Source organism: Cryobacterium sp. N19 (assembly GCF_002929595.1).
GTDB classification, from domain to species: domain Bacteria; phylum Actinomycetota; class Actinomycetes; order Actinomycetales; family Microbacteriaceae; genus Cryobacterium; species Cryobacterium flavum.
Map to the genome: position 1 here is coordinate 285,132 of NZ_PJJR01000050.1, position 57,297 is coordinate 342,428.

Sequence of the window (57,297 nt, forward strand, 5' to 3'; positions counted from 1 at the left end):
CTCATCGTGCAGGTGCTGCAGAAACTTCTGCGCGTTCACCTCGTGGCGTTCGTCGGTGGTGCGAATGAAGTCGTCGTTGGCGATATTGACGGTCTCCAGCAACGGCTTCCACGCGGTCTCGACCAGACGGTCGGCCCATTCCTTGGGCGTGACGCCGTTGGCGATGGCGGTGCGCAGAATTTTCTGGCCGTGTTCGTCGGTGCCGGTGAGCAGCCAGGCGTCATCGCCGGACTGCCGGTGCCAGCGCGCGAGCACGTCGGCAGCGACCTCGGTGTAGGCGTGCCCGATGTGCGGCACATCATTCACGTAGAAAATGGGCGTGGTGATGTAAAAAGAGCCAGCGGACATGCGTTCATCTTATGCGCCAGGCCACCGCCTCTCCTCCCTGTTACGCCGGGCGGGCCTCGGCCTAACCGAGCGGAAAGGCCGACCGGTCGGGTTTCGGCGCGGATGCCCCGGTCTTGGCCTGCAGCGCGTGCTCGTAGAGTTCGCGCTTGCCGAGGCCGCTGGCCACCGACACGTCGGCCGCAGCATCCTTCAAGCGGATGCCGCCCGCCACCAGGTCGAGCACCTCCGCCACGCCCATGGCCAGGTCCAGTACCCGCACTTCAGCACCCGCAACGACGATGCAGATCTCGCCGCGCACGCCTGCCGCCGCCCACTCGGCCAGTTCGGCCGCCGTGCCGCGCTTGACCTCTTCGAAGAATTTGGTCAGTTCCCGGCAGACCACGACGCGACGGTCGGCTCCGAGCGTTGCCGCGAGGTCGAGCAGAGAGTCGGCCAGACGGTTGGGCGATTCGAAGAACACCATGGTGCGGCGTTCTGCGGCGAGGTCACGCAGCAGCTTGATCCGCTCACCGTGCTTACGCGGCAGGAAGCCTTCGAAGGTGAACCGGTCGGTCGGCAGCCCGGAGACGGCGAGAGCGGTCAGGACTGCGGACGGCCCGGGCAGGGCGGTGACCTGCACGCCGGCCGCCACCGCGGCATCCACTAAATGAAAGCCGGGATCGGAGACGGTGGGCATTCCAGCGTCGCTCAGCACGAGGATGTCGACGTCGCGGGCGAGTTCGACCAGTTCGGCGGCTTTGCCGCGTTCGTTGTGGTCGTGCAGGGCAATGAGCTTGGGCCGATTCTCGATGCCGAGGGCTTTGAGCAGGTGCACGGTGACGCGGGTATCCTCGGCGGCCACGATCGTGATGGTACTCAGGGTCTCGATCAGGCGCCGGGAGGCGTCGCCGAGATTTCCGATCGGGGTGGCAGCAAGGATGATCATGCTGCAATTCTCGCAGCCTCGGGCGAGCCTTTCGTTCTTCGCTTGCTCGGTACGATAGTCAGGTGCTCGCAACTAGTCGATGGGTTCGCTGGGGCGCGCCCCTCCTCGTGGTCCTGCTGGCCGCCGGATTACGCTTGTGGAACCTCGGCGTGCCGCACGCTCTCGTGTTTGATGAGACCTTTTATGTGAAGGACGCCTGGACCCTCTTCAATAACGGGTATGAGTCCACCTGGCCGGCCGACGCCAATCCCTTGTTCGAGGCCGGGCAGACCGACATCTTCACGACGGATCCGTCGTTCGTGGTGCACCCGCCGCTCGGTAAGTGGCTCATCGCCCTCGGCATGAACCTGCTCGGTCCCGGCAACCCGTGGGGCTGGCGCCTGGCCACCGTGGTGGTCGGGGTGCTCGCGGTCGTGCTCATCATGCTCGTGGCCCGCAAGCTGTTCCAGTCGCGCCTACTGGCCGTGATCGCTGGTTTTTTGCTCGCCATCGACGGTCATGCCATCGTCATGAGTCGGGTTGCTCTGCTCGACAACTTCGTGATGTTCTTCGCACTGCTCGGTTTCGGGGCGATCCTGATGGATCGGCAATGGCACGCGACGCGTCTGGCCGCCCGGACGGCCGGGGTGAGCGACGTCGGATGGGGCCCGACCCTGTGGTGGCGACCGTGGCTGCTTGCCGCCGGTCTCGCCTTCGGCCTGACCAGTTCGGTGAAATGGTCGGGGCTGTACTTTCTGGCCGCTTTCGGCGTCTACCTCGTTGTCGTCGACGCGCTCGCTCGGCGCCGTAACGGCGTCACTTTCTGGGCCAGTGCCGCCATTCTGAAGCAGGCCCCCGCCACGTTCCTGCTCTTGGTTCCCGTGGCCGTCACCACGTTCTTCGTGTCCTGGACGGGCTGGTTCGTCACCCGCGGCGGGTATTACCGGGAGTGGGCAGACGGGGCTGGAGCGGCCTGGACCGGTCCGCTCGCTTGGGTTCCGCACACCCTGCAGAGTTTCTGGCACTACCAGGCGGCCGCATACACGTACCACGTGGGCCTCGCCACGCCGCATCCGTACCAGGCCAACCCGGTGACCTGGCTGTTCATGATTCGCCCGACCAGCATGTACTACCGCGGTTCCAGTCAGGGCGAATTCGGCTGCCAGTTTCAGAACTGCTCCGAGGCGATCACCTCGGTCGGCAACCCGCTGATCTGGTGGGCGGCGACCGCCGCGCTGTTCTACCTGGTCTACCGACTGGCCCGATACCGGGAATGGCGGGTCGGCCTTATTCTCATGGGAATGGTCGCCGGCTACCTGCCGTGGCTGATGTACCTGAACCGCACGGTTTTTCAGTTTTACACGATCGCGTTCGAACCCTATCTGCTGCTCGGCCTCGTTTTCGTCATCGGCATGTTCCTCAAGCGAATTCCCGAACTGTCCAGGCCAGAACACCGGCATTCAGCACATTCGCAGGTGTACGAATATGACCCCCAACCGCGGGTCGGAGCGCTTGGCGCCGTCATTGTCGGCCTCGGGGTGGCGCTGCTGCTGACCGCGTTCTTCTTCCCGGAATGGACCGGAATGCAGACTCCATTCGCGTTTTGGCAGCTCCACATTTGGATGCCAAGTTGGCGATAGATCGGTCAGATACATTCCATTTTTGGCATATAATGACTGAGAATGCTGTGTGAATGAGGCACGGATTACGCTCCGGCGAACGTAGACTGACGATTATCTGCTCCACGAGTAATTGCTCACGTCCCGGCTGAGAAGTCCCGATCCACAAAGGCCTCATGTCGGAAGCACTAGCCGCACCCTCGGTCCGCATCATCAGGACCCGGCCGGGTGGAGACACAAAGAACCCCACAACCGAATATTCGGCGCTCCTGCATACCGTGCGCAATCTCGGCCTTCTCGGCCGTCGCACCGGTTTCTACTGGATGGTCTTCTCCATTCTCGTCGTGGCCACGCTCGGCGCTGCTGCCGGGTTCGTTCTGCTCGGCGATACCTGGTACCAGCTGATCATCGCCGGCGCGCTCGGCATCATCTTCACCCAGTTCGCTTTTCTGGCCCACGAAGCCTCGCACCGCGCCGTGTTCACCTCCGGCAGGGCGAATGACCGGGCCGGCCGTGTCCTGGCCAACCTCTTCGTCGGCATCAGCTACGCCTGGTGGATGACCAAGCACAGCCGGCACCACGCCCAGCCGAACGTCATCGGCAAGGACCCCGACATCGAGCCAGACTTCATCGTGTTCCGCGAAGAAGACGCCAAGAAGGTGAGCCGGCTCGGCGCTATCGTCACCCGCAAGCAGGGCTACCTGTTCTTCCCCCTGCTCATGTTCGAAGGCATCAACCTGCACATCCAGGGTTTCAAAACCGTCTTCGGCAAGAACAAGGTCAGCGAACGCTGGGTCGAGATCACGATGCTCGTCACGCGCATCACCGCCTACTTCGCCGTCATCTTCTACTTTCTGCCGCTCGGCATGGCCTTCGCCTTCATCGGTGTGCAGATGGCCGTGTTCGGTGTCTACATGGGCGCATCGTTTGCTCCCAACCACAAGGGGATGCCGCAGCTTCCGGCCGAAAGCCGCGTCGACTTTCTGCGCCGCCAGGTTCTCACCAGCCGCAACATTCGCGGTGGCACCTTCATCGACACCTACATGGGTGGGCTCAACTACCAGATCGAACACCACCTGTTTCCGAACATGGCCCGACCGCACCTGCGGAAGGCGCAGGAGATCGCCAAGGAATACTGCATCTCCCACAACGTGAAGTACACCGAAACCGGCGTCTTCGAGAGCTATGGCATCGTCATCGCCTACCTCAACAAGGTGGGCCTGGCCGCGCGTGACCCGTTCGATTGCCCAATGGTGCAACGCTTCCGCACGCACTAACACCACCCAGCTTGCCTCAGGCCGTTTCCCCTCTGGGAGGCGGCCTGATGCAGTTAAATGGCAGTACCACCGCCGGAACCGGTTCCGACGCCGCGCCTACGGCTGCCCCCTCACCATCCGCAACGTCGCCCAGTCGCTCGTCTACACGACGACCCTCGGCAAGGGCACCCTCACGCTCGCCCCGACCTTCGCCCTGAGCGTTCCGGCCAACACCTTCCGTTCCAACTACTCGGATGCGGTCGGCAGCACCGCCGTCGACCCCTACGTGTCGACCATCACGTTCACCATCGCGTAGCCACCGTTCTCGGCAGGTCCATGGACCTCTCGGGTAATGCCCCGCACCTCAGGGTGCGGGGCATTGTTGGGTTAACTCCCGCGTGCGGGTGCCGTACCATGAAGACCGTGACAGCGTACGTCTCAGCCCTGGACCTCTTTTCCATCGGAATCGGCCCGTCCAGTTCCCACACGGTGGGTCCGATGCGTGCTGCCCGCGTTTTCGCCGAAGACCTCGTGGCGACCGGCCGTCTGGCCGAGGTGGGACGCATCCGCTGTTCCCTCTTCGGATCGCTCGGGTCAACCGGTCTCGGCCACGGTACGCCCGACGCCGTCCTCGCCGGGCTGACCGGGCTGCGCCCGGAGACCTGCGACCCCGACCAGGTGCGTTTCGCCTGGTCCGGCCTGCGCGATGGCGCCACCCTCACTCTGCTCGGTGGGCACCGCATTCCGATCAGCACGAGCGACGTGCGCTTCGAGCCGCGCACCCGTCTGCCCGGCCACCCCAACGCGCTCACCCTCTCGGCCTGGGCGACCGACAGCGCAACGGATGCCCCGCCCCTGCTCGAGGAGACCTTCTATTCGATCGGTGGCGGGTTCATCCGCCGCGGCACCGAACGCTCGAGCGCACAGGCCCGTGTCGCTCAACCACTCCCCTACGATTCCAGTGCCGAATTGCTCGCGCTGTGTGACGCGCACGAGCTCACCATCTGCGAGGTTGCCCGCCGCAACGAGGAAGCGATCCACGGTGCCGCAACGCTCGACGCGGGCCTCGACGCCATTTGGGACGCCATGCACACCTGCGTCGACGCCGGGCTCAGTCACACGGGGCTGCTGCCAGGGGGCCTCAAGGTCAAGCGTCGGGCCGCGGCGGTACGTATGCGCCTGGAGGAATATGACGGGCTGCCGCTGCGCGACCGCGACACCTCCACCGAATGGTTGCACGCCTTCGCGCTCGCGGTGAACGAGGAAAACGCGGCTGGCGGCCGGGTGGTCACCGCACCGACCAACGGGGCGGCCGGCATCATCCCGGCCGTCGGTCACTACTACCTGCGCTTCGTTCCCGGAGCGGATGCCGCCGGCATCCGTCGGTATCTGCTCACGGCTGTGGCCATCGGTTCCCTGGTCAAAGCCAACGCGTCGATCTCCGGAGCCGAGGGCGGCTGCCAGGCCGAGGTGGGCGCGGCCTGCGCCATGGCCTCCGGCGCGCTCTGCGCTGTGCTCGGCGGCACTCCGCGACAGGTGGAGAATGCGGCCGAAATTGCCATGGAACACCATTTGGGGCTCACCTGCGATCCGGTCGGGGGCCTCGTGCAGGTGCCCTGCATCGAGCGCAACGCCATTGCCTCGTCGACCGCGGTGTCGGCAGCCCGGCTGGCGCTGCACGGCGACGGAACCCACCTGGTCTCGCTCGACACCGTGATCGAGACCATGCGGCAGACCGGACTTGACATGATGACGAAGTACAAGGAAACCAGCGAGGGCGGGCTCGCCGTGAACGTCATCGAGTGCTGACGGACACCCCTGAATGGGGTAGTCAGCTCCGTGTTGCCGCCATGTCGGCAGCCTAAACTGGCTGAACGCGTGCATCGACGATGTCGCATCGCGCCTCTTGAAAGGGTTGAACCATTCGCAGCACACTCGCACGCCGCCCGTGGGGCATCATCGTTGCCGCTCTCCTGCTCGTGGTGATGGCTGGCTGTGCCGGCGAACCGGCTCCGGCCGTCACTGTGACCATCACCCCGGCCGTCACGCCGACGCCCACACCGAGTCCCACGCCGACACCGACGCCCGTTCCCACCGAGGAGGCGGCGCTGATTCCGAACCCGACGGTGCCCGACCTCGTTCCCAACGCAGAGCCGGTGCCGCTCCCGCAGGGGCCGGCCGCTGACCAGGGCGCTACGCCTGGAGCCCGCGGCACCACGACCGCCGACGGTGCGGGCGCACTACTCACCTACACCGTCGTCGAAGGCGACGCGTTCTTCGACATCGCTCAGCGGTTCAATATTCCGGTGCAATTGCTGCTCACCATGAACCCCTCGGTACCGGGGCTCGGCGAAAACATCTACATCAAGCAGGTCATCAACCTGGACTGGACCACGACGCGCTAACCGGCCGGAGTTTCACCGGCCACTGTGTCGCCGGATGACTCGACCCGGCACCGGTTCCGTCGGGTGTCGGCGGCCCCCGCTAGCCTTGCACCATGAGTTCTCCCGTTCCGCCTTCGCGCCTTGTGTCCAGCCCCGTTGTCTCCAGCCCCGTTGTCTCGACCCAGTGGCTTGCCGATCATCTCGGTTCCGACAACCTGGTCATTCTCGACGCCACCGTGTTTGCGCTAGCCCCGTCCACGACCGAGTCGGGGGCGGCGGGTCCCCGCTACCTCAGCGGTCGTGACGATTACCTCACCAAGGGGCACATTCCCGGGGCCGTGTTCGCCGACCTGTTCGACGTCTTTTCCGACCCGGCCGGTGAATTTGATTTCTCCCGGCCGAACGCCGACCTGTTCGAGAAGGCGGCGGCATCCGTCGGTATCGACAACGGCACGACCGTAGTCGTCTACGACGCCGTGGTCGGCCAGTGGGCGGCCCGCATCTGGTGGTTGTTCCGCGCCTTTGGCTACGACGATGTCGCCGTGCTCGACGGCGGCCTCACCAAGTGGCACGCCGAAACACGCCCCTTTGCGACCGGCGGCGTGCGTCCGCGGGTCGTCGGCGGGTTCACGGCAGCGCCGCGTCCCGAGCTGTGGGTCGACAAGAGCTTCGTCGAGTCCATCGTGGCAGGCGTAGCGGATGCCGCCCTCGTTTGCTCCCTGCCGCCGGCGGAATTCGCCGGCACGGCCGGTTCCCGCCCGCGTGCCGGGCACATCCCCGGCAGCATCAGCCTGCCGGCCAGCACGCTCGTGGATCCTGCCACGAACGCGTTCCTGCGCGGTGACCAGCTCGATGCAACGCTTTCCCCAGCCGTCACGGCTTCAGCGGCGGGTGCGTCGGGTCACCTCGTCACCTACTGCGGCGGCGGTATCGCCGCGGCAGCGAGTGCTCTCGCGCTCATCCGCGCCGGTAATGAGCACGTATCGATCTACGACGGCTCGCTCAACGAGTGGGCCGCCGACGCCGCGGCGCCGCTGAACGCGCCCGGCGCGTAGCCCACAGCACCCGCGCCGACGCCCGCCGCGGTGAGCGCGCCGGAATTCGGTGGCCGCTAGGTCGGTTCGTTAGCGGCCACCGAGATCGGGCACAGTCCTGGGCAGATCCACTGGCACGCGCCTGCGCGACGCCGCGCTAGAGGCGGTTCACCCCGGTGACGCGCACGACCGCCGCGCCGAGCTCGTCGGAATCGGCCAGGTTCACGCTCGCGCTGATCCCCCAGTCGTGGTCGCCGGCCGGGTCGTCGAGAATCTGCCGCACGGTCCACTCCTCGACGCCCTCCCCGATCATGAGCAGGTCGGAGCTGCGCGCGTTGCCGCCGGTGAGTAGCTCGTCGTGCTCGGCGAAGTAGCCGTCCATCGCGTCTGCCCAGACATCGGCCGAGTAGCCATGCTCGCGATCGAGTTCGCCGAGCTCGTCGTAGTGTTCCAGCGCGGCCAACTGCACCCGACGGAACAGCTCGTTGCGCACCAGAATGCGGAAGGCCCGCACGTTGGTGGTCAGGCGGCGAGGCGGCGGCGGCAGGATCGCGTGGGCATCCGCTTCGTGCGCGGCTAGGTCGGGGTGCAGCAGCTCTTCCCACTCGTCGAGCAGGCTCGAGTCCACCTGACGCACGAGTTCGCCGAGCCATTCGATGAGGTCGAGCAAGTCTTCGTTCTTGGCCTCGTCGGGAATGGTCTGCCGCGCGGCCCGATAGGCGTCCGAGAGGTAGCGCAACACCACGCCCTCGCTGCGGGCCAGCTTGTAGAACGCGATGAACTCGCCGAACGACATCGCCCGCTCATACATATCGCGCACCACGGACTTGGGCCGGAGCTCGAAGTCCGCGATCCACGGCTGCGAAGCCTTATAGGTGTCGAAGGTGTAGTTCAACAGTTCTTCGAGCGGCTTGGGGTGCGTGATCTCCTCGAGCAGCGCCATCCGCTCGTCGTATTCGATGCCCTCGCGCTTCATCGCGTTCACGGCCTCACCCCGGGCGGCAAACTGTTGCCCCATGAGCACGGGCCGCGGGTTGTCGAGGGTCGACTCCAGAATCGAGATCATGTCGAGCGAGTAGGTAGGCGATTCCGGGTCGAGCAGTTCGAACGCGGCCAGCGCAAACGGTGACAGCGGCTGGTTGAGCGCAAAATTCGCCTGCAGGTCAACGGTCAAACGGATGCTGCCGCTCGCGCTCTGCTCCACAATTCCAGCTTCACGCAGGGTCTTGTAGATGCCCAGGGCGCGTCGGGCCAACACCAGCTGGCGGCGCCACGGTTCGTGGTTGTCAAAGACCAGGGAGTGCACGTGGGCGAAGGCATCGCCGCCGCGCCCGATCACGTTGATGAGCATCGCCGCGGTCATCTGCATGGAGGGCGACAGGGTCTCGGGTTCGGCATCGACCAGACGGCGAAAGCTTGGTTCGCCCCAGGACACGAAGCCGTCCGGCGCCTTTTTGCGCACGATCTTGCGCTTCTTCTTCGGGTCGTCGCCGGCCTTCTCGATGGCCTTGAGGTTCTCGCTCTCGTGCTCCGGCGCCTGGATGACCACCGTGCCAGCCGTGTCGTAGCCGGCCCGCCCGGCCCTCCCTGCGATTTGGTGAAACTCCCGCACGTTCACCTGGCGCATTTTCACGCCGTCGTATTTGGTGAGAGCGGTGAACAGCACGGTGCGAATCGGTACGTTGATGCCGACGCCGAGGGTGTCCGTGCCGCAGATCACCCGCAGGTAGCCGCGCTGCGCGAGCTGCTCGACCAGCCGCCGATACTTGGGCAGCATGCCGGCGTGGTGCACGCCGATTCCCATGCGGATGAGCCGCGACAGGGTCTTGCCGAAACTCGTCGTGAACCGGAACTCGCCGATCAGTTCGGCGATGACGTCGCGCTGTTCACGAGTGGCGACCTTGGCGCTCGCGAGGGCCTGCGCGCGTTCCAGGGCGGCCGCCTGGGAGAAATGCACGATGTAGACCGGCGCTTTGTCGGTGTGCAGCAGCTCTTCGACCGTTTCATGCACCGGCGTCTGCTCGTAGTAGTAGCTGAGCGGGACCGGGCGTTCCACCCCGGTGACGACGGCGGTTGGCCGCCCGGTGCGCCGGGTCAGGTCGTCACTGATGAATTTCACGTCGCCGAGGGTGGCCGACATGAGGATGAACTGCACGCGCGGCAGGAGCAACAGCGGCACCTGCCAGGCCCAGCCGCGTTCCGGGTCGCCGTAGAAATGGAACTCGTCCATCACGACGAGGTCGACCTCGGTGTCTTCGCCGTTACGCAGTGCCAGGTTGGCGAGAATCTCGGCGGTGCAGCAGATGATCGGGGCGTCGGCGTTGACGCTCGAGTCGCCGGTCATCATGCCGACGTTCTCGGCGCCGAAGGTTTCGACCAGGGAGAAGAACTTCTCGCTCACGAGGGCCTTGATTGGCGCGGTGTAGAAGCTGCGCTTGCCGGCCGAGAGCGCGGCGAAGTGCGCGCCGACGGCCACGAGCGACTTGCCGGTTCCGGTCGGGGTGCTGAGGATCAGGTTGGCCCCGGAGACGATCTCGATGACCGCCTCCTCCTGGGCCGGGTACAGGGTGAGGCCTTGGTCGGTCGCCCAGGATTCGAACGCCTCGAAGAGAACGTCGGGGTCGGTTTCGTTTTCGAGGCGCGCAAGCAAAGACATAGTCCCTTAACACTGCACTACTTCTGCCGCTCCCGCCCCCGAACGGTACCCACGCCGTCCCTCCCCCGTGGCTAATTCAGGAAATCCCCTCGGAAAGGTGCACGAAGGCGGGGCAATCGGTCATGTCAGCGCCGATCTCCTGACTTAGCCACCAAACCCGGAGCCAAGATGTGACGGATGTCTGACGAAACCGGCGCGGACCCCGGGCAGAGTGCTAATCACAGCCGCCGGTTCTAGGCTGGCGGCATGGTTTATGTCACCCCCGATACCGCTGCGGCTGCGACCCCCCGCCGCGCCCGGGCCCTCTGGCGCCCGGCGGCCGCGGGACTCGCCGCAGCCCTGGCCGGCCTGGGCCTGGCCGAGCTGACTGCCGCATGGATCGCCCCCGGCGCGAGCCCGGTGCTGACCGTCGGCGCGCTCGTCATCGACATTGTTCCGCCCGGTGTCAAAGAACTCGTGATCGGCTTGTTCGGCACGGCCGACAAGTTCGTGCTCATCGTCACCATCGTGCTCGTGTTGGCCGTGGTCGCCGCTCTGGCCGGCATTCTTGAATCGAGGCGTCCGCCGTTCGGCCGTCTGCTTGTCGTGCTGATCGGCGCGATCGCCCTGTTCGCGGCGCTCTCCCGCTCGAGCGCCTCCACCCTCGACGCGGTGCCGGCGGTTGTCGCCATGGGGGTCGCCGCGATCGCGCTGACCTTCCTCACCACGAGGCTGCCGATACTTCGAGCCACCGAGAGCACCGCCGCCACACGCGACGGGGCGCTCAAACCGGGCGCACCCTTTGACACCTCGGACCGCGCCGAAACGCCTGGCCCCGACCGCCGCCGCGTTCTCGTCTACACCGGCGTCACTGCGGGCATCGGGCTGCTCGCCCTGGTCGGCGGCCAGCTCAGCGCCGCAGCGACCAGGGCAGCGGATGCCGCGCGCGCGTTATTCACGCTGCCAGCGGCATCCGTTCGGCAGGCCGCAATACCGGCCGGGGCGAGCCTCGACGTGGCGGGCATCACCCCGCTGATCACGCCGAACGCGGACTTCTATCGCATCGACACCGCCCTGAGCGTGCCGCGGATCGACCCCACGACCTGGCGGCTGAGAGTCACCGGCATGGTCGAGAATGAGGTCGAGATCGACTTCGCCGAGCTGCTCGCGCTGCCACTCGAGGAGAGCACGACCACCCTGGCCTGTGTGTCGAACTACGTCGGCGGCGACCTGATCGGTAATGCCACCTGGCTCGGCTACCCGATTCGCGAGCTGCTGGCCCGCGCCACGCCCACGAGCGGGGCGGATATGGTGCTCTCCACGAGCCAGGACGGCTTCACGGCCGGCACCCCGATCGAAGCGCTGACCGACGGTCGCAACGCCATTCTTGCCGTGGGTATGAACGGCGAACCACTGCCGCTCGAGCACGGCTACCCGGTGCGCATGGTCGTGCCCGGGCTGTATGGCTACGTCTCGGCCACGAAGTGGGTCGTCGAGCTCAAACTCACCCGATTCGATCAGGAACAGGGCTACTGGACTCCGCGAGGCTGGTCCGAACTCGGCCCGGTCAAGCTGTCCTCCCGGGTCGACGTGCCGCGCGACGGCACCTCGGTGCCCGCCGGATCCGTCGTCATCGCCGGCGTCGCCTGGTCGCAGCACGTGGGAGTGAGCAGTGTCTCCGTGCAGATCGACGACGGCCCGTGGAAGGACGCCACCCTCGCCGACGCGATCTCCGTCGACACCTGGCGGCAGTGGGCCTACACCTGGAGCGATGCGACCATCGGTAACCATACCGTCAAGGTGCGGGCAACGGATGCCGAGGGTCTCGTGCAAACGTCGGCCACTGCCGACGTCGCGCCCGACGGGGCCACCGGACTGCACGAGATTTCGGTGTCCGTCTCGTAAGTGACGCGCTGGGCGTAGGTTTGCCTGCCGAGCTCATGATTGAACCTGCACCCGGGCCGGTCTAGCGTGGGCAAAGCACCGCGATCGGCACGGTGCAGCCGGCCTTGTGCTCGTAGGGCGCGAAGAACAACGCCCTCGCCACGATCACGTCGCGCCACAGTGTCGCCCGCTCGGCCTCAGCGGCCACCCGCACCGTCACTGTCAGTGTTCGCGGCCCCACCTGCACTTTTCCGCGTCACGCGCGACGCTGGAGCTGCGCCAGTACGCCGGAGTTTCGCCTCCCGCGTACTGGCGCAACTCCCGCGCGCTTTGGGATGACGGGCTAGCCGTTGGCACCGCTGGTGTTGATGACACCGTTCACGCCGGCCGGGAAGAACCCGCCCGAACGCACCGGAGCCGCGTTGAGATAGGTGATGTTGAGCACCTGGGCGGCGCTGCGGCTGAACACCAGGCCATTGGCGTCGGTCGGCACGAGGTTCGCCTTCGATGCGTTGCCGATGCCTTGGTCGAGGTCGGTCGGGCCGTCGACGGCGTCGCGCACATCGGAGATCGCCTGCACGGTCGTGTACACCGAGGGCAGCGCCACACCGAGCGCGTAGAGCGTGCTGCGGATGACGCCGGCGTGGTAGGCCTCGACCGCGAGCAGGCCGGCGGCCGCCTCGAGGTAGGTCTTGTTCGAGATCAGTGGCGCCGCACCCTTGTAGGCGGTGACTCCGACGTCTTCGAAGATGAACGCGCCGAACAGAAAGTTCGCCTCGTTCGCGTACACATCGAATTTCTGTCCGGGCTTGACCAGTCCGGCCGCCTGGGCGGCGGCGGTGAAGCTCGCGTCGAGGTTGATCTTGGGGCGTGACACGGCGACGCTGCCGAGCGCGGACCGCAGGAAGGCCACGTGAGCTTTCTCGTCGGCGGCGATCTCGGCGGCGTACTTCTTGATGATCGACGTCTTGAAGTGCACCATCCGACCACCGGTCACGCCGCCGCGGGTACCGGTTCCGGTCGTCATGCTGTCGGGCAGCCCGCTGCCGGTCGTGGCCCGCAGATAGAACTCTGCCTCGAGGTACTCGAGGTTGAGTGCGAAGTTCAAAATGGACGCGTCACTCGGCGCGGCTGCCGGGCCGGTCGATTCCGCGGCCAAAGCCGGTGAGCCAGTGGCGAGCATGGCTGCTCCCACACCGAACCCGGCCACACCAGCCGCCCGCAGAAAGTTTCGGCGATCCGAAGAATTCTCTGCACTGCGGTTGATAGCGCTGGTAATGAAACCCTGATCAAACATCCTTGTTCTCCTGTCGATTGGCGAATGTGCCGGGTGTGTCTGAAGTAACAACGGCAACCTACCCGCTCAAATCAATCTCCCGGATGGCTGGACACGGACGTAAGCAAACGATAAGAATTATGCTCACTTTGTAGGTTTTTGCGTTCTGTATGTTTTCCGGCGCGACTGGACGCCAGCAGAGCGGATGCCGGCGGCCCGCGCCCGCTCGTGCCAGCTAGCGAGTCAGAGCAGGAGCCCGTCGCTGCCGACCGGGGGTAGCCGGCGAGCCACCCGGCGATCGTGGAGCACCGCGATACCGTAGGCGGCGAAGTAGAGCACCACCATGGGAATGGCGAGCAGGAACATCGACACCAGGTCGGCGGCCGGGGTCGCGATGGCGGTGAACAGAATAATGACGAGCATCGCCACGCGCCAGGATTTGATGATAGAGCGCGCGCTGATCACCCCGGCGAAGTTCAGCAGCACGATGAACACCGGCAGCACGAACGCGATTCCGATGGCGATCATGAGCTTGAGCACGAAGTCGAAGTAGTTCTGCGCGTTGATGAGCGCAGCATCCTGTCGGGGCGCAAAGCTCGTCATGAGCTCGACCACGTGCGGCAGCACGTACCAACCGGCCGCGCACCCAGCCAGAAACAGCGGCACGGCAGTGAAGAAGAAACCGAAGGTGTACTGCTTTTCCTTGCGGGTGAGCCCGGGGGTGAGAAACGCGAAAATCTGGTAGAGCCACATCGGGCTCGAGACGATCAGGCCGACATAGAACGAGATGCGCAGTTTGAGGTCGAACGCACTCGTAATGTCGGGGTAGTTGATCTGCGCGTTGCGATTCTGGGCTCGCACGATCGCGTAGATCGGCTCGCGCAGGCCGTCCCAGACGAAACTCGACAGAAACCAGCCGGCGATCGCACCGACCAGGATGCCGAGGGCCGCCAGAAAGAGCCGCTTGCGCAACTCCAGCAGGTGCTGTCCGAGAGACATCTTGCCTGTGCGCTTGTTTGCACCTTTATCCGGGGCGCTCCGCACCCCCTGCACGACCATCTGGCCTAGACCTTCGGGTTCGGCATGCCGCTCGAATCGGTGCCGGAGCTGCTGTCGGTCGGTGTTTCCTCGGTGCGCTCCGGGGTGATCTCGCTCTTGAAGATCTTCATCGACTGACCGAGACTGCGGGCGAGCCCTGGCAGTTTCGGAGCGCCGAACAAGAGCAGAATCACGACGAGAATGATCAGAAAATGCCATCCGGTCAGGTTGCTGAGCATGTAAATTCTCCCTCGAATCAAGTCGGTCGTGCAGCAGTGTAACGGCCACACCCGTGGCGAAACCGGGTAAAGCTCAGCATTTTCTTGGGTTGTAACATTTTCCCTAGAAATCCGGGAGAAACGGATGCCTACCCGGCTGTTCCAGCGGCGGGCTCGGACGTGGCGAAGCGCTCGAGAACGTCGATGATGCGCATTTTGCAGCCGCCGCATCCGGTGCCGGCCCTGGTGGCAGAGCTGATGCAGGCGACGCTGGTGTTGCCGGCCGCGGCCGAGTCGGCGATGGCTCCGACCGTGACCCCGTTGCACCAGCACACGGTCGCACCCGGGTCGAACGCACTGCCCGCGGAGGGCTCGTAGTCCGGCCCGTCGTAGCGCAGCAGGACGGAGCGATCGGCTGGCAGTTCGCTGCCGCGCTCGAACAGCAGCGTCAGTTCGGCGGCGGTGCGCGGCATGCCGACGCAGACGAACCCCTCGAGAATACCGTCACGGGTGACCATTTTCACGTAGCGCCCGTGCTCGGGGTCGGCCCACTGCGAGACGCTCAGCGGTGCCCCGGAGCAGCCGGCAGCGTGGGCGTCGATGCTGGCGTTATCAGCGGCACGATCCCACGGGTCGGCGCCAGTGTTTCCCACCGACACGACGTCGATGCCCTCGGACTTCAGCATGACCACGGCCGACACCGAAGCCGCCAGCGGCAACGCCGCACCCCGGCCTACCATCTCGACGGTGAATCGCGCTGCCAACCAGTCGGCCTGGCGCCAGCCCGGCCCGATCAGGCCGCTGGGCCCGCCGGAGGGCAGCGCGGTGGAAGCGCCGGCGCGAGGCGCAGGAGCCACGTGCGCGCAGTCGCCGATCGCGTAGATGCGCGGGTCTCCCCAGCTCTGTAGGTTTTCATCGACCAGGATTCCGGTCGACACCGGCAGGGCCGCCAGCTGGGCCAGCTCGATGCGGGCGCCGACACCGCAGGAGAGCAGCAGCAGGTCGCCGTGGATCTGCTTGCCGTCAGCACAGATCAGGGCGTCGAACCGGTCCACTCCGTCGTCGTCCTCGTGAAAGAGCAGGCTCTCGGCGCGAGAGTGGTTGACCATGGTCACGCCGGCCCGGCGGGCGCTCTGCGCGAGCACGCTGCCGCCGCCGCGGTCGAGGTTGCGTGCCATGGGAATCTCGCCGTGATAAACCACGCAGGCCTGGGCACCGGCGGTCGCCGCAGCGAGAGCAATCTCCACACCGAGCACGCCCGCGCCGAGCACGACGATGCGGGCTCCGGCAGTCACGGCCGCGAGCACCCGCTGCGCGTCGTCGAGGTCACGCAGCACGGTGACCCCGCGCGGGAGTGGGGCGCCGCTGGTGTCGAGGGTGGCGGCATCCGCTGGCGGCGCCTGGCGATCGCGGTGTACGCGGGTGACGCCGTCGAGGGTGGGCACGTTGGCACGGGCGCCGGTGGCGAGCACGAGCCGGTCGTAGCGCAACAGCGTGTCATCGCTGAGCGACACCGCACGGCGACTGCGGAGGATGGCCGTGACGCTCAGGCCCAGGCGCAGGTGCACGCCAGCCTCTCGGGCGGCGAGCGTGTCGGTGATATCCAGGCTCTCCCGGTCGGCGTTGCCGACGGCATATTCGGCGATGAGCACCCGGTTGTAGGCGTCCGCGCTCTCGGCCCCGACTACGGTCAGTATCGCCGCGCCCTGCCGCACGAGCGGCAGCAGCTCGTCGACGAAACGGGCACCGACCGGGCCGTAGCCGACCAGCACGATGTGCTCAGAGTTCCGGTGTTCAGACATGGGCGCCTGCTTCCACGAGCGCACGCACTCGAACGGTCGTCTTCTTGAATTCGGGCATACCGCTCACGGGATCGGTCTCGTCGTCCGTCAGCAGGTTGGCACGCTGATCGCCGGCAAAGTGAAACGGCAGAAAGACCGTGTCAAAGCGGATGTCGGTGCTCACCTCGGCCCGGCAGCGCACCGTTCCCCGGTCGTTGCTGACCTCGACCCAGGCCTCGTCGATGATGCCGAGCTGCTCCGCGGTAGCCGGGTGCAGCTGCAGTCGGGCCTCCGGCTGGGCATCGGCGAGCTCGCGCACCCGCCGGGTCTGGGTGCCGCTTTGGTAGTGCTCGAGCAGGCGGCCGGTGATCAGCGTGAGGGTGCCGTCGACCTGCGCCGGTGCACCGAGGCGACTGGCCTGGACGGCGACGAGGTGGGCGCGGCCGTCGGGGTGGGCAAAGCGGTCAAGAAATAGGCGGGGCGTTCCGGTGGACCCTGCGGGATACGGCCAGAAGGCCGGCTCTTCGGAGTCGAGCAACTCATAGCTGAGCCCGGAATAGTCGGCCAGGCCTCCCGCCGACGCCCGGCAGAGTTCGTCGAACACCTCGGACGCTTCGGCGCTGAACGTTGACGCCGAGTCGAGCCGGCGAGCGAGTTCCTGCCAGATCCACAGTTCGCTGCGCACGCCCTCCGGCGCGTCGACGGCCAGGCGGCGACGGATGACGCGGCCCTCGAGCGAGGTCATCGTGCCCTCCTCTTCGGCCCACTGGGTCACCGGCAGCACGACATCGGCGAGCACGGCAGTTTCGGAGAAGAAGAAGTCGGCGACGACCAGAAAGTCGAGGGTTTTCAGGGCGGCGCGCACCCGGTTTGCGTTCGGAGCCGAGACGACCAAGTTAGAGCCGTGCACGAGCAGGCAGCGGATGCCGCCCGGCTCGCCCAGCGAGCTGAGCAACTCGACCGCGGGAAGCCCAACGCCAGGCAGGCTATCGGGGTCGACACCCCAGACCCCAGCGACATGCGCGCGCGCGGCGGGATCGTTGATCTTGCGGTAGCCGGGCAGCTGGTCGCATTTCTGCCCGTGTTCACGTCCACCCTGCCCGTTGCCCTGGCCGGTTAGCGTGCCGTAGCCGGAGTGCGTCGTGCCAACAAGGCCGAGCACCAGGCTGAGATTGATCGCGGCGGTGGCCGTGTCGGTGCCATCGGCGTGCTGCTCGACGCCCCGCCCGGTAAGGATGTAGGTGCCGCTGCCGGTCGCTGCTCCGCGCGCAGCCCCGCCAGCGAGGCGCCGGGCTAGTTCACGCAGCTGCCAGACCGGCACGCCGGTCTGTTCCTGTACCCGGGCCGGCCACCACTGGCTCACGCTGCGGCGCACCGCGTCGAAGCCCGTGGTGCGGCTCGCCAGATAATCGAGGTCGGCGAGTTTCTCGGCGATGACGATGTGGGTCAGGCCGAGCAGCAGCACGAGGTCGCTGCCGGGGGTCGGCTGCACGTGCATGCCGGCGCCGTCGTCGGTGAGTCGGGCGGTCGCGGTGCGGCGGGGGTCGACGACCACGAGGCCGCCAGCGGCGCGGGCGCCCTCGAGGTGGCCGATGACCGGCGGCATGGTCTGCGCCACGTTGGAGCCGAGAATCAAAATGGTGTCGGCCGCGTCGAGCTCGTCGACCCGAAACGGCAATCCCCGGTCGAGGCCGAACGCCCGGTTTCCCGCGGCGGCGGCGCTCGACATGCAAAACCGGCCGTTGTAGTCGATGCGGCTGGAACGAAGCGCCACTCGGGTGAACTTGCCGAGCTGGTAGGCCTTCTCGTTGGTCAGGCTGCCGCCGCCGAACGCGCCGACCGCGTCAGCCCCGTGTTCCGCCCGGGCCTCGCGGAGTTTCGAGGCGACGAGGTCGAGTGCGTCGCTCCAGGAGGCCGGCTCGAAGGTACCGTCAGCCTGTCGCAGCAGGGGTTCGAGAATGCGGTCCGGCGATGTGAGCAGTTCAGCAGAGGTCCAGCCCTTCTTGCACAGGCCCCCGCGGTTGGTCGGAAACTCCCGGCCCGTGACCGTCACGACTGCGGTGGCCTGCGAAACGGATGCTGCGGCATCCGTTTCAACCGGCGTTTCGACCGGGGTCAGCGTCATCGCGCACTGCAGGGCGCAGTACGGGCAGTGGGTTCGGGCCACGGGCATGGGTTCCTAGATCTTCTGGCCGGCGACGGACGAGCCGCGGTGGAGGTAGACGAAGGCGGTGACACACATCATGACGACGTAGGCCATGGCGAAGGCGTAGATCGCGCTGGAGTAGTCGCCGGTCGTTGTCTTGGAGTGGCCGAGCACCTGCGGGATGATAAATCCGCCGTAGGCTCCGACAGCCGAGATGAGGCCGAGGGCTGCTGCCGTCTTGCGTTGCGTGTTGACGTCACCCGAGTTCTGGTGGGCGTCTTTCACTCCGCTCTTGGCCGAGAACACGCTCGGAATCATACGGTAGGTCGAGCCGTTGCCGATTCCGGTGGCGACGAAGATCAGCAGGAAGCTGCCGAGGAACGCCCAGAAGTTTCCGAGCGGCAGCACCGCGACCACCACGAGGGCACCGACGGCCATGACGCCGAAGGCTGCGACGGTGACGGATGCCCCGCCAAAGCGGTCGGCGAGGCGTCCGCCAGCCGGGCGTGCCAGCGAACCGACCAAGGCGCCGATGAAGGCGAGCGACAGCGAGGCGGACGCGACCTGGAAGGTGGAGTAGGCGGGAAACTGGTCGGCGATGAGCTTCGGGAAGACGCTCGCGAAGCCGATGAAGGAACCGAAGGTGCCGATGTAGAGCATGGCGAGAATCCAGAAGTGCGGCTCCTTCACTGCGGCGATGGATCCGGCGAAGTCGGCCTTGGCGTTGGTGAGGTTGTCCATGTACTTCCAGGCGCCCCACATGGCCACCAGGATGAACGGGATCCAGAACCAGCCGGCGAGCGAGATATTGAGGGTACCGACAGCGCCGAGGGTGATCACGATCGGCACGATGAGCTGGGCCATCGAAGCGCCGAGGTTGCCGCCGGCCGCGTTCAGGCCGAGCGCGTAGCCCTTCTGGCTCTGCGGGTAGAAGTAGGTGATGTTCGACATCGAGCTGGCGAAGTTGCCGCCGCCGAAGCCGGCGAGCGCGGCGACGAACAGCATGACGCCAAACGGGGTGTCCGGGTTGCCGACGCAGAAGCCGAGAGCGATCGAAGGGATCAACAGCAGTCCGGCCGAGATGATCGTCCAGTTGCGGCCACCGAACTTGAGGACCAGGAAGGTGTACGGGAAGCGCAGCGTGGCGCCGACGAGGCTCGGCATGGAGATGAGCCAGAACACCTCGGCGGTGGAGAAGGTGAAGCCGGCGGCCGGTAGCGACACGACGACGATGCTCCAGAGCTGCCAGACCACGAAGCCGAGGAACTCGGCGAAGATCGACCATTTCAGGTTGCGGGAGGCGATGAGTTTGCCACCCTGTTGCCACTGCTTCTTGTTCTCGGGGTTCCAATTGTCGATCCATCGACCCGGACGGTGCACCAGCACCGCCTCATCGGTACTGGGTGCGGTGGTGCCTGGTGCTGATTCAACGGTGCTGGATGTCATCGAAATCCCCTCAGGAGGTGGTGCAGAGCTGCAGGCAGCCCGGGCGGCTTCCCTGCTTCGACGTTAGCCAGCGCGTGTTTCCGGCCAACGTGGCACCCGTTACCTTCCGATCACCAGATCATCACAGGCTGTTCGGTGGGATGTTGGGGCGCTGTTACATGACGGACACATTCCAGGCGTGGTCCGGTGATACTGGCAGCGGATGCCGGGCGTGGCAGAATTGGACGACCTGCGCCCTGCGTATCCGCTGTTTGAAAGGCCCGCACATGACGATCACCGCCGCCGCCGACGGTTCTGCCCTCGGAAACCCCGGACCGGCCGGTTGGGCCTGGTACGTCGACGACTCGTCGTGGGCGGCCGGCGGCTGGAAGCACGCCACCAACAACCAGGGCGAGCTGAAGGCCGTGCTCGAACTGTTTCGCGCGACAGCGCACATCGACGACGACCTGCTGGTGCTGTGCGACAGCCAGTACGTGATCAACTCGGTGACGAAGTGGATGAAGGGCTGGAAGGCCAAGGGCTGGCGCAAGGGCGACGGCAAACCGGTGATGAACCTCGACCTGCTGAAGGAGATCGACGAGGCCATCGCCGGCCGCCGGTACCGCTTCGAATGGGTCAAGGGACATGTCGGGCATCCGCTCAACGAGGCTGCCGATGAGCGTGCGCGCGGCGCGGCCGAGGCGTTTCAACGCGGTCGGCCGGCACCGGCCGGGCCTGGTTTTGCCGGGGCTGCTGCGGTAGCCGAACCGGTGGTGGGGGCGCGAGCTGCGGCATCCGTCGGGCAGAGCGGCACGGGCGCGCCGACCCTCACCTCGGGCCGGGTCACCGAGCGGGCCGCCGCTTACTCGCACGACGAGCTGTTCTCGTTCGACGACCTCAGGGATGACATCGGCGAGGACCACCGCGACCTCACCGACCCGCACGGCCCCGACGCGATACGCAGCACCAGTGAGCTGCACCGGGTGATGCTCTCGCTCAGCGCCGAGGAACACCGGCGCCTGGTGCAGCGCGCTGCGGCCCGCGGAGTGACGATCGAGGAGTACCTGCGCGGCCAGATCTGAGCCGCGCTTGCTCACACCGGCCCGTTGACGGACCAGCCCACAGCGGCCAACCGGGCCGTGAGACCATGGAACATGACCGTTTCACCCTTTGACCCCGCTCAACTACACGCGTTTGAGACCGCTCTCAGCGAACGCCGGCGTGAACTGAACCTAGAGTCCCAGCGCCTCGCAGACACCTTTGCCGGCGTGCAAAGCTCGCGCAGCGACGGCTCGGCCGACGGCGCCCACGACGCTGAGGCGTCCTCGCTGCGCACCGAATGGTCACGCATGTCGGGGTTCCAGGGCGAAGCCGTCGAAGAACTCGCGGCGATCGATCGGGCCCTGCAGCGGATCGTCGACGGCAGCTATGGCCTGTGCGTGCGCGGCGGCGAACGCATTCCGCAAGGGCGGCTGGAGATTAAACCGGCCGCTGACCTCTGCATCATGTGCGCGGAGAAAGCCGCTCCGCGCCGCCGCTAGCCCGGCAATCCGTTGCTGGGACTGCTGCGCGATGACCGCCGGTCGGGTACGGCACTGACGGTGCTGGACAGGTGCCGCATCCGCTGGGGAGAGCTGGTGGCCGTCACCGGCTTGGCGCCGGGCGACCCTCTGACCAGTTCGACAGGTCATTGGTGCTGCTCGACCCTCGCCGGCGCTTCGGCCACAGCATCGGAGATTTTCTGGGTGCCGAAGTAGGCGGTCAGAATCAGGATCAGTGCTGTTCCTGAGAAGATTCCGTCGAGATTTCCGGCCGGAAGAAGAGAGATCATCAGTGCCATCGTGACGATGCAATTGATGACCGAGAGTGCCAGGCCCCACAGGCGATCGCGCAGAATTCCGATCGCCCCGATCAGTCGCAGGGCACCGAACACTCCGCTCATCACCATCATGAGATAAAGATTGTCCTGCAGGTACGGCACGATGAACGAGAAATGTTCCGAGATGGTGCCCTGCTCTACCCCGAGCAGGAGCAGGGGAATGACTCCGATGAAGACGCTGAATTCCATCAGTCCGCCCTGCACGATCAGCAGAATCGCGGCCGCCTTGTAGTTCTTCTTCATGTCATTGCCCCCGGCAGCCAGTCTAGCGAGGGGTCGGCGCTAGTCCGTGTCGGGGTCTGCTCGACGCGCTCGCCACGATCGGCCACCTCGACCAGGGAACGTAGGTTTTGCGGTGGTCGCCTTTTTGGCCCTCGCCTGGGTCATAGCCCTCGCCGCCTGGCGGTTCGGCCACGTTGAAGAGAAATGGTCGGCCGGCGAGGGCTCACGCCACGAATGAACGCGGTCAGCGCACCCCGATGAGAGAGCGCAGGCCGAATTCGGAGACGATCGGAATGCCGTAGTCCCGAGCCTTGCCGGTCTTGCCGGTGAGTGACGCCGGGTCCGCGGCCACGAGCAGCCGGGTGCGCAGGGTGACCGCCGTACCCAGGGACAGGCCCCGTGCGACCAATTCCCGGCTCCAGTCGGAGCGGGCACGGGCCATGTCACCGGTCAGCACGACGATGTCGCCCTGCTCCAGCAGCACGGTGTCGATCGACGCGATCGGCAGCTGCACCACCGATGCGGGTGCCGCCAGTGCTGCGGCAACGACCTCCGGAGCGACGTCGAGCATGCGTGCGACCGCGATCAGATCGGCGGAATCCGCGATGCTGAGAGCTCCGTTCGACCAGGCCACCCGCACGAGATCCTCGAAATAGCGACGGTGCAGCGCGGTGCACTCCGCGGCATTGATGCCACTGAATTCGGCCAGGACCCGAAGTTCATGTGTTTCCCGAGGCCCGAGAACCCGATCGAGCAGGCACAAATCGAGCAGGGCGAGGTAGTCGAGGTGTTCCTCAGGGCCGGTGTAGTCGGGGAGTTTCACGGCCGCGCGGGCCAGGAAGCTCGGTCTTGCCACCACGTCGCGCGGAGTTAACGGGTCGCGCTGCACCCACTCGGCGTCGGTACCCGCCGCAATTCTCGGCCAGGCAGAACGCTCGGCGCGGTCAAGCGCGTCGATCCACGGTGCAGCTGTCGGCGAGCCGTGCACGTAGGCGGCCAGCAGGCTCGCGCACGCCACGCCCTGCACCAGAGCACCGGGGCCTGGTCCGATTTCGATGTCATAGGCGGCGCAGCAATCGACGAGGAGCCGACCGGCCCCGGGCAAATACGTGCGGGCCAACTGCATGGTGCAGACCGCCTCCAGTCCGCGCCCGGGGGCGTAGCCAATCAGCTCGAACTCGCGCATCAGAAATCCGGTGACGAACTGGGCGTTGTGCGTCACCAATACCCGGCCGCGCAGCAGATCGACCAGGCGCGGTGCAATCTGCTCGAAGGTCGGCGCGCGAAGCAGTTCGGCCGTGCTGACGCCGTGGTTCGCCACGTCGCCGGCGTTGCTTCCGGGGTTGATCACCGTTTCCCAGCGCTCAGCAATGCGACCACCCTCGTCGAGGTGCACCACGGCGACCTCGACGACCCGATCCCGCTGATACGGGAACAGTCCGGTGGTTTTCAAACATATAACGGCGTATCCACGTTCGGGCATGGTCACACTCCACAATCTTGTGTTGTGAAGTTATCCGCAAACCCCGCTCGACGCGACAGCCCGTTCGGGGGCTTGAGGGTTTTACCGCGCACTGCTTTAGTACTTAGTTGGTCGCAGTAGTCTTCCTGGCCGAGTTTTTCGGCGGCAACAGGGTGTCGGCTTCCTCGAGTGACATTCCGTTGGTTTCGGGCACTTTGCGCAGCACGAACCAGAACGAGAGCCCGGCGAACAGAGCGTAGAGCCCGTAGGTGATCGGCAGGGACGCATCCGCCATCGGGGGGAAGCTGACCGTGATGAGAAAATTCGCGATCCACTGGGCGGCCGCGGCCAACCCGAGGGCCTTGGCGCGAATGGAGTTGGGAAACATTTCACCGAGGAGCACCCACACCACCGGTCCCCAGGAAGCTCCGAACGAGATCACGAATAGGTTCGCGGCAACCAGCGCGATCGGGGCCCAGGCCCCGGGCAGGCTGAGCTCACCGTCGAGAGTGACCGACTGGCTGAACGCGACCGCCATTGTGGCGAGCGAAACCGTCATACCGATGGACCCGGCCAGCAGAATTGGTCGCCGTCCGATCCGGTCGACCAGGGCGATCGCGACCAGGGTGACCAGGATGTTGGTCACACTGGTGATCACCGAGATGGTAAGTGAGTTCGATTCCGCGAAACCGACCGCCGACCACAGGGTGGTCGAGTAGTAGAAGATCACGTTGATGCCGACGAACTGCTGGAACACCGAGAGGATGATGCCGACCCAGACGATCGGCTTGAGACCGAACGCTCTGCCGCGCAGCGAACCGGACTTGTGCGAGCGGGCATCGACCTCGATCGAGCGGCGCATGTCGCGAATCTCCCGGTCCACGTCACCGCTCGGCCAGAGCCGGGTGAAGACGGCGCGGGCATCCGTTTCTTTGTCTTTCAGAATGAGAAAACGTGGGGATTCCGGCAGGATGAACGCGATACCGCCGTAGACGATGGCGGGTACGGCACCGGCCAGGAACATCCAGCGCCAGGCTTCGACGCCGAACCAGAACTCGCTGCCGGCGCCGCCCGCGCTCTCGGCGAACACGGCGTCGGAGAGCAGGGCCGTAAAGATTCCGAGGGTGATCGCGAGCTGCTGCAACGAGCCGAGCCGGCCGCGCATCTGCCGGGGTGAAATTTCGGCGATGTAGGCCGGTGCGACGACGGATGCGAGACCGATACCGAGTCCGCCGACCACCCGCCAGACGATCAGGTCGACGACGCCGAACGCGAAGCCGGAGCCGATCGAGCTGATCAGGAACACGACGCCGCCGAGCACCATCATGGGGATGCGTCCGTAGCGGTCGGCGAAGCGCCCACCGAAGAATGCTCCGGCCGCGGCGCCGAGCAGCGCGCACGCTACCGCGAAACCTGTCAAAGTGGCGTTCAGCCCGAATTCCTGCTGCACCGCATTGACCGCGCCGTTGATGACCGAAGAATCGAACCCGAACAGAAACCCGCCGAGGGCACCGGCGACGGCCAGCGCGATGACTTTTCTGTTGGTACTGGGTGCTGCCAGATCAGTTGCCTTCACGGACGCGGTCATCGTGTTGTGTATCCCTTGTTCACCTAACTAGCCTACTTCGGGTGTCAGCGGATGCAGTGCCGAGCGGGCAATCAAGGGGTGTGCCCGGGACCGAACCGGCGTACAGCTGTCGTAGCAATTGCCTTCTGCGCAACAGGTGCGGATGGGTCGTCCTTTCGGCCCCGGCCGACGACCGTGTGGGAGTACCGCCATGACCAGTTCACGCACGATTTCTGACGCCGACCTGGTCGACCGTGGCGATGGAACTCGTCTGCCGCCAACAGAATCTCCCGATCCTGCTCCACCGCCGTGATGACGGGATTCGAACTGGTCTCGCTCGGGTTTTCCACGAACATGTTCTATGTTGCGAACGGGGCCCAGTTTGTAAACTGGGCCCCGTTCTCGGCCCGGGCCCCGTGCCCAGTAATGCCGGGTCTTCCCCGAAGAACTTCGAAACTCACCGCTTGTGCCGCCGTCGTTCGCGGCGGGCGTCCAGCGAGTCGGGGCTATCATCCGAGAATGGGCAGATTCACGGACAGCTGGCGCTCGCACCTCCTGGTGACGCTCTCGGGGAACAGCGAAGGTCGGCCGAAATGGGTCGGCCAGATCGCCACCGGCGACGATGCCGGCTACTTCGGCCCTGGCAGTGCCGCTTGGGCCGTTCACGGGGGCATGGCGACCATGGTCGCCGGCATTCGCGCGCTGCTCATGCAGACCCTGCACCCGGGCGCTATGGCCGGCGTGCACGACTGGTCCCGGTATCACGCAGACCCTCTCGGCCGTCTCTCCGGCACCATTCAGTGGCTCATCACGGTGACTTTCGCCGATACCGTCGTCGCCCAGCGGGAATCCGGTCGGGTCGCCCATTTTCACGACCGGGTGAGCGGCACCTACCTCGACGCGCGTGGCGAGGAACGCCCCTATGCCGCGGGTGATCCCGAGCTGTTGTCGTGGGTGCACGTCGTCTTCACCGACGCTTTTCTGCAATCCCATCTGCTCTGGGGCGACACGATTCCGGGCGGCGCCGACCGCTACGTCAACGAATGGGCCACGGCCGGCGAACTCATCGGAGTGCAGAATGCACCGCATTCGGCCGACGAACTCGCCGCCCAGCTCGAGGGATTTCGCAGCTCCGGCACCCTGAAAAGTGACGCACGCGTCGCGGAAGCCGTGCGGTTCATCCGCTACCCGCCGCTCAGCCGCGGCATGCTGCCGTTCTACCGCATCATGTTCGCCGGCGCCGTGGCGTCGATTCCCCGCGAGTATCGCGACATGCTGGGCCTCAAGCGGTCTCGTCTGCCTGTTGTTTTAGGTACCCGGCTCGTTCTCGGGGTGGTGGGCACCCTGCTCGGTCCCTCTTCAACCTCAGAGGATGCCGCCCGCGCGCGGCTCGCGCGCATCAATGGTGCCGACGAGCTGACCGCCTGAGCCGGCGGTCCGCTACACTTCCGGTGCGAAGAAGGCTGCGGTTGCCGCGGCGAGCGCCTGCGGATCGTTGACGTGGCACAGCTCCCGGGCCGAGTGCATCGACAAGAGCGGCACGCCCACGTCGACCACACGGATGCCCAGCCGGGTCGCGGTCAGCGGTCCGATCGTTGAGCCGCAGGGAACCGTATTGTTGGAGACGAATTCCTGGTAGTCGACGCCCGCCTGGGCGCAGGTGCGGGCCCAGAGGGCGGCGCCGTGGGCATCCGTTGCGTAGCGCTGGTTGGCATTGATCTTGAGCAGCGGGCCGCCGCCGAGAATGGGATGGTTGGCCGGATCGTGGCGCTCGGGATAGTTCGGGTGCACGGCGTGTCCTGCGTCGGCCGACAGGCACCACGATTCGGCGTAGGCCTGCAGGCGATCAGAGCCGGTAGCGCCGAGGCCGTGGCCGATGCGGGTGAGAATGTCGTCCAGCAGCGGTCCGCTCGCTCCGGAACGCGACTGCGAACCGAGTTCCTCGTGGTCGAATGCGGCGAGCACGCTGATCGAGCCGCCCGATTTCTGGTCGCTGGTCGCGATGAGGGCGTGCAGGCCGGCGTAGACCGAGGAAAGGTTGTCGAGGCGTCCGGCGGCGAACAGCTCGTTACCCAGCCCGAAGGTGGCGGGCGGCTGGGTGTCGTTGCTGAGGATGTCGTAACCGGCAACATCCGCTGCCTTGAGCCCGGCCAGACCGGCCAGGTGGGCGAGCAGGTCAGCCTCGGATGCCTCGCCGACACCGAAGACGGGCGTGAGGTGACGTTGCCGATCGAGAGTGAGGCCGTTGTTGACCTCGCGGTCGAGGTGCACAGCGAGCTGCGGGATGCGCAGGAACGGCCCGGTACGCACGAGGTGCTCGGTGCCATCCTGCGTGACCAGCCGGCCGGCTAATTCGAGCTCACGGTCGAGCCAGGAGTTCTGCAGCGGCCCGCCGTAAACCTCGACGCCGGCCTGCAGCCAGCCGTGCGAGCCGATCGTAGGCTTCGGCTTGAGTTTGAAACTCGGGGAGTCGGTGTGGGCGCCGAGAATGCGAAACGGCGTGGTGGGCCCGGCGTTGGCCGGCTGCGACCAAGCAATCACGGCGCCGTCGCGCACGACGTAGCAGTCGGTGGCGGCATCGGTCCACGCCTCCGACTCGCTCAGCCGGGTGAAACCGGCCGCATCGAGCAGCCGGGCGACTTCAGCGGCGGCGTGATATGACGACGGTGACGCTTGCAGAAAAACGGAGAAATCAGCGATGTAGTCCGGTGTGGCATCCATTCATCCATCCAACCACCCGCGCAGACAAGCGGATGCCGCGGCCAGCTACCTACTCGGCGGGCGCGTCATCCGGTGCGTCGGCCTGCAATGCAGCGCGCGCGAAGGCCGCGCCACCGACCGTGACGGTGCCGCGGTCGCCGTGCCAGGCCTCGGTCTGCTCGAACGCGCCGAGCCGGTCGAGCAGGCGCCATTTGGTGTCGACGAGGTGCCAGACCGATTCCGTCGTCGGTTCCTGGCCGTCGGACTGGACCCAGCCCAGCGATCCGAGCGCGCGAGACAGGGTCGTGAGGTAGTCGTCGCGGCGAGCCAGCCCGCGGGTCGCGACGAAGAGCAGCAGCAGGCGGGTGGCGTCAGCGACGGCGGGCGTGCGGCTGGAGTGAATGGTGCGGGCGAGATGACACCAGAGTTCGCGGGGAGAGCCGGACAGGGCGGCGCCCTTTTTGGTGAGCACCAGCATTCCTTTGCTGACCCGCAGCAGTCCGACGTCGCGCAGGTGCCCGCGCAGCTCCTGCAGCGGTCGCAGGTGCACCTCGCGGTTGACGCTGATCGGCCAGCCCCAGTCGAGCTCGGCGGAGGCTTCGACGACGACCGCGGGCGGCAGGTGCCCGGCTTTGGTCAAGCAGATGCCGTCGGCCCCGACCCGGGTCAGAATCCACTGCGCCGGGGCTACCATGCGCGCCATGGCCCGTTCCTGCAACAGCACCGCATCTTTCACGCGGGCCTGCCCGATGAGTCGGCGGAAACCGACGACGGCCTGTTCCGGCAGTCGCGTTTCGATCTCCTGAATCACGTTCACCCACCGAGCCTACTGAGCGATCCCGTCGGAACGCGACGGATGCCCCGCGACACGCACCAGTGACCAGCGAGAGCAGTGAGAATCTGAGGAGGTTGCAGAGGATTGCCGCGGGCAACACACTGGGGACATGGCTAACCAATGGCGCCGCGTCGTCGCGGCACTCGCCCACCCCGATCGCAGGACGGTGTGGGCCGCTGCGGCACTTGAGGAGTCTGCCGACCTGGCCGAATCCAAACGAACGAAGGCCGCCGCCGCGCTCCAGGATGCCGGTTTGCTCGATGCTGACGGTAATGCCGTCACCGCGGTGTTCGGTGAACTCCTGGAGAGCACACCCGAAGTGCGGCGCGACGGTGCGGAACGGTTCATTCGAAACGAGCGGATAGAGCAATACCCGGCGAAGCAGCCTGATCGTGACGAACTACTGGGATGGGTCGCCGCTGCGCTGCCACCAGAGCGAATGTCGGAACGCGAGTTGGGCATCCGTCTCACGGTGGTCGTCGACGACGTGGTCACCCTGCGGCGATACCTCGTCGACGCGGGCCTGGTCTCTCGCACGCCGGATGGCGCGATCTACCAGGTCGTGCAGCGCCCCGCAGTGTCGGCGGCATCTGGCACCCTTGAAGGATGACCGACACCCGCGCATCCGCTCTGGCCATTCTGCGTACGCTCGTGGGGCGAGACGACGCCTCCTGGCATGACGGACAGTACGAGGCCATCGAAACCCTGGTAGACCACCGCCGCCGCGCCCTCGTGGTGCAGCGCACCGGGTGGGGAAAATCGGCCGTGTATTTTGTGGCCACGCTGCTGCTTCGACGCCAGGGCGCCGGCCCGACCATTCTGGTCTCTCCGCTCCTGGCGCTGATGCGCGACCAGGTGGCCGCTGCGGCCCGGGCCGGGGTGCGTGCGGTGTCGATCAACTCGTCGAACGCGCACGAGTGGAGCGATGTGCTGCGCCAGCTCGACGCCGATGAGGTCGACGTGTTGCTGGTGTCGCCGGAACGACTGAACAATCCGTCCTTTCGGGATGAGCAGCTGCCCACCCTGATCGCCCATGTGGGCCTGCTCGTGGTCGACGAAGCACACTGCATCTCGGACTGGGGCCACGACTTTCGCCCAGACTATCGCCGCCTGCGCGAGCTGATCGCGCAGATGCCGACGGGCGTCCCGGTGCTCGCCACCACGGCCACCGCCAACAGCAGGGTCGTGCAGGATGTCGCGGAGCAAGTGGGTATGGTCGCCACCGGCTTCAACGGTGCCGGCACCGGCACCACGGCGGGCACGGCCGAGGTCGTCACCATTCGCGGCCCGCTCGCCCGGTCGTCGCTGCGACTCGGGGTGCTGCGCCTGCCCGATTCGCGGGCCCGGCTGGCCTGGCTGCTCAGCCACCTCGGTGACTTGCCGGGCAGCGGCATCATTTATACCCTCACGGTCGCGGCCGCCGAGGACACCGCGCGGCTGCTCCGCGAAGCCGGTCACGCCGTGCGTGCATACACCGGCCAGACCGACACGGCCGAACGCGAGGAATCCGAAGGGCTGCTCAAGACCAACCAGGTCAAGGCCCTCATCGCCACGAGCGCCCTCGGGATGGGCTTCGACAAACCCGACCTCGGCTTCGTGCTGCACCTGGGCGCGCCGTCCTCCCCCGTGGCGTATTACCAGCAGGTCGGCCGTGCCGGCCGGGCCACGGCGTCGGCCGATGTGTTGCTGCTGCCCGGAGCCGAAGACGAGGCCATCTGGCACTATTTCGCCACCGCCTCGATGCCCAACCAGGCCAAGGCCCTCGCCGTGATCGGCGCACTCGAAGCCGCCGGAGCTCCCCTGTCGACGCCGGCGCTCGAAGCCCGGGTCGACCTTCGACGTACGCCGCTCGAGCTGCTGCTCAAGGTGCTCGACGTAGACGGCGCCGTGCACCGGGTCAAGGGCGGCTGGCAGTCCACCGGGCAGCCCTGGGTCTACGACCAGGAGCGCTACGAACGCATCGCGGCCGCCAGGCTCGGCGAGCAGCAGGCCATGCTCGAATTTGAGAACACCACGAGATGCCGGATGGAATTTCTGCAGCGAGCCCTCGACGACGACAGCGCAGTGGCCTGCGGTCGCTGCGACAACTGCCAGGGCGTCTGGTATCCAAGCGATGTGGCTGACGACGCCGCTGCGACGGCCGCGAAATCGCTCGACCGGGTCGGCGTCGCCATCGACGTACGCGCCCAGTGGCCCACCGGCATGAACAACCTGGGCGTCGCGGCGACCGGAAAGATTGCGCTCGGCGATCGCGCCGAGCCCGGCCGCGCGCTGGCCCGACTGACCGACCTCGGCTGGGGCGGTCCCCTGCGCGACCTGTTCGAGACGCAAGGCACGGATGCCGCCGCCCCGCCGGCCATGCTGGCCGCCTGTGTGCGCGTGCTCGCCGAGTGGGGGTGGGCCGACCGGCCGGCGGCCATCGTCGGGGTGCCGTCGCGGCGGCATCCGTTGTTGATCGATTCGGTGGCAGCGTCACTCGCTAGTATCGGTCGGCTGCCGTGGCTCGGCTCCCTGAGTTGGGCGAACGGCGGCCCCACCGGGGAGCCGGGCGGCAACAGTGCCTACCGGCTGTCAAGCGTGTGGGACCGCTTCGCTGTGGGCCCCGAGCTGGCCGAGGCCCTTGCCCCGTTCGCCGGCCGCCCCATTCTTCTCATCGACGACCTGGCCGACAGCCGCTGGACCCTGACCGTGGCGAGCCGCGTACTGCGCCAGCACGGGGCTTCGGCGGTGCTGCCGTTCGCCCTGGCCGTGCGCTCCTAGCCGGCGGTCTGAGCGGTCGGCAGATCGGCCGAGTGCGCCGCTTCATTGAACGTAACAGGAATATTCAGGGCCGCCAGCGCCTTGTTACGCTTGGGACGCCGCTACCCGCGGCCTCCGCACATTCTGGGGCAGCGCGGCACAACCCGCCCGCCCCAACGAGTTCGTTAGGCATTCCTTTCATGAAGCTCAGATTCATTCCCGTCGCCGTGCTGTCGATCGCTACCCTCGCCCTTACGGGCTGCTCCGCCCCCGCGGCGGACAGCGCAACTGGCACCGACGACTCGCTCAGCAGCGTGCTCGACTCCGGTACCCTTACCATCGGCACCGAAGGCACCTACCGGCCGTTCTCGTTCCACGAAGACGGTTCGGGCGAGCTCACCGGCTACGACGTCGAGGTGGCCCGCGCCGTTGCCGACGAGCTCGGCGTCGAAGCGAAATTCGAAGAGACCCAGTGGGACGCCATCTTCGCCGGCCTCACCGCCGGCCGCTGGGACACCATTGCCAACCAGGTGTCGATAACCCCAGAACGCCTCGAATCGTACGTGTTCTCCACGCCGTACACCTACTCCACCGGAGTCATCGTCGTTCCCGCCGACAACACGTCAATCACGTCGTTCGCGAGTCTCAAGGGCTTGACCACGGCGCAGTCCCTCACCAGCAACTGGAACGCCCTGGCCACCGAGAGCGGCGCGACCGTCGAAGGAGTCGAGGGCTGGGCCCAGTCGGTCGCCCTGGTCGAACAGGGTCGAGTCGATGCCACAGTCAACGACAAACTCACCTTTCTCGACTACCAGAAGTCCAACGGCGCCGACAATCTGAAGATCGCTGCGGAGACCGAAGACCGTTCGGAAAGCGCCTTCGCCTTCGCGAAGGACGGCACCGCGCTGGCCGACGCCGTGAGCGCAGCCCTCGCGACCCTCACGGCCGACGGAACGCTCGCCGAGCTCTCCGACAAGTACTTCGGCGCCGACGTCAGCCAGTAACGCTCATCGATGATCCAGCCTGATTGGGAGTTATTCGTCAGCTCGTTCTGGCCGATGCTGGACGGCGCCATTCGAGGCACGATTCCGCTCGCCCTGATGTCGTTTGCGATCGGGCTCGTGCTCGCGATTGCGCTGGCCCTGATGAGGTTGTCGACCCGCCGCTGGCTATCGGGCATCGCCCGCGGCTACATCTCGATCGTGCGCGGCACTCCGCTGCTGGTGCAACTGTTCGTGATCTTCTATGGGCTGCCGTCGATCGGCGTGACCATCGACCCGTGGCCGAGCGCCGTAGTGGCCTTCTCCATCAACGTCGGCGGCTATGCGGCCGAGGTCATTCGCGCCGCAATTCTCTCGGTGCCCAAGGGCCAGTGGGAAGCCGCCTACATGATCGGCATGTCGCACCGGCGCGCCCTCACCCGCATCATCCTGCCGCAGGCAGCTCGGGTGTCGGTGCCGCCGCTGTCGAACACGTTCATCAGCCTGGTCAAGGACACCTCGCTGGCCTCGCTGATCCTGGTCACCGAATTGTTCCGCGAGGCGCAGCAAGTGGCTGCGTTCAGCAATAAGTTCATGCTGCTCTATCTCGAAGCAGCCCTCATCTACTGGGTCATCTGCTTGGTGCTCTCCACCGGCCAGGGTTTTCTCGAGAGACGATTGGACCGCTATGTCGCCCGCTGATCTTCCGGCCGCAGATCGTGCGGCCAAGCCCGTTGTTCCACTACTCCGCGTGCGCGGCCTGCAGAAAAGTTTCGGCACCAACCGCGTGCTGGAATCGGTGGACCTCACGGTGGGCCGCGGCCGGGTGCTCGCCCTGATCGGTCCGTCGGGCTCGGGAAAAACCACAATTCTGCGCTGCCTGAACGGGCTCGAACTGCCCGACGGCGGCACGATCGAGGTCGCGGCAGCCTCCCCTGTTGACCGACCCGGTGCCGGCCGGACGCCCGGACGCGGAGCCACCTCCGTGCCCGTGACCCTTGATTTCGCCGCGAAGACCACGCCGAAACAGCTGGCCGCCCTTCGCGACCGCTCGGCCATGGTCTTTCAGCACTACAACCTGTTTCCGCACAAGACCGTTCTGCAGAACGTGATCGAGGGACCGGTCGTGGTGCAGCGCCGCCCGGTTGCCGAGGCAACTGCCGAGGCGTTCGCTTTGCTCGAGCGGGTTGGCCTCAGCGACAAACGTGACAGCTACCCGTTCGAACTTTCCGGCGGGCAGCAGCAGCGCGTCGGCATCGTGCGCGCGCTGGCGCTGCGACCACAGCTGCTTTTATTCGACGAGCCGACATCCGCTCTCGATCCTGAACTCGTCGGCGACGTGCTGCGCCTGATCAAGGAGCTGGCCGACGAAGGCTGGAGCATGGTCATCGTCACCCACGAGCTTGAATTCGCCCGCGAGGTCGCGAACGAGATCGCTTTCGTCGACGGCGGCACCATCGTCGAGCACGGCGACCCGAAGCAGCTGCTGCGGAACCCCCAGCAGGAACGCACCCGCCAGTTCCTGCACCGGCTGCTCCACCCGTTCTAGAGCGGAGCAGCCGATGCGTGCAGGCGCGGCACCCGCTACGGGTGCGGCGTGATTATCACAACGGTGATGCGATCAAGGCCGGGACCGTAGTGCCAGTAGATGCGCCCGGCCGTCGGCGTGCGGTGCTCTATGTAGGAGTCCCAGACGGCCTCCCCCTTCTTGCCAGCGAGCGACACATACTTGTGTGAGCGCAATGCCGGGTCGTCAGGGTTCAGCTGCAGCCGGCCGAGGGCCGTACGCACCCGCTTCAGACGGCCGACCAATTGTGGTTTTGTTTCGAGGATGGATAATCCCGAGGCCGCTTCCCTCGTGAGAAGAAGCGTAAAACTCATGACTGAGGCTCGGCGGGCGCGGCCGACTCGTCGACAGCGTGCTCCTCATCGGCGTACCGGGTGAAGTCGCCACCCTCGTTGGTCTCGTCCTTGCTGCTGTGCTCGAGACCTCGCACCAGAGCGGCGCGGATGCCTTCGTCATCCCACACCAAGAGTTCACGGCGCGGAATGGACACGAGCGGGGTGAGCAGGATCTCGCCCTCAGCGTTCACCGCGACGGCGTAACGATCGTCGCGGTGCACACCAGCCTTGCCGAACGCCATTCGGGAGCGTTCATCAGCGCTGACTTCACCCATCGGAACGAAATCCGATTTCAGTTCCGTCATCTTCTTTAGTTCCACCATCATCTTCACCCAATCATCTGGTGGCCCAAATCTGTCCGGGTAAGCCGCCGGGACCCATCCGAGCCTGTCTGAAAGTGAGATTACCCCAGATTTACATGTGGGTAAACCCCTAGTCAAGACTTCAGGACCCTGTATGATTCGCCGCGAGCCGGCGGCAGGGGCGTCCCAGGGTTGTCAGCGAGGTCGCCGGCAGGGAGGGCAGACAAGGAAAGACCAGTCCGGTCGGCAGGGCAATCGGACTGGTCTAAGCAGGATCAATATACAACGGCGAGCACCCCTGCTCAAGTGCCAAATTCACCTGTTTTCTTGCGCGATGAGCGAAATCGGGTTACAGCATTTGGACCGGTACGAAGCCCGTAGAATGCGCGGTCAGCGCTGCAGCGCCGCCCCGCGCTGCAGCGCCGGGCGGTGCCGAGAATAGGGCTCGCTCGTCGGGGATGAATTGTTGTCGGCACGCTCGAGCAGGTAGCGGGTCACCGTGTTCCAGTCGGGGAACAGCGGGGTCAGAAATTTGATCAGCTCGCCCTCGAACCGGTCAGCGCCAACGGCCAATCCGTCGTCGACCAGAAAGTCGCCGCGGTTCAGGTGCTTGTGGTGCGAAAGAATGAGCCGCTTATAGGCCGGCCCGCCGGCATCCACTCCGAGATGTTCCTGCACCCACTCCAGCTTGTGCTGCCAGGCACTCGCATTTCCCCACGGTGCCATCGACAGAATGTAGGTGTCGAACGATTGGGCGAGGGTGTGAAACGCGTCAATGGCACCGCTGATCGGCTCCATGCGGGCGAAAATACCCGGCACCTCGTCGAGCCGCTTCTCATAGCGGATGTACTCGGCGTTGGTGAGTCGGTCGATCCCCGATTGCACGTTGACGAGGGTGTTGTCGAGGTCGATATAGAGGATCTTCTTCATTCGGGCTCCCTGGCGCAGCTCGCTTCGTTGCGGCAACGCTCCGATCGTGACAGGCTCACCGCGGATGGGCAATGGCTGAAGCCCAGCTCTTGTGGTCAGCCCGGTGGCCTCGAACGGCGCTTGGACGGTCCGGGAACGATTCCGTACCGCCCACGAACGGTCATTCGGCGGGTGCGTTGGCCTCGATTCGGCTGTAGCCCTGGTCGGTGACCGAGATACGCAGGGTCGCCGGGATCTGCTCTTTCATGGAGTCGACGTGACTGATCAGGCCGATCGTGCGTCCGCCGGCGCGCAGGGTGTCGAGGGTGCTCATGGCCGTCTCCAGGGTCTCGCTGTCGAGCGAGCCAAACCCCTCGTCGACGAACAGGGTGTCGAGCGTGATGCCGCCGGCTTGCCCGGTCACCACCTCCGCCAGTCCGAGCGCGAGAGCAAGCGAGGCCAGGAAGGTCTCGCCACCCGAAAGAGAGTGCGTCGCCCGGGCTCGACCGGTGAACTCATCGCGGATCGCCAGCCCCAGTCCCGACCGAGCACCGCCCTTCACTCGGGAGTCATCGTGTTCGAGGGCGTAGCGGCCGCTGGTCATCGTGCGCAGCCGCAGGTTGGCCGCCACGACGATCTCTTCCAGCTGGGCGGCTAGAACGTAAGTCTCCAGCCGCATCCGTTTCGTGTTCGGTTCGTCTCCCTGCACGACGTCGGCCAGGCCTCGTACCTGGGAGTGTTCGTCGAGCAGATCAGCGGATGCCGCGAATCGCGTTGTAACGCCCCGCACGAGCACGTCCAGCTGGCCGGCACGTTCGGCGAGCGAGCTGTGCGCGCCCACAGCGTCATCGCGCGCGCCGCTCGCGGCTGCGAACGCCAGCCGGGATGGCTCAAGATCGACCGGATCTGGCGCAAGATCGATCAGCTCAGGATCTGCCACTGCCGCCAGGGCCGCTGCACGCTGGTCGTCATAGGACCGCACATCGTTCGCCAGCTGTGCGGTCTGGCGCTCGTCGAGCCGCGCCGCGGCAGCGGTTTCCTCGTCATCAAAGGCTTGCTCCGCCAGTTGGCTCGCGAGGTCGAGGTCGGCGGCATCACGAGCCGCGGCGCGCTGCTGGCTGAGCACGAGGGCGTCGTCGAGGGCGCGAGCGCAGTCCAGCTCGTGCTGCAGAGCGCGCGCCTGGTCGGTCACGGTATCGCGATCACCACGCTGCGCTCCCACGCGGGCCACGAGCAGGTCACGCTGCCCCGACCGTTCGCTGTGGGTGTCTGCCGCAGTATCGCGTGCCGCCCGGAGGCTCACCACCGCGGCTCGTGCGTCGGCCTGGGCGTCCCGCAGGTCGGCGTTTTCCTGCCGAAGCCCACCGACCAGGCCGGCAGCCGTGCGCGCGGTGGCCAACCGGGCCCGGGCAGCCACGCCTTCGGCGCGGAGCTCGTCAACACTTCGTTGCCCGGCCAGCGCCTGCGCCTGCCCGAGAGGATTCGTCAGGGCGGCCTGGGTCTCCTGAGCATCGGCCAGTTCGCGCTGCCGGCCCTGCATCTGCAGTTGGGCCGAATCGAGGTCGGCTGCAGTGACCTGTTCGCCCTCCGCTGCTGCGGGAGCCGGGTGTTCGACCGAACCGCAGACCGGGCAGGGCACACCATCGACGAGGCGGCTGGCCAATTCGGACGCCTGCCCGGCGAACCGACGAGCCACGAGGGCCTCGTAGGCAACGGCGGCCGCCGCGTTGTCCCGACTGCGGTCGAGCAGTTGAGCGCCCGCCCCGGCCAGCTCGGTCTGCAACGACACCACGTTTTCGGCGGCCGTGAACGCGGCGTCGGACCGGCGCACGGCGTCGTCGGCGTTAGTCTCGCCGGAGGCGGCGAGGGTTGCGGCCGCGAGTTGCTCGCCGACGAAATCGATCTGCTGAGGCAGCTCATCGATGCGATTCTGCGCACGCGTCAAACCGTTGGTGTGGCCGGTGAGCACGTCGAACAAAGCGGTGATCTCGTGGTTCAGGGCAGGGAGCTGCTTCTCTTCCGCGAGTACCTCCGCGAGCGCTCCGAGACGTCTCACGAGGGCGTCCATGATCGGGCGCAGCGCCGGCTCGGACTCGCTCTGCGCCGTGCTGCCGCTGACACCGGCGCTGCTGTCGCCGAACGGCAGCCAGGCGACCCGCGCCAAGGTTTCAGCGGCCAGAACGGCCTGCCAGTCGGCAGTCGCGGCCCGGCTGCTGCGAATGTGCGGCCAGACCCGTGCCGCTCGGGCGGCCCGCAGCAGTGTGCTGCGTTCTTCCTCGACCTCGGCCCGGCGGCCGTCGAGGGTGGCGAGAGCGGTGTCGGCCAGAGCGCGGCGGCCCTGACGCCGCTGGGTCTCCGTGGCCGCGCGGTGGTCGGCAGTGGCTTCAGACAGCAGAGCGGCCGCACTGGCCGACTCCTCTGCGGCGGTGTCGACTGCGCTGGTCAAGTCGGCCAGAGCGCCCTGAAACCAGCCCAGGTCGGGGGCGATGGGCGGTTCAGAAAGCCGAAGCTGGTGCAGGGCAGCGGTGGTGTGTTCGACGATGTCGCGCTGCACGTCAGCGAGCCGGTCGTCGAGTGATTTGCGGCGCTGCACGAGCGCGGTTTCCAGTTGCTCAAATCGGGTGGTCCCGAACAGGGTGCGCAGCACGGCACGGCGTTCATCGGTCTTGGCCAGCAAAAAATATTGGAACCGGTTTTGGGCGAGCAGGATCACCTGCAGGAATTGGTCGGCCTTCAGGGGCAGGATCGTGCTCAGTTCCAGGCCGACCGCGTGTGGTTTGGCCGCAAGGCCTTGCCACTCGGTGCCGTGGAGCACCTGCAGTACAGCGGTGGGCGCCGCGGTGGTGGTTCCGGTGCCGTTCTTCTTCGCCCGCTCGTAGGCGGGGCTGCGCAACAGGCGATACTCACGCCCGCGCAGGCTGAAGTCGAGTTCGACAAAGGTGGGATCATCGGGCTCGCAGTAGTCGCTACGCAACGGCTGCTTTCCATCGGGAAACCGCGGCACTTGGTCATAGAGAGCGAAGCAGATAGCGTCGAGAATACTGGATTTGCCGGCGCCGGTCTTGCCGGTGATGAGAAAGATGCCGTCGGCATCGAAACGTTCGAAATCGACAATTTGTTCAGTCTTATATGGCCCGAATCCGGCCAGACGCAGTCGCTGGATCTTCATGCGTTCACCTCCTTCACACTCTGTTCGTTTAACAGTTCTGCGACCAATGCACTTTCAAACTCGCTGGGACCGACCCCGTTGCGAACGAACGACAGGAAGCCAGCCACAATCTCGGTATCCCCCGTGGCCGCGCGAATGCGCTCGGCGTAGGTGGAGCCCTCCGCATCGAGAGTGATCGTGGGGCGGTGCTCGAGCGTCACCGCGTGGACAAATCGGGATTGCAGCGCCCGCATCGCGTCGAGCGGGCGCACCCGGTCGGTGAGAATGGCTTTCACCCAGTCGCCCTCGTTGTCGGCGAATGCCTCGTCAGCGAGCAGGTCGGCGAGTTCGCCGGTGAGTACCGCGAGCCGGCGCGGAACGGGCAGGTCGACCCACTCCACGGCACCAGCGTCGGAGCCCAGGCCGTCGGCGCCGAGTTCGACCAGCCAGGCACCGCGCGGCTTGCCGGCCTCGGCGAAAGAGTAGTGCAGCGGCGCCCCGGAGTAGCGCACCCGCGGGGTGAGGGTGGCTCGCCCGTGAATGTGGCCGAGCGCGACGTAGTCGCAGCCGTCGAACACCGACAGCGGTACGAGGTCGAGCCCGCCGGCGGTGATATCGCGCTCCACATCGCTCGACTCGGCAGCCGGGGCGACGCCGGCCGCGAAACAGTGCGCGAGGACGACGCTGCGGCCACCCCGGCCGGCCGCAGTGAGGCGCAGCGCCAGGTCGTCCCGAATGCGCGTCATGGCGAAGTCGAGCACCTGCTCCTGCGTTTTCAACGGTACACCGGGGTGCAGGTGGCGAATGAGGGCCGGCTCCAGGTAGGGGATGCCATAGAAATGAACCGGGCCGTGCTCGTCGGTGAGGGTGATCGGTGAGGCGTATTGCTCGGGCCGGGTCAGGATGTGGATGCCGGCCAGCGCTGCCCACTCAGCCTGAAACCCGAGCCGGGTGGCCGAGTCGTGATTGCCGCTGGTCATCACAACGGATGCCCCGGCCTCTTTCAACCGCCGCAGCGTGTCGGTCAGCAGCGCGTAGCTCTCTTTGGAGGGCATTGCGGAATCGAAGACATCACCGGCCACGGCCACCACGTCGACACCGCGTTGCACCACCACCGCAACCAGTGCGTTCAGCACGAGACCGAGGTGCTCGAGCGTGGAATGGGTATGGAAGGTGCGCCCGATGTGCCAGTCCGAGGTGTGCAGAATCTTCATACCAATTACGCTACCGGGGCCCACCGACATGCCCGACCGGCAGCATCCGCGTGCCGCTGCGCAGCAATATTTCTTTGTTTATCTTCTCTTTTCTTGACAAACAAAAATAAACACAGCTAAAGTCAATGAAACCAACTTCGTGACCAACATCACTCACCGTCGAGGAGGCATTCGTGTTCGCCGAAGAACGTCAACTCTTGATCGCCGCACTCGTGGCAACCCAGGGCCGGGTCACCGTCACCGACCTCGCCACGCGATTCGCCATCACCGCCGAGACCGTACGCCGCGACCTCGACACCCTCGAAGCCGCCCGCCAGCTGCGGCGCGTGCACGGCGGCGCGGTCGCCATCGACCGCCTGAGCCTGTCCGAACCGAGCCTCAACGAACGCCAGACCCAGCACCTCGACGAGAAGTCGCGCATCGCCGACGCCGCCATGCGCATGATTCCGGCCAGTCGCACCGGTTCGATCCTGCTCGACGCCGGCAGCACCACGGAGCTTCTCGCCGACCGCCTGGCCAGCTTCACTCCGGCTGTCAGCGGCGACCAACTTCTGGTGATCACCAACGCGGTGCCGATCGCCGGCAAACTCTCCAGCAACGAGACAATCCAGCTGCACATTCTCGGGGGCCGCGTGCGCGGGCTGACCAGCGCCATCGTCGGCGCCGGAACCGTCGCGCAGCTCGGGTTGCTGCGCCCCGACATCGCCTTCATCGGCACCAACGGCATCAGCGCCACCTTCGGACTCAGCACCCCCGACTCGGTCGAAGCGGCCGTCAAAGCGGCCATCGTCACCTCAGCCAGGCGCGTCGTCGTGCTCGCCGATTCCAGCAAGCTCGACCAGGAGACCCTCGTCTGTTTCGCCGCCCTCGCGGCCATCGATACCCTGATAACGGATGCCCCGCCATCCGCTGATCTGGCCGCAGCCCTCGCCGCGGCCGACGTCGACGTGGTGATCGCATGATCGTCACCCTGACCCCCAACCCGAGCCTCGACCGCACCATCGAGCTGGCCGGCCCGATCGAACGCGGCGAGGTGCAGCGGGCCGTGGCCGCCCACAGCGAACCCGGCGGCAAGGGCGTCAACATCTGCCGCGCCCTCGAAGCGAGCGGCATTTCAAGCCTCGCCATTTTGCCCGGTGACGCCGACGATCCGGTGCTGCTCGCCCTCACCAGCCAGTCAATTCCACACCTCGGCCTGCCGATCGGCGCGCCCCTCCGCAGCAATGTCGCGATCACAGAACCCGACGGCACCACGACCAAGCTCAACGAACCCGGCCCCGTACTGAGCCTCGCCCAGCAGGATGCCCTGGTGGAACTCGTTCTGGAACAGTCGGTCGGCGCGAGCTGGCTGGTGCTGGCCGGATCGGTACCCCCCGGCGTGCCCGACGACTTCTACGCGCGCATCATCGGCGAGCTGCGCACCCGACTCGGTAGCCAGGCGCCGAAAGTCGCCGTGGATTCCTCCGGCGGCCCGCTCGCCGCGGCAGCTCTGGCCCACCCCGACCTGCTCAAGCCCAACGGTGAGGAACTCGCCGAGCTGAGCGGCCTCTTCGACGGCGACACGCTCGAAGCAAACCCCGATCTCGTCGTCGACGCAGCTCGCGTTCTCATCGCCGGTGGTGTCGGCGCCGTGCTCGCCACCCTCGGAGCGAAGGGCGCCGTGCTCGTCACTGCCGCCGAAAGCTGGCTCGCCACGACTCCCCCAATGCTCGCCGTGAGCACGGTCGGTGCCGGCGACTCGGCCCTGGCCGGCTACCTGCTGCAGAGCAACCTCGGCGCGAGTGCCCCCGATTGCCTGCGCCAAGCCGCCGCCCACGGCGCTGCCGCCGCCTCCCTGCCCGGTTCCACTGTTCCCGCCCTGCACCAAACCAACCCCAGCGCCGTCACCGTGACGGACCTTGCCCCAGTCCTGGCCTCCGAGCCGGTCCTGGCCACACATCCAAAGGAGGATGACCAGTGAGTGCACTGATTACCCCGGAGCTTGTTGCTCTGGACACCTATCTCGGTACCGAGCCGAAAGACGTCATTCGGCACCTGGCCGAGCTCGTCGTCGGCGCCGGCCGAGCCACCGAGATCGAATCTCTCTACGCGGATGCCCTGGCCCGCGAAGCGAAGACCGCCACCGGCATCCCGGGCGGGCTCGCCATTCCGCACTGCCGTTCCACGGCCGTGCTGGAGCCCACCCTGGCACTGGCCCGCCTGTCGACGCCGGTCGACTTCGGTTCCAAGGACGGCCCGGCCGACCTCGTCTTTCTCATTGCGGCGCCGGACGGCGCCGACCAGGAGCACCTGAAGATTCTGGCCAAGCTGGCCCGGTCGCTCATGAAGAACGACTTCACCGCGGCCCTGCGGGACGCGTCGACCGCGCAGCAGATCGTCGAACTCGTGGGCAACGTCGTCGCCCCGGTGCCGGTTGCTGCCGGCGCCCACGCCGGCAGTGCCGAAAACGCGAACGCCGGCACCGGCCCCGCACGGTCCGGCATGAAGCGCATTGTCGCCGTCACGGCCTGCCCAACCGGCATCGCCCACACCTACATGGCCGCCGACTCCCTCGTGGCCGCCGCCAAGGCCGTCGGAGTCGACCTGCAGGTTGAGACCCAGGGCTCGGCCGGACTCACCCCGCTCGACCCCACCGTCATCGCAGCGGCCGACGCCGTCATCTTCGCCGTCGACGTCGACGTGCGTGGCCGGGAACGCTTCGCCGGACTGCCCGTCATCAATGCCCCGGTCAAGCGCGGAATCGACGAACCCGGACGATTGATCGAGGAAGCCCTGGCCGCCGCGCTCAACCCGAACACCCGTCGCGTCAGCGGCACCGTTGACCTCGGGGGCTCGTCAGAGGAGAAGAGTGAGCACCTGGGCCAGAAGCTCAAGCGAGCCCTGCTCACCGGTGTCAGCTACATGATTCCGTTCGTCGCCGGCGGAGGCCTGCTGATCGCCCTCGGCTTCGCCCTCGGCGGCTTCGAGATCACCAAGGTCGCCGATGCAGTCGTGCTGAACAACAGCCTGTTCAACCTTCCCGACGGGGGCCTGAACATCTATCTGGGAGCGGTCTTCTTCAAGATCGGCGCCCTGTCGATGGGCTTCCTGGTTCCCGCCCTGGCCGGCTACATCTCCTTCGCCATCGCCGATCGCCCCGGCATCGCTCCCGGCTTCGTCGCCGGTGCCGTGGCCGGATTCATGGGTGCCGGGTTCCTCGGCGGCATCGTCGGCGGACTGCTCGCCGGTGTCGTCGCTGTGAACATCGCCAAAATCAACGTTCCACGCTGGCTGCGCAGCCTTATGCCCGTCGTCATCATTCCGCTGATCGCGTCGATCGTCGCCTCCGGGTTGATGTTCATCGTGCTCGGCGGTCCGATCGCCCTGCTGACCGTGGGACTGAGCGACTGGCTGAACGGCATGACCGGGGCATCCGCTGTGATTCTCGGTGTCATTCTCGGCCTCATGATGGCCTTCGACCTCGGCGGCCCGGTCAACAAGGTGGCCTACGCCTTCGCCGTCGCCGGCCTCGGCGCAGCCACCCTCGCCAACCAGGCACCGTGGCAGATCATGGCCGCGGTCATGGCCGCCGGCATGGTGCCGCCGCTCGCGATGGCCCTGGCCACCGTGGTCGACCGCAAGCTGTTCAGCCTCGCTGAGCGGGAGAACGGCAAGGCGGCCTGGCTTCTCGGGCTCTCTTTCATCTCCGAGGGTGCCATTCCGTTCGCCGCCGCCGACGTCTTCCGCGTAATTCCGGCCAGCATGCTCGGCGCCGCCGTCACCGGTGGACTGTCGATGGCCTGGAACATCACGAGCAAGGCACCGCACGGAGGCGTCTTCGTGTTCTTTGCGATCGACAACTTCTGGTTGTTCCTGCTCGCAATCGCGATCGGTACTGTTGTATCAGCGTTTGCCGTTGTCGGACTCAAGCGCTACGCCGTGCGGAAGCGTCCGGTTGACGCTCCGGAAGCCGTGCTCGTCAACGCCTGATCCGGTGCCGGCGCCGCGCGAACCAGCGCAGCCAAAACGACACGCGCGACCGCAGTTCCGCAATACAGTGACGCCAGCCGAATGCTGGGATGAAGGAATCGAGGATGATCGTGCAGACGCTTTCAGGCAGTGCCGGTGCAGGCCAGGCACCGGCAGACCAGGCCGAGACCGGCCGCACCTTCTCCGGAGTCGGAGTCAGCCCCGGACGCATCATCGGTTCCATCCTGCTGATGCCCAAAGCGGTTCGTGAACCCGCAGTCGGCGAGCAGCTGGTTGCGGGAACAAGCGCGGAAGACGCATCCGCTCTGCTGCGCACCGCGGCGAAAGCCGTGCAGACCAACCTCACGGCCCGCTCGTCCTCGGCTTCGGGCACCGGCCGGGAGGTGCTGGAAGCCACAGCACTAATGGCGAACGACCCGATGCTGGTGAAGGCCGCGGTGAAGCTCATCAACAACGGCGCCTCGGCGGAACGCGCAATCTGGGACGCCGCCGCGTCGGTGGCCGAGATGCTGCACAATCTCGGCGGCTACATGGCCGAGCGAGCGACCGACGTCCTCGATGTGCGGGGGCGTATCGTCGCCGAGCTGCGCGGCGTTCCCGCGCCCGGAATTCCCTATTCGGACACTCCGTTCGTTCTGGTCGGCGAGGACCTCGCGCCGGCCGACACCGCCACCCTCGACCCGGCGAAAGTCATGGCCCTCGTCACCTCGAGCGGCGGGCCCCAGTCGCACACGGCCATCATTGCTCGCGCCCTCGGGCTGCCGGCCGTGGTCGCCGCAGTGGGGGTCGACTCTCTCACTGACGGCACCCTGGTCTTCGTCGACGGAGCCGCCGGCACGGTCCTGGTCGACCCCGGCGGCGACGAGGTCGCGCTCGCCAAGGCGTGGGAGACAACCACCGCCGCCCTCGCCGTGTTCGACGGGACCGGGCGAATGAAGGACGGCCACCTGGTTCCGCTGCTCTCCAATGTCGGTGGCGCAAAGGATGCGGTCAAGGCCGCGGCAGCCGGTGCCCAGGGCGTCGGGCTGCTGCGCACCGAGTTCTGCTTTCTGGAACGCGACACCGAGCCCACCATCGCCGAACAGGTTGAGGCCTATCGCGGCGTGTTCGACGCTTTTCCGGGCAAGAAGGTGGTCGTGCGCACGCTTGATGCCGGCGCCGACAAACCACTGCCGTTTCTGACCGATGCCTCCGAGCCCAACCCGGCCCTCGGCGTGCGCGGCTACCGCACCGATTTTACTTCGCCCGGCGTGCTCGAACGCCAGCTGCAGGCCATCGCGCAGGCCACCGAGGGCACCGAAGCCCAGGTCTGGGTGATGGCGCCGATGATCTCCACCGCCGAGGAAGCCGAACATTTCGCCAGCCTCTGTGCCGCAGCTGGCCTGAAAACGCCCGGCGTCATGGTCGAGGTCCCCTCCGCTGCCCTGACCTCCGCGAGCATTCTCGAACACGTCGATTTCGTCAGCCTCGGCACCAACGACCTCACCCAGTACGCCATGGCGGCCGACCGCCAGCTCGGCCCGCTCGCGGGCCTCAACACCCCGTGGCAGCCCGCCGTGCTCCAGCTGATTCGGCTGACCGTGGCCGGATCGCGCGACGAGGGCCACAACAAACCCGTCGGTGTCTGCGGCGAGGCCGCTGCCGACCCCGCCCTCGCGGTCGTATTGGTCGGCCTTGGCGTCACGACGCTGTCGATGACCGCACGGGCTCTCTCCGCCGTCGCCGCTGTGCTCGCCAGCATGACGCTCCCCGAGGCCGAGCAGCTGGCCAAACTGGCTCTGACAGCGCATTCGGCAGCGGATGCCCGTCGCATCGTTCGCGAGAAACTACCCATACTTAACACGCTGGGGCTCTAACCCGCCACACCCGTTTCACCGTACTTTTCACGCGCCTACCCCTGGAGGATCCCATGTCTGAACGAACCGCCGTCATCGCCAGCCGCGTCGGCCTGCACGCTCGCCCGGCCGGAATTTTCGTCGCCGCTGTGGGCGAGCTGCCCCTCGAAGTGACCATCGCCATGGCCGGCGAACCGGCCGACGACGCCATGGACGCCTCGAGCATCCTCTCGATCATGAGCCTCGGCGCCTCCAACGGCGACACCGTCGTGCTGCGGGCCGAGGGTGAGGGCGCCGAGGAGGCTCTCGACTCACTCGTGAAGATTCTCGAGACCGACCTCGACGCCGAATAATGCCCGTTCCCGTTTTACCCAAAATCCTTTACGCCACACAGCTAGGTAAATAGGCTAGGTAAATCTCGAGGTTCTCTTCCTCCTGACCGGTGCACTTGCCGGAACCTGCACCATTCTCTGTGCGAGCGAAAAGGAACTTACCGTGACCGAACGACAGACATACCTGGGCAATGTCGAGAACTCCGCTGACTCCGAGGAGCGCACCATCAAGGACTGGACCGATCTCGGCCAGGAAATGTGGTCCTATCTCACGGGCAAGGGTGCAGCGATCAACTACAGCTTCATCGATATGGTCGTCGAGGTTCCCCGCGATATCGGTCCCGACGCTCCGCGAGCCGTGTGGAAGTTCAACGGCACCCTGCGTGTAACGACGAGCGACCAGAAATCCGTCGGCTCCGATCCCTTCCGCGGCTAATCATGGGCTCCTCCGCGAGCGTGCCCCCGGCCTCGAACATCGATCTGCACATCGATCTCGCCTTCTCGCTGGAGGAGCCATCGGCCCGGCCCGATGGCTCCTCCGACGGTTCGACCGGCGACACTTTTGGAGCCGCCGACACCATGCAAGGCACGATCACTGCAGACGGCAGAGATGTGACCATCTACACGAGCAACCCGGAAATGTTCGTGCAGGGCCGGGCACTCAACCTGGAACCGTTGCGCGCACTGGCCGGCGAGTTGGCGAATCGTGGATTGACGGTGTCCGTCACCGGCCCCGTCGGGCTCATCGCCCGACTGGGCGACGTACAGGCATCCGTCACGCAACGTCTGGTGACGCGGTCACCGCACATCGTTCTCGGGTCGAGAAATGCACTCGGACCGCTGGTGCAGGCCCGCATGCGCGGGCAGGCCCGCATGCCGGTGGCGATTCCGCTTCCACCGTCGACCGTGTTTCCGCTCGCGCCGACCTTCGACCGGCGCAGCCGCCGCCGGGTCACGACGACGCACTACACGCCGGGAAGCGGGCGCCCGCGCCTCATTTTCGTCGTGGGGTCGAAGAATTGGAACGGACAGATGCCCCGAGAGTTCAACCTGCTTCCGGGCACGACGACTATCGGTTCGTCGGCCGACGCGGACCTGCAACTGCCCGGCCTGAAACCCCTGCACGCCGAGATTCGCCACGATGACAACGACGAGTACCGCCTGTTTGCGATCGGTGAGGTCGGGGGCAGTTCCCGGCCGGCCGAAGACGGCCGCAGCATCGGCAACGGACAGATTCTGCGCACCGGTTCGCGGCTTGAAATGGGCCCGTGGCGGATGGGCTATTTTCGGGAAGAGTTCGCCGATCACGGCCGCCCGTTCGGCGGGCGCGTCGGCGGCGAACTGGCCTTCCAGAAACCACAGCCGCCCCGGCCGCGCAGCTGACCGGCCCGGTGGGTGCCGCACCTCTGTGCGGCACCCACAGGGCTAGGAAGTTACGACGTGAAGAGACCGGTCCAGACCGCGCGTGATCCCGATTCTCCGATGAGCGCCACGGTCACCACAGCTTCGATCGCGCTGACCAGAACGGCCAGGTCGAGAATGATGGTGGCTACTAGACGTCCCCTGCGGCTCGGCACAGCGGATGCGAAACGCCCGCCGGCACCGACAAAATAGCGATACCAGACCCACTGCACGACGGCCACGAGGAACAGGGCGATCACCCACGGCAGCATGGTGCGACCGAGCGCAGTGTGGGTTCCGAGCAGCGGGGTGACGTTGACGAGGCGGGATTGCAGCCACTCTCCCGCCTGCACCGCCAGGGGGACCAGCGCGAGCGCGGCGAGGGCCACGAGCGGCGTCACGATACCCAGCCGCCGCCGAACGGCCGGCCAGAATGCAGTGAGCAGCGTGCACAGTGCCGCCAGCGGAACCACGATCACGACGGCGTGCACGATGAGGACGTGCAGCGGCAATCCGTTGAATTCCCAATCAAAGTTCATGGTGCGTCTCTCCCGATGTCGAGTTCGCGCCGCGCCGCGCAGGTTGTGCTCGACCGGCCGGAGACCTCCGGCCTGAGCGGGCACTTAGTGCGCCTGATCATTGCACAAATCGAGCTGATTCGACGTAAATGAGTCGAAGTGGCGAGCCGTCGGCATGCTCACCCGCTATCGGGTCACGCCGTAATCAGCGGTGGGCGGGGTGCCGACCGGCACCCCGCCCACACTCGTGCGAGGGTAGACGGGTGACCTATACCGCTGCGAACACCTTCACCACCCGTCCGACCCTGCAGGGAACATTTGGCATGACCGCCTCGACGCACTGGCTCGCGACGGCCTGCGCCCAGGCCGTGCTCGAACGCGGCGGCAACGCCTTCGACGCGGCCGTGGCCGGCGCCTTCGTGCTACACATCGTCGAACCCCATCTCAACGGTCCGGGCGGCGACATGACCGGCGTCTTCGTCACCGCCAGCGAACCGGATGCCCCCCGCATCTTGATGGGCCAGGGCCCGGCCCCAAAGAACGCCACCATCGAGCACTACCGGTCGGAAGGCCTCGACCTGGTTCCCGGGTCTGGTGTGCTCGCCGCGGCCGTTCCCGGCGCGGTCGACGCCTGGCTCGTGCTGCTGCGCGATTACGGCACCTGGGAGCTGTCTGACGTGCTCGCGTTCGCCCTCGGGTACGCGCGCGACGGGCATCCGATTCTGGGACGGGTCGTCGCCACGATCACCTCCGTCGCGACGCTGTTCACCGAGCACTGGCCCACCTCGGCAGCGCAGTGGATGCCGGATGGTCGCCTTCCACAGGCCGGCGACCTCGTGACCAATGCGGCCTGGGCGCGAAGCCTCGACCGTCTGCTCGCGGCCAGCGCGGACGCGGCCGTCGCGACCCGCGAGGGACGCATCGACGCGGCCAGGCAGGAATGGCGGGAGAGGTTCGTGGCCCGGGCCATCGTCAACTTCGGGCACACGCCGCACCGCCATTCCTCGGGAACCGACCACGCCGGTGTTATGACCCTGGCGGATCTGGCCGGCTTCGAAGCGAGCATCGAAGAGGCCGTGACCGTCGAGTTTCGGGGTTACACGATCGCCAAGACCGGCGCCTGGGGCCAGGGACCGGCGCTGCTGGCGACCCTGATGATTCTGGACGGCTTCAGCGACGAGTACCTCGACCCCTCGACCGCGCTGGGCGCGCACACGATTCTCGAGACCCAGAAACTTAGCATCGCCGATCGGGAGGCCTACTACGGCGATGCCGCGGTGCCCACTAACTCTGTGCCGCTCGGATACCTGCTCTCGGCCGACTACGCGGCCACCCGGCGGGCACTCATCACGGATACCGCCTCGCACGAGTTTCGCCCGGGCATCGTTCCCGGCCACGCCCCGTACTACCCGGTACTGCGCACCGACTACACAACGGAGGCGCTGTTAGATCAGGGTGCGGGGTCATCCGCTGGGGTGGGCGAACCGACGGTGGCCGCGCCGGCCAGCGCTGCACCATCTCGCACCGTGGCCGAGCCCGAAACGCTCTCGACCGGCGAACTGCGCGGTGACACCTGCCACATCGACGTCGTCGACCGCTGGGGCAACATGGTCTCGGCGACGCCGTCGGGTGGCTGGCTGCAATCGTCGCCGACGATTCCCGAGTTGGGGTTCTGCCTCGGCTCCCGGCTGCAGATGACCTGGCTCGAGCCGGGCGCACCCTCGGCACTGACCGGCGGCAAGCGGCCGCGCACGACCCTCACGCCGACGCTCGTGCTGAAGGACGGGCAGGCGGTGACGGCGCTCGGCTCCCCCGGCGGCGACCAGCAGGACCAGTGGCAGTTGCTGTACCTGCTGCGCACGATCGTCGGCGGCTACACCCCGCAGCAGGCGATCGATGCGCCCGCGTTTCACAGCACCTCGTTTCCGGGTTCGTTCTGGCCGCGCACCTGGGAGCCCGGCGGCGCCGTGGTGGAGGATCGGCTGGGCGATGCGGTAATCACCGAGCTGGAACAGCGTGGCCACCGCATTACCCGCGCCGGCGACTGGGCACTCGGCCGCATCTCGGCGGTCACTCGGGAGCCGCAGACCGGGCTGCTGCAGGCGGCGGCTAACCCGCGCGGGGCTCAGGGCTACGCGGCCGGTCGCTGACTCCGCGGCAAAATACCACCCTTCCGGGTTTTCTGCTGTCCCCACGAGTGGGGAGGACATTGACCTGTCTATCCCCACTAGATTGGAGCTATCGAACCGATTACCCGAGTCGGCGATGGAACGGACAATCGTGAAAATGTTGCAGACAGAGTGCCCAGAATGCCAGCAAATGGTATGGATCACGTCGGATACCCGGTTCGCGACCTATCACTCGTTGGCCAACTCCACCACGGATTGCCCCGGCTCCCGCATGAACGTTCCGGTACCCCCCAAACAGACTGCTGCGAGCCGTCGGCGCGCGCAGGCCGAGCTGCTCGCCTGGACCCACGCCACGAGCGCGGTCGGCGCCGGCAAACACCAGGCCGCCTGACCCGTTGCTCCCCGGGATCGACATCGACTCACCCGACCAATCGATGCCTTCCCCGTTCCGGTTCGCGAGAGCGGGAAATTCGTTGCCTAAGCACTCCTGAAGCAACAATTTTTCCGCTCTCGCGCGTTGTGGCGGCGCGGGGTTGGGGTAGCGCTGGTGGGCGGCATCCGCTTCGCGCAATTCGTGGTCGATACCCACAGCCTGCGATCTTCAACTGTTCGACCTCCCATCCGGGTGGGTCACTGTTCGTAAATTCACTGTCAGTGACTTTTCTTGCTCACGAATGACCACGTGGATTTGTCGGGATGTCTCCTAGATGTTTCCAAAGAGTTAAAACAGCGCGGCGGGGTGCACCCGGACGGGGGCGGCCCGCGATACCTGCGGTTGCAACGGATGCATAACAAACCGACCGACCGGGAACGGCTGGCTGCCCGGTGGGGGTAGACTCCTTTTTCCATTTTTATCAGCCTCTTCTCAGGCCGTCCCCCGTACGGTTATAAACGGAGTTCCCCCACTCCAACGATTGGCCCCGGTATATTTCTCACCTCCCCCCAGGCGAGAAGTGCCGGGGCTTTTTCGTGATCTCGGCCCGGCCAGATGCCGATGGCGCGTAACGTTCGGCGCCGCACTCCGCGATGGGCCTAGCGTGGTGGAATGAGCCTTCGCACCGAACCGACGCCCACCACGAGCCCGGCACCGCGGCCCGACAAACACGACCCGACCACGCTGGGCTTCCAGACCCAGTCGGTGCATGCCGGCAACGAGATCGACGCCGGGTCGGGCGCGCTGCGCACGCCGATCGTCATGGCCAACTCGTATGCCCTGCCGGAGGACCCGTCGACGCTGAGCTGGTCGGGTGCGACCCCCGGTCTCTACACCCGCAACACCGGCACTAACCAGCAGGGCCTGCAGCAGAAGCTCGCCGTGCTCGAAGGCGGCGAGGACGCGGTGACGCTGGCCAGCGGGGTCGCGGCGCTGCACGCCGTGTTCTTCACCCTGCTGAAGAGCGGCGACCACGTCGTCGTCGCCAACGTGACCTATGAGGCCTCCTATCGACTGTTCACGGAGCTGTTGCCGGAGAAGTACGGGATCGAGGCCACCTTCGTCGACGCGACGGACCTGGCGGCGGTGCGCGGCGCCATCCGCTCGTCGACGCGGTTGATTCACATTGAGACGGTCGGCAACCCCACGACCGCGGTAACGGATGTCGCGGCCGTCGCGACGATCGCGCACGAGGCCGGCGCGCTGCTCTCCATAGACAACACGTTCACGCCACCACCGCTGTTTCGCCCGATCGAGCACGGAGCTGACCTGGTCGTGCACTCGCTGACCAAGTACATCAATGGGCACGGCGATGCGATGGGCGGCGCGGTGATCGGCGGGGCAGCGCTGATCCGCCGGATCAAGCTCGACGCGATGGTCGATGTCGGCGGTGTGATCAGCCCGTTCAACGCCTGGCTGATCATGCGCGGCTCGGTCACCCTGCCGCTGCGCATTCGGCAGCACTGCGAGTCGGCGCTGGCCATCGCCCGCCTTCTGGAGGCCGACCCGCGGGTGGCGTTCGTGGCCTACCCGGGTTTGGCGTCGCATCCGCAGCACGCCGTCGCGCTGCGACAGCTGTCGCACGGGTTCGGCGGGGTGCTCGCCTTCGCGGTCGCCGGCGACAAGGCCACGCAGAACCGGTTCGTCGCGAACCTGCGCGTGATCACCTCGGCCGTGTCACTCGGCCACGACGAGTCCCTCATCGTGCACGTCGACAATTCCGGGCCGCGCGTCGCGGCCTACCCGGCCGCGTTTCGCGAGTTCGGGCACCTGCGCTTCTCGGTGGGCCTCGAGGACACCGCTGATCTGGTGGCGGATCTCGTGGCGGCGCTCGATGCTACGTTCTCGGCTGCTGCCTAAGGCGTGCGAGGTGCTGCGGCTTGCTTCGCCGGTGCGAACTTAGGCGGCGAGCGCGTTCGTGACCCGCGCCCGGGCGTCGTGCTGGGCGGCGAGGCCGGCCAGGAGCAGCGCCAGCTGGTCGACCGGGGCATCGGGCGCCTCGGGGTGCCACTGCACACCGATGATCGGCGCGGTTTCGTGTTCGAGGGCTTCGATCAGGCCGTCGGGAGCGTGCGCGGCAGCAACGAGGCCGGAACCGAGGCGGTCGACGATCTGGTGGTGGGCACTCTGCACCGAGATGTCGACGCGGCCGAGGCTCGCGGCGAGGGTGCTGTCATTGCTGAGCGTGACGTCGTGGGTGGAGAGGATCTGGTCGATCGGCACGCCGATGTTTTTGTGGATGCCGTCGTCGATGTGCTGCACCAGGTTGCCGCCGAGGGCGACGTTGATGATCTGCAGGCCACGGCAGATGCCGAGCAGCGGGGTGCCGAGCGCGAGGGCGCGCTGCACGAGAGCGATCTGCCCCTCGTCGGCGGCGGCGAAGTGCGCTGTCTCGCCCTCATAGCCGGTGGAGCCGCCGTAGAAGTTGGGGGTGACGTCTTCGCCGCCGACGATGACGAGGGCGTCGGCATCCGCTGTGAGGCGAAGCAGGGCGGCGGGCGTGACGTCGGCCGCAGCGACGCGCGTGACGGTCCAGCCGGCTTTGTCGGCCTCGGTGACGACGCGGGCATTGAGCACCTGCACCTTGGCGTGATACGCGGGGCGGTCGGGACGCGCGGTGGTGACCTCGACGACGGCGAGCATCCGGTTCGTGAATTCTTGGTTCATGGCGCAGCTCCCGTCGTGTCGTGTTGTTTCCATTGTGGGCGGGGCGCGCGTGGCACGCGAGCGCCCCTGTAACACGGGGCAACATCGCTCCCGGTTCGGATTTTCGGCGGTTCCCAGACTCGTGTCTGCCGGTCACCCTAAACTTTGCAACAGGCACGCACGTTCCTGGCGAGACCTCGCCCAGGGTCACTCCTTTGAAAGGACCTCCGAATGACCAAGCAGTCCATCTTCGGCCGTATTGCCCAGCTCGCGAAGGCGAACATCAACTCGATCCTCGACTCGGCGGAAGACCCCGCGAAAATGCTCGACCAGATGGTGCGCGACTTCTCCAGCAGCATCTCCGACGCCGAAAGCGCCATCGCCGAGACCATTGGCAACCTGCGACTGCTCGAAGACGACCACCGCGAAGATCAGGAAGCCGCCGTGGAGTGGGGCGACAAGGCCCTCGCGGCCAGCCGCAAGGCCGACGACCTGCGCCTCGTCGGCAACGCCGCCGACGCCGACAAGTTCGACAACCTTGCCAAGGTCGCGCTCGGCCGCCAGCTCCGCGACGAGAAGGAGGCGCGGGCCGCCGAACCGCAGATCCAGTCGCAGACGGCCATCGTCAACCAGCTCAAGACCGGCCTGAACGCCATGAAAGAGAAGCTGGTGCAGCTCACCAACAAGCGCGCCGAGCTGATCGCCCGGTCGAAGACCGCCCAGGCGCAGGCTCAGGTGATGGACGCCGTCAAGAGCATCGATATGATGGACCCCACCAGCGAGGTCAACCGGTTCGAAGACAAGATCCGCCGCGAAGAAGCCCGTGTGCGCGGTGCCCAGGAGCTCGCAGCGTCGAGCCTCGATGCCCAGTTCGAAAGCCTCGACGACCTCGGCGAGCTGACCGAAGTGGATGCCCGACTAGCGGCTCTCAAGGCCGGCAACACCGCAGCCATCGAGGGCTAGTCGCTGAGTGGACAACTTTGAGTGGTTGCGAGCCCGTCACACCCACCAAAGTTGTCCACTGAGGCGTCGTTTGACGGAGGAGAAATTCGCTGCTGGCGAAGCGGATGCTTGCGGCCCCGGCGGCTGCGCCATACTGAGGTATGGCTCCCACCTTCGTTGTAGTGCCGCAGTGGCAGGGTTCGATTTCTCCGCGCGCGATGCGCCTGGTCGACGGGGCGGCGGCCATTCAGGGCGACCTGCCGTTCTCGGCCACGCGCCTGGTCGACGTGCCGGTCGAGGCCGGTGATGCGCTCGATACCGGCGTGCACCGGTTCTCCGCGATCGCGCAGGTGCGCGAGCGCCACACCAAGATTTTGAAGGACACCACCGACTGGGCTTTGTCGATCGGCGGCGACTGCGGCATCACGCTGGCCGCGGTGGAGCACGCGGCGCGCACGCATCCGAATGATCTGGCCGTGGTCTGGTTCGACGCCCACCCCGACCTGCACACGCCGGAATCCTCGCCGTCGGGCGGGTTCTGCGGCATGGTGCTGCGCGCGATCAGCGGCGAGGGGCCGACCGAACTCGACCTGCAGGCTTCGAGCACCGTGCCGCTTGAGAACGTGGTGCTGGCCGGCATTCGCGACGTCGACGACGCCGAAGACGTGCTGCTGCACGAGCGCAGCCTGGTGAGCGTGTCGTGCTCGGAGCTGGCCGACCCGGCCGCGCTCGTCGCGGCCATCGCGGCGACCGGCGCCACGCATGTCTTCGTGCACATCGACCTCGACGTACTCGACCCGTCGGCGCTCGACGGCCTGAGCGACCTGATTCCATTCGGACTGAGCGTGGCCGATCTCGGCGGCGCGATCACCGCGCTGCGCGCCGAGTTCACCCTCGCCGGCGCGACCATCACCGGGTTCGCGCCCGCCTCGCCCGAGGCGGCGAACGACGACCTCCCGAGCATCCTGCGCATCATCGGGGCGCTCACGCGCTGAGCCCGGCTTCCCCACAAAGTCAGCGGGCACCGTTGCCGCATAACTCCTGCAATTTCTGGCCGGCTGACGGCGTATCCGTGTCTTTCCGGGCAACTCCGTGGGACCCCACACAAATTGCAGGAGTTATGCCCGGGCGCAGGACCATACAGTCCGGTCAGGACCGCAGGATTTCACACGAGTCAGAATTCACACCAGCCAATGGAGGCCCGCATGACCGACCAGCCCCGCATTCTCACCGAACGCCGCGGCCACATTCTGCTGATCGGGCTGAACCGGCCCGAGAAACGCAATGCCGCCGATTTCGCCCTGCTGCAGCAGCTGTCACTCGCCTACGGGGAGCTGGACCGCGACCCCGAACTGCGCGTCGGACTGATCTACGCGGTCGGCGAGCACTTCACCGCCGGGCTGGACCTCGCCGATATCGGCCCGAGGCTCGGCCCGAACGGACTCGACATGGTGCCGGAGGGCGGCATCAATCCGTGGCAAGTGGATGGCATTTCGGTGAGCAAACCGGTCGTCATCGCCGTGCAGGGCACCTGTCTCACCCTCGGAATCGAGCTGATGCTCGCGAGCGACATCGTGGTCGCCGCGCAATCCACGAAGTTCGGGCAGATCGAGGTGGCCCGGGGAATCCTGCCGTTCGGCGGGGCGACCATTCGGTTTCCGCGCACGGCGGGTTGGGGCAATGCCATGCGCTGGCTGCTCACTGGCGACCTGTTCGACGCCACCGAGGCCCACCGAATGGGACTCGTGCAGGAGATCGTGCCCGACGGCACCCAGGTCGACCGCGCCCTCGAGCTCGCCGACAAGATCGCCGCCCAGGCTCCCCTCGCCATCCAGGCCACCCTCGCCAACGCGCGGTTGGCAGAGCGGGAGGGGGCGGCATCCGCTGAGGCAGCGCTGCAGCCCGCCCTCGCCCGCCTGGTGCAAACCGAGGACTCCCTAATCGGCATGCAGTCCTTTCTCACCCGAACCCCCGCCATCTTCGTGGGCCGCTGACCCCTCCCTTTTGGGACGGGGCCCAGGCCCCGTCCTTGGGCCCAGTTTATAAACTGGGCCCAAGGCCAGAAGGTGGGCCCGGAGCCGCCGAGGCGACCAACTCATTCGCCAGAACCTCGGGTAGGCTACTCCAAACCCGCACACCGCCACCCCCCGTCAAGGAGATTCAATGTCGAGTCAGAGCTACGACGTCATCGTGATCGGCGGCGGCGCTGTCGGCGAGAACGTCGCCGATCGCACCGCGCAGGGCGGCCTCACCACGGTCGTCGTCGAGAGCGACCTGGTCGGGGGCGAATGCTCCTACTGGGCTTGCATGCCGTCGAAAGTGTTGCTGCGCAGCGGCGCCGCCCTCGCGGCAGCCCGCCGGGTACCCGGCGCCGCCGAGGCCGTCACCGGTACCGTCGACGTGCGCGCCGCCCTGAAACAACGCGATTCCATTGCGAGCAATTGGAAAGACGACGGCCAGGCCAAGTGGCTCGACTCCGCCGGCATTGCCCTGGTACGCGGCCACGCCCGCCTTACCGGCATCAAAGAAGTCACCGTGACGCAAGCGGATGGCGCGGTGACCGTTCTCACCGCCACCCACGCCGTCGTCATCAGCACCGGGTCAGCGGCGCTGCTGCCCGATATCCCCGGGCTGACAGACATTGACCCCTGGACCAGCCGGGACGCGACGAGCGCCCAGCAGATTCCACCCCGCCTGGCCGTGATCGGCGGCGGTGTCGTCGCCGCCGAGATGGCCGCCGCATACGCCTCGCTCGGGTCGGCGGTGACCGTCATCGCCCGCAGCCCCCTGCTCGGCGGCCAGGAGCCGTTCGCCGGCGAACTCGTCACCGCCGCCTTGATCGAGAACGGCGTCACCGTGCTCGTCGGGCCCTCCACCACCGAGGCGCACCGCGAAGGCGGCGCTGTCACGCTCACCCTCGACGACGGCAGCACGGTGACAGCCGAGAAAGTACTCGTGGCCATCGGCCGCACGCCGCGCACCCAGGACCTCGGCCTCAACACCGTCGGCCTCAACGGCGGCGACTGGCTCGCCGTCGACGACACGCTGCTCGTGCAGGGCGACTCCCCAACGCTCGCTGGCGACTGGCTCTACGCCACCGGCGATGTCAACCACCGGGCGCTCCTCACCCACCAGGGCAAGTACCAGGCCCGCGCGGCCGGCGATGCCATCGTGACCCGCGCGGCCGGCACCCCGGTCGATAACGCACCGTGGGGCGCTCACGTGGCGACGGCCGACCACGCCGCCGTTCCTCAGGTGACCTTCACCGACCCGGAGGTGGCGTCG

At 66.6% G+C, this 57,297-nt stretch carries 51 protein-coding genes (2 of these 51 running past the window's edge); 29 read left to right on the top strand and 22 right to left on the bottom strand.

The genetic code is table 11. The annotated features are described in order from the left end of the window. Together metG and rsmI are read right to left on the bottom strand one after the other, a co-directional pair. On the bottom strand, positions 1–348 hold the 5' end (the start) of the coding sequence (metG, locus tag CXY78_RS11025) for a methionine--tRNA ligase (RefSeq protein WP_104089354.1). Its footprint begins 1,224 nt before the window's first position; only the first 348 of its 1,572 coding nucleotides appear in the window; the start codon lies at positions 346–348; its stop codon lies off the left edge, out of view. 61 nt (positions 349–409) lie between these two features. Next, on the bottom strand, positions 410–1,273 hold the full coding sequence (gene rsmI / locus CXY78_RS11030; RefSeq protein ID WP_104089355.1) for a 16S rRNA (cytidine(1402)-2'-O)-methyltransferase: 864 nt from the start codon (positions 1,271–1,273) through the stop codon (positions 410–412). Between the two features lie 62 nt (positions 1,274–1,335). Between rsmI and CXY78_RS11035 the strand changes: the two genes are divergently transcribed. From CXY78_RS11035 to CXY78_RS11060, 6 genes are all read left to right on the top strand, one after another. Continuing rightward, entirely contained in the window at positions 1,336–2,892 is a 1,557-nt protein-coding gene (locus CXY78_RS11035) for a dolichyl-phosphate-mannose--protein mannosyltransferase (RefSeq protein WP_104089356.1), read from the top strand. Positions 2,893–3,047: 155 nt separating this feature from the next. Further along, positions 3,048–4,148, top strand: coding sequence for an acyl-CoA desaturase (locus CXY78_RS11040; RefSeq protein WP_104089357.1), 1,101 nt, complete (start codon positions 3,048–3,050; stop codon positions 4,146–4,148). Further along, the gene (locus tag CXY78_RS11045; RefSeq protein ID WP_104089358.1) at positions 4,102–4,443 is read left to right on the top strand and encodes a hypothetical protein; all 342 of its coding nucleotides are present in this window, start codon (positions 4,102–4,104) and stop codon (positions 4,441–4,443) included. The genes CXY78_RS11040 and CXY78_RS11045 overlap by 47 nt, the downstream gene beginning before the upstream one ends. Positions 4,444–4,550: 107 nt before the next feature. After that, positions 4,551–5,936: an L-serine ammonia-lyase gene (locus CXY78_RS11050; RefSeq protein ID WP_104089464.1), complete on the top strand. Its 1,386-nt coding sequence runs from the start codon at positions 4,551–4,553 to the stop codon at positions 5,934–5,936. A gap of 176 nt (positions 5,937–6,112) precedes the next feature. Continuing rightward, a complete protein-coding gene (locus CXY78_RS11055; protein WP_134346371.1) occupies positions 6,113–6,532 on the top strand; it encodes a LysM domain-containing protein in 420 nt (139 codons plus the stop codon). Between the two features lie 92 nt (positions 6,533–6,624). Continuing rightward, the gene (locus tag CXY78_RS11060) at positions 6,625–7,566 is read left to right on the top strand and encodes a sulfurtransferase (RefSeq protein ID WP_104089359.1); all 942 of its coding nucleotides are present in this window, start codon (positions 6,625–6,627) and stop codon (positions 7,564–7,566) included. A 136-nt stretch (positions 7,567–7,702) separates the two neighbouring features. Here the strand turns inward: CXY78_RS11060 and CXY78_RS11065 are convergent, their stop codons facing one another. Next, positions 7,703–10,201 carry an RNA helicase gene (locus CXY78_RS11065; protein ID WP_104089361.1) on the bottom strand — a complete coding sequence of 833 codons (2,499 nt, stop codon included), beginning with the start codon at positions 10,199–10,201 and terminating at the stop codon, positions 7,703–7,705. A 246-nt stretch (positions 10,202–10,447) separates the two neighbouring features. Between CXY78_RS11065 and CXY78_RS11070 the strand changes: the two genes are divergently transcribed. After that, positions 10,448–12,085, top strand: a complete 1,638-nt coding sequence (locus CXY78_RS11070) for a molybdopterin-dependent oxidoreductase (protein ID WP_092340624.1) — start codon at positions 10,448–10,450, stop codon at positions 12,083–12,085. Between the two features lie 61 nt (positions 12,086–12,146). On the opposite strand, the gene CXY78_RS21050 is transcribed toward CXY78_RS11070, so the two are convergent. The 7 genes from CXY78_RS21050 to CXY78_RS11100 all read right to left on the bottom strand — a co-directional run bounded on the left by CXY78_RS21050 (position 12,147) and on the right by CXY78_RS11100 (position 19,969). Continuing rightward, on the bottom strand, positions 12,147–12,305 hold the full coding sequence (locus CXY78_RS21050) for a hypothetical protein (RefSeq protein ID WP_158252830.1): 159 nt from the start codon (positions 12,303–12,305) through the stop codon (positions 12,147–12,149). A 102-nt stretch (positions 12,306–12,407) separates the two neighbouring features. After that, complete coding sequence (locus tag CXY78_RS11075; protein ID WP_092340623.1) at positions 12,408–13,361, bottom strand: ferritin-like domain-containing protein; 954 nt, start codon at positions 13,359–13,361, stop codon at positions 12,408–12,410. 222 nt (positions 13,362–13,583) lie between these two features. Then, complete coding sequence (gene tatC / locus CXY78_RS11080) at positions 13,584–14,339, bottom strand: twin-arginine translocase subunit TatC (protein WP_092340779.1); 756 nt, start codon at positions 14,337–14,339, stop codon at positions 13,584–13,586. 65 nt (positions 14,340–14,404) lie between these two features. After that, entirely contained in the window at positions 14,405–14,617 is a 213-nt protein-coding gene (gene tatA, locus CXY78_RS11085; protein WP_092340622.1) for a twin-arginine translocase TatA/TatE family subunit, read from the bottom strand. Between the two features lie 128 nt (positions 14,618–14,745). Continuing rightward, on the bottom strand, positions 14,746–16,398 hold the full coding sequence (locus CXY78_RS11090; RefSeq protein WP_092340778.1) for an FAD-dependent oxidoreductase: 1,653 nt from the start codon (positions 16,396–16,398) through the stop codon (positions 14,746–14,748). Beyond that, the gene (locus tag CXY78_RS11095; RefSeq protein WP_104089362.1) at positions 16,391–18,550 is read right to left on the bottom strand and encodes a molybdopterin oxidoreductase family protein; all 2,160 of its coding nucleotides are present in this window, start codon (positions 18,548–18,550) and stop codon (positions 16,391–16,393) included. Before CXY78_RS11095 ends, CXY78_RS11090 begins: the two co-directional genes overlap by 8 nt. 6 nt (positions 18,551–18,556) lie before the next feature. Next, entirely contained in the window at positions 18,557–19,969 is a 1,413-nt protein-coding gene (locus tag CXY78_RS11100; RefSeq protein WP_104089363.1) for an MFS transporter, read from the bottom strand. A gap of 266 nt (positions 19,970–20,235) precedes the next feature. Here CXY78_RS11100 and CXY78_RS11105 point away from each other — a divergent pair, with 266 nt between their 5' ends. Both CXY78_RS11105 and CXY78_RS11110 read left to right on the top strand, forming a co-directional pair. Next, positions 20,236–21,030 (top strand): RNase H family protein, encoded by a 795-nt coding sequence (locus tag CXY78_RS11105; protein WP_092340619.1) that lies wholly within the window; start codon positions 20,236–20,238, stop codon positions 21,028–21,030. Between the two features lie 72 nt (positions 21,031–21,102). Next, positions 21,103–21,489 (top strand): TraR/DksA C4-type zinc finger protein, encoded by a 387-nt coding sequence (locus tag CXY78_RS11110; RefSeq protein ID WP_092340618.1) that lies wholly within the window; start codon positions 21,103–21,105, stop codon positions 21,487–21,489. A 146-nt stretch (positions 21,490–21,635) separates the two neighbouring features. On the opposite strand, the gene CXY78_RS11120 is transcribed toward CXY78_RS11110, so the two are convergent. The 3 genes from CXY78_RS11120 to CXY78_RS11130 all read right to left on the bottom strand — a co-directional run bounded on the left by CXY78_RS11120 (position 21,636) and on the right by CXY78_RS11130 (position 25,099). Then, positions 21,636–22,070: a hypothetical protein gene (locus CXY78_RS11120; RefSeq protein ID WP_092340616.1), complete on the bottom strand. Its 435-nt coding sequence runs from the start codon at positions 22,068–22,070 to the stop codon at positions 21,636–21,638. Positions 22,071–22,293: 223 nt separating this feature from the next. Continuing rightward, on the bottom strand, positions 22,294–23,532 hold the full coding sequence (locus tag CXY78_RS11125; RefSeq protein ID WP_092340615.1) for an exonuclease domain-containing protein: 1,239 nt from the start codon (positions 23,530–23,532) through the stop codon (positions 22,294–22,296). Positions 23,533–23,635: 103 nt separating this feature from the next. Further along, on the bottom strand, positions 23,636–25,099 hold the full coding sequence (locus tag CXY78_RS11130; protein WP_092340614.1) for a sugar porter family MFS transporter: 1,464 nt from the start codon (positions 25,097–25,099) through the stop codon (positions 23,636–23,638). A gap of 498 nt (positions 25,100–25,597) precedes the next feature. On the opposite strand from CXY78_RS11130, the gene CXY78_RS11135 reads away from it, so the two are divergent. Further along, the gene (locus tag CXY78_RS11135) at positions 25,598–26,506 is read left to right on the top strand and encodes an oxygenase MpaB family protein (RefSeq protein WP_104089365.1); all 909 of its coding nucleotides are present in this window, start codon (positions 25,598–25,600) and stop codon (positions 26,504–26,506) included. A gap of 12 nt (positions 26,507–26,518) precedes the next feature. Here the strand turns inward: CXY78_RS11135 and CXY78_RS11140 are convergent, their stop codons facing one another. Further along, entirely contained in the window at positions 26,519–27,799 is a 1,281-nt protein-coding gene (locus CXY78_RS11140; RefSeq protein ID WP_104089367.1) for a M18 family aminopeptidase, read from the bottom strand. Between the two features lie 49 nt (positions 27,800–27,848). Next, entirely contained in the window at positions 27,849–28,595 is a 747-nt protein-coding gene (locus tag CXY78_RS11145; RefSeq protein WP_104089368.1) for a hypothetical protein, read from the bottom strand. A gap of 127 nt (positions 28,596–28,722) precedes the next feature. On the opposite strand from CXY78_RS11145, the gene CXY78_RS11150 reads away from it, so the two are divergent. The 5 genes from CXY78_RS11150 (at position 28,723) to CXY78_RS11170 (ending at position 33,881) form a co-directional block, all read left to right on the top strand. Then, a complete protein-coding gene (locus tag CXY78_RS11150; protein ID WP_104089370.1) occupies positions 28,723–29,223 on the top strand; it encodes a DUF2087 domain-containing protein in 501 nt (166 codons plus the stop codon). Further along, positions 29,220–31,373: an ATP-dependent DNA helicase RecQ gene (locus tag CXY78_RS11155; protein WP_104089371.1), complete on the top strand. Its 2,154-nt coding sequence runs from the start codon at positions 29,220–29,222 to the stop codon at positions 31,371–31,373. Before CXY78_RS11150 ends, CXY78_RS11155 begins: the two co-directional genes overlap by 4 nt. Positions 31,374–31,552: 179 nt before the next feature. Further along, a complete protein-coding gene (locus tag CXY78_RS11160) occupies positions 31,553–32,356 on the top strand; it encodes an amino acid ABC transporter substrate-binding protein (protein WP_104089373.1) in 804 nt (267 codons plus the stop codon). A gap of 9 nt (positions 32,357–32,365) precedes the next feature. Then, a complete protein-coding gene (locus tag CXY78_RS11165; RefSeq protein ID WP_092340607.1) occupies positions 32,366–33,034 on the top strand; it encodes an amino acid ABC transporter permease in 669 nt (222 codons plus the stop codon). Then, entirely contained in the window at positions 33,021–33,881 is an 861-nt protein-coding gene (locus CXY78_RS11170) for an amino acid ABC transporter ATP-binding protein (RefSeq protein WP_104089374.1), read from the top strand. The genes CXY78_RS11165 and CXY78_RS11170 overlap by 14 nt, the downstream gene beginning before the upstream one ends. 35 nt (positions 33,882–33,916) lie before the next feature. Here CXY78_RS11170 and CXY78_RS11175 read toward each other — a convergent pair whose 3' ends face one another. The 5 genes from CXY78_RS11175 to CXY78_RS11195 form a co-directional block, all read right to left on the bottom strand. After that, entirely contained in the window at positions 33,917–34,213 is a 297-nt protein-coding gene (locus tag CXY78_RS11175; protein WP_092111002.1) for a hypothetical protein, read from the bottom strand. Then, positions 34,210–34,539, bottom strand: a complete 330-nt coding sequence (locus CXY78_RS11180; RefSeq protein ID WP_092340777.1) for a hypothetical protein — start codon at positions 34,537–34,539, stop codon at positions 34,210–34,212. Before CXY78_RS11180 ends, CXY78_RS11175 begins: the two co-directional genes overlap by 4 nt. Positions 34,540–34,926: 387 nt before the next feature. Further along, entirely contained in the window at positions 34,927–35,466 is a 540-nt protein-coding gene (locus CXY78_RS11185) for a hypothetical protein (protein WP_092340605.1), read from the bottom strand. A 160-nt stretch (positions 35,467–35,626) separates the two neighbouring features. Then, a complete protein-coding gene (locus tag CXY78_RS11190) occupies positions 35,627–38,614 on the bottom strand; it encodes an AAA family ATPase (protein ID WP_104089376.1) in 2,988 nt (995 codons plus the stop codon). Next, on the bottom strand, positions 38,611–39,807 hold the full coding sequence (locus CXY78_RS11195; protein ID WP_104089377.1) for an exonuclease SbcCD subunit D: 1,197 nt from the start codon (positions 39,805–39,807) through the stop codon (positions 38,611–38,613). Before CXY78_RS11195 ends, CXY78_RS11190 begins: the two co-directional genes overlap by 4 nt. A gap of 173 nt (positions 39,808–39,980) precedes the next feature. Between CXY78_RS11195 and CXY78_RS11200 the strand changes: the two genes are divergently transcribed. The 7 genes from CXY78_RS11200 (at position 39,981) to CXY78_RS11230 (ending at position 47,326) form a co-directional block, all read left to right on the top strand. Then, on the top strand, positions 39,981–40,769 hold the full coding sequence (locus CXY78_RS11200; RefSeq protein WP_104089379.1) for a DeoR/GlpR family DNA-binding transcription regulator: 789 nt from the start codon (positions 39,981–39,983) through the stop codon (positions 40,767–40,769). Further along, positions 40,766–41,767 (top strand): 1-phosphofructokinase family hexose kinase, encoded by a 1,002-nt coding sequence (locus tag CXY78_RS11205; RefSeq protein ID WP_104089380.1) that lies wholly within the window; start codon positions 40,766–40,768, stop codon positions 41,765–41,767. The genes CXY78_RS11200 and CXY78_RS11205 overlap by 4 nt, the downstream gene beginning before the upstream one ends. After that, positions 41,764–43,776 carry a fructose-specific PTS transporter subunit EIIC gene (locus CXY78_RS11210; protein WP_092340600.1) on the top strand — a complete coding sequence of 671 codons (2,013 nt, stop codon included), beginning with the start codon at positions 41,764–41,766 and terminating at the stop codon, positions 43,774–43,776. The genes CXY78_RS11205 and CXY78_RS11210 overlap by 4 nt, the downstream gene beginning before the upstream one ends. A 104-nt stretch (positions 43,777–43,880) precedes the next feature. Next, positions 43,881–45,632, top strand: a complete 1,752-nt coding sequence (ptsP, locus tag CXY78_RS11215; protein WP_104089382.1) for a phosphoenolpyruvate--protein phosphotransferase — start codon at positions 43,881–43,883, stop codon at positions 45,630–45,632. Between the two features lie 53 nt (positions 45,633–45,685). Further along, entirely contained in the window at positions 45,686–45,964 is a 279-nt protein-coding gene (locus CXY78_RS11220) for an HPr family phosphocarrier protein (protein WP_092340598.1), read from the top strand. 142 nt (positions 45,965–46,106) lie between these two features. Then, positions 46,107–46,379, top strand: a complete 273-nt coding sequence (locus CXY78_RS11225) for a hypothetical protein (protein ID WP_369827297.1) — start codon at positions 46,107–46,109, stop codon at positions 46,377–46,379. A 2-nt stretch (positions 46,380–46,381) separates the two neighbouring features. Next, positions 46,382–47,326, top strand: a complete 945-nt coding sequence (locus CXY78_RS11230; RefSeq protein WP_092340597.1) for an FHA domain-containing protein — start codon at positions 46,382–46,384, stop codon at positions 47,324–47,326. A 50-nt stretch (positions 47,327–47,376) separates the two neighbouring features. Here CXY78_RS11230 and CXY78_RS11235 read toward each other — a convergent pair whose 3' ends face one another. Further along, positions 47,377–47,883, bottom strand: a complete 507-nt coding sequence (locus CXY78_RS11235; RefSeq protein ID WP_104089383.1) for a hypothetical protein — start codon at positions 47,881–47,883, stop codon at positions 47,377–47,379. A 302-nt stretch (positions 47,884–48,185) separates the two neighbouring features. On the opposite strand from CXY78_RS11235, the gene CXY78_RS11240 reads away from it, so the two are divergent. The 3 genes from CXY78_RS11240 (at position 48,186) to CXY78_RS11250 (ending at position 52,284) form a co-directional block, all read left to right on the top strand. After that, positions 48,186–50,012 (top strand): gamma-glutamyltransferase family protein, encoded by a 1,827-nt coding sequence (locus CXY78_RS11240; protein WP_104089467.1) that lies wholly within the window; start codon positions 48,186–48,188, stop codon positions 50,010–50,012. A 169-nt stretch (positions 50,013–50,181) separates the two neighbouring features. Next, entirely contained in the window at positions 50,182–50,382 is a 201-nt protein-coding gene (locus CXY78_RS11245; protein ID WP_092340595.1) for a hypothetical protein, read from the top strand. Between the two features lie 654 nt (positions 50,383–51,036). Beyond that, positions 51,037–52,284, top strand: a complete 1,248-nt coding sequence (locus CXY78_RS11250; RefSeq protein WP_092340594.1) for a PLP-dependent aspartate aminotransferase family protein — start codon at positions 51,037–51,039, stop codon at positions 52,282–52,284. A 39-nt stretch (positions 52,285–52,323) separates the two neighbouring features. Here the strand turns inward: CXY78_RS11250 and CXY78_RS11255 are convergent, their stop codons facing one another. Then, positions 52,324–53,091 (bottom strand): gamma-glutamyl-gamma-aminobutyrate hydrolase family protein, encoded by a 768-nt coding sequence (locus CXY78_RS11255; protein ID WP_104089384.1) that lies wholly within the window; start codon positions 53,089–53,091, stop codon positions 52,324–52,326. A gap of 210 nt (positions 53,092–53,301) precedes the next feature. On the opposite strand from CXY78_RS11255, the gene CXY78_RS11260 reads away from it, so the two are divergent. The 4 genes from CXY78_RS11260 to CXY78_RS11275 all read left to right on the top strand — a co-directional run. Next, complete coding sequence (locus CXY78_RS11260) at positions 53,302–54,033, top strand: PspA/IM30 family protein (RefSeq protein WP_092340592.1); 732 nt, start codon at positions 53,302–53,304, stop codon at positions 54,031–54,033. 140 nt (positions 54,034–54,173) lie between these two features. Further along, positions 54,174–55,007 carry an arginase family protein gene (locus CXY78_RS11265; RefSeq protein WP_092340591.1) on the top strand — a complete coding sequence of 278 codons (834 nt, stop codon included), beginning with the start codon at positions 54,174–54,176 and terminating at the stop codon, positions 55,005–55,007. Between the two features lie 210 nt (positions 55,008–55,217). Beyond that, the gene (locus tag CXY78_RS11270) at positions 55,218–56,006 is read left to right on the top strand and encodes a crotonase/enoyl-CoA hydratase family protein (protein WP_092340774.1); all 789 of its coding nucleotides are present in this window, start codon (positions 55,218–55,220) and stop codon (positions 56,004–56,006) included. A 169-nt stretch (positions 56,007–56,175) separates the two neighbouring features. Then, positions 56,176–57,297, top strand: the 5' portion of a protein-coding gene (locus tag CXY78_RS11275; RefSeq protein ID WP_104089385.1) for an NAD(P)/FAD-dependent oxidoreductase. 345 nt of this gene lie beyond the right edge of the window; the window shows 1,122 of its 1,467 coding nt (coding positions 1–1,122); the start codon lies at positions 56,176–56,178; its stop codon lies beyond the right edge, outside the window.

Coding starts and splice junctions, on each gene's coding strand:
- CXY78_RS11150 (WP_104089370.1), top strand. CDS start 28,723: ATGGCTAACCAATGGCGCCGCGTCGTCGCGGCACTCGCCCACCCCGAT.
- CXY78_RS11245 (WP_092340595.1), top strand. CDS start 50,182: ATGGTATGGATCACGTCGGATACCCGGTTCGCGACCTATCACTCGTTG.
- CXY78_RS11190 (WP_104089376.1), bottom strand. CDS start 38,614: ATGAAGATCCAGCGACTGCGTCTGGCCGGATTCGGGCCATATAAGACT.
- CXY78_RS11075 (WP_092340623.1), bottom strand. CDS start 13,361: ATGTTTGATCAGGGTTTCATTACCAGCGCTATCAACCGCAGTGCAGAG.
- CXY78_RS11205 (WP_104089380.1), top strand. CDS start 40,766: ATGATCGTCACCCTGACCCCCAACCCGAGCCTCGACCGCACCATCGAG.
- CXY78_RS11125 (WP_092340615.1), bottom strand. CDS start 23,532: ATGCCCGAACGTGGATACGCCGTTATATGTTTGAAAACCACCGGACTG.
- CXY78_RS11195 (WP_104089377.1), bottom strand. CDS start 39,807: ATGAAGATTCTGCACACCTCGGACTGGCACATCGGGCGCACCTTCCAT.
- CXY78_RS11155 (WP_104089371.1), top strand. CDS start 29,220: ATGACCGACACCCGCGCATCCGCTCTGGCCATTCTGCGTACGCTCGTG.
- CXY78_RS11065 (WP_104089361.1), bottom strand. CDS start 10,201: ATGTCTTTGCTTGCGCGCCTCGAAAACGAAACCGACCCCGACGTTCTC.
- CXY78_RS11235 (WP_104089383.1), bottom strand. CDS start 47,883: ATGAACTTTGATTGGGAATTCAACGGATTGCCGCTGCACGTCCTCATC.
- CXY78_RS11270 (WP_092340774.1), top strand. CDS start 55,218: ATGACCGACCAGCCCCGCATTCTCACCGAACGCCGCGGCCACATTCTG.
- CXY78_RS11175 (WP_092111002.1), bottom strand. CDS start 34,213: ATGAGTTTTACGCTTCTTCTCACGAGGGAAGCGGCCTCGGGATTATCC.
- CXY78_RS11040 (WP_104089357.1), top strand. CDS start 3,048: ATGTCGGAAGCACTAGCCGCACCCTCGGTCCGCATCATCAGGACCCGG.
- CXY78_RS11140 (WP_104089367.1), bottom strand. CDS start 27,799: ATGGATGCCACACCGGACTACATCGCTGATTTCTCCGTTTTTCTGCAA.
- ptsP (WP_104089382.1), top strand. CDS start 43,881: ATGATCGTGCAGACGCTTTCAGGCAGTGCCGGTGCAGGCCAGGCACCG.
- tatC (WP_092340779.1), bottom strand. CDS start 14,339: ATGTCTCTCGGACAGCACCTGCTGGAGTTGCGCAAGCGGCTCTTTCTG.
- CXY78_RS11135 (WP_104089365.1), top strand. CDS start 25,598: ATGGGCAGATTCACGGACAGCTGGCGCTCGCACCTCCTGGTGACGCTC.
- CXY78_RS11180 (WP_092340777.1), bottom strand. CDS start 34,539: ATGACGGAACTGAAATCGGATTTCGTTCCGATGGGTGAAGTCAGCGCT.
- tatA (WP_092340622.1), bottom strand. CDS start 14,617: ATGCTCAGCAACCTGACCGGATGGCATTTTCTGATCATTCTCGTCGTG.
- CXY78_RS11090 (WP_092340778.1), bottom strand. CDS start 16,398: ATGTCTGAACACCGGAACTCTGAGCACATCGTGCTGGTCGGCTACGGC.
- CXY78_RS11110 (WP_092340618.1), top strand. CDS start 21,103: ATGACCGTTTCACCCTTTGACCCCGCTCAACTACACGCGTTTGAGACC.
- CXY78_RS11095 (WP_104089362.1), bottom strand. CDS start 18,550: ATGCCCGTGGCCCGAACCCACTGCCCGTACTGCGCCCTGCAGTGCGCG.
- CXY78_RS11265 (WP_092340591.1), top strand. CDS start 54,174: ATGGCTCCCACCTTCGTTGTAGTGCCGCAGTGGCAGGGTTCGATTTCT.
- CXY78_RS11100 (WP_104089363.1), bottom strand. CDS start 19,969: ATGACATCCAGCACCGTTGAATCAGCACCAGGCACCACCGCACCCAGT.
- CXY78_RS11255 (WP_104089384.1), bottom strand. CDS start 53,091: ATGAACCAAGAATTCACGAACCGGATGCTCGCCGTCGTCGAGGTCACC.
- CXY78_RS11260 (WP_092340592.1), top strand. CDS start 53,302: ATGACCAAGCAGTCCATCTTCGGCCGTATTGCCCAGCTCGCGAAGGCG.
- CXY78_RS11160 (WP_104089373.1), top strand. CDS start 31,553: ATGAAGCTCAGATTCATTCCCGTCGCCGTGCTGTCGATCGCTACCCTC.
- CXY78_RS11055 (WP_134346371.1), top strand. CDS start 6,113: ATGGCTGGCTGTGCCGGCGAACCGGCTCCGGCCGTCACTGTGACCATC.
- CXY78_RS11070 (WP_092340624.1), top strand. CDS start 10,448: ATGGTTTATGTCACCCCCGATACCGCTGCGGCTGCGACCCCCCGCCGC.
- CXY78_RS11170 (WP_104089374.1), top strand. CDS start 33,021: ATGTCGCCCGCTGATCTTCCGGCCGCAGATCGTGCGGCCAAGCCCGTT.
- CXY78_RS11250 (WP_092340594.1), top strand. CDS start 51,037: ATGAGCCTTCGCACCGAACCGACGCCCACCACGAGCCCGGCACCGCGG.
- CXY78_RS11060 (WP_104089359.1), top strand. CDS start 6,625: ATGAGTTCTCCCGTTCCGCCTTCGCGCCTTGTGTCCAGCCCCGTTGTC.
- rsmI (WP_104089355.1), bottom strand. CDS start 1,273: ATGATCATCCTTGCTGCCACCCCGATCGGAAATCTCGGCGACGCCTCC.
- CXY78_RS11230 (WP_092340597.1), top strand. CDS start 46,382: ATGGGCTCCTCCGCGAGCGTGCCCCCGGCCTCGAACATCGATCTGCAC.
- CXY78_RS11130 (WP_092340614.1), bottom strand. CDS start 25,099: ATGACCGCGTCCGTGAAGGCAACTGATCTGGCAGCACCCAGTACCAAC.
- CXY78_RS11165 (WP_092340607.1), top strand. CDS start 32,366: ATGATCCAGCCTGATTGGGAGTTATTCGTCAGCTCGTTCTGGCCGATG.
- CXY78_RS11120 (WP_092340616.1), bottom strand. CDS start 22,070: ATGAAGAAGAACTACAAGGCGGCCGCGATTCTGCTGATCGTGCAGGGC.
- CXY78_RS11105 (WP_092340619.1), top strand. CDS start 20,236: ATGACGATCACCGCCGCCGCCGACGGTTCTGCCCTCGGAAACCCCGGA.
- CXY78_RS11185 (WP_092340605.1), bottom strand. CDS start 35,466: ATGAAGAAGATCCTCTATATCGACCTCGACAACACCCTCGTCAACGTG.
- CXY78_RS11240 (WP_104089467.1), top strand. CDS start 48,186: ATGACCGCCTCGACGCACTGGCTCGCGACGGCCTGCGCCCAGGCCGTG.
- CXY78_RS11220 (WP_092340598.1), top strand. CDS start 45,686: ATGTCTGAACGAACCGCCGTCATCGCCAGCCGCGTCGGCCTGCACGCT.